The sequence below is a fragment of the Rhodococcus sp. Leaf278 genome (genome assembly GCF_001426085.1).
Classification (GTDB): Bacteria; Actinomycetota; Actinomycetes; order Mycobacteriales; family Mycobacteriaceae; genus Rhodococcoides.
In genome coordinates this window covers 1-57,671 of record NZ_LMRR01000006.1, presented here as the reverse complement: position 1 = coordinate 57,671, position 57,671 = coordinate 1, and the positions used below count along the sequence as shown (strand labels likewise).

Here is a 57,671-nt window from a genome sequence, read left to right as displayed (position 1 = left end):
GGCTATCCGGCGGCCGACGCCCTGCCCTGCGCCGGTGACGAATGCGGTACGGCCCTTCAAAGCCAAAAGATCAGACATGCCAACTCCTTGTTTGCTGTACGGTCAGCAAGTATCTTAGATGGCGTAGGTCACAGATGTACAGAGGCGATCGTCTCGCACAGGAAAGGTTCTGCCATGGATTTCGAGCCGAACGAAGAGCAGCGCCAATTGCTGCGCAGCATCAGAGGTTTCATGCAATCGGAGGTCGAACCTCTGATCGCCGAGCACGAGCGTGCCAAGACGTTCCCCCATGACTTGTTGCCGCGCCTGACCGAGTTCGGTTACCTCGGTGGCTGGTTGCCGGAAAGCTTCGGAGGCATGGGAATCGACCACATCACCTGGGCGATGATGATGGAGGAACTCGGGTACACGTGGCCCTCGCTGCGCACCATGGTCAACATCACGAATGCACCGATGGAAAAACTCGCTCGAAGCGGTTCCGACGAACTCAAGGCTCGATATCTGACACCGTTGTTGGCCGGAGAGGCGAAAATCTTCAACGGACTCACCGAGCCGGATGTCGGTTCGGACGTGTCGAGTGTTCGCTTTCGCGCCGACCTCGACGGAGACCATTGGGTCCTGAGCGGCACCAAGATGTGGATCACCGGAGGGGCCTTCGCAGACTGGGGAACCGTGGTCGCCCGCACATTCAGCCCGACGTCCGACGGTGCCCTGTCGATGTTCCTGGTCGACAGAAGAGAATCGGCGTTCGAGGTCAGAGCGATCGACACCATGGTGTTGCGCTCGACAGGAACGGCCGAGCTGACCTTCGACAAGGTGCGGATTCCTCGCGGGAACCTCATCGGCACCGAAGGTGACGCGCTCCGATCCACTTTGGCCGGGCTTGCCGGGGCCCGTATCAACATTGCCATGGGTGCCGTCGGTGCCGCGCAGAAGGCGTACGACCTGTCGGTCGAATATGTCAAGGGCCGCAAACAATTCGGAAAGAGCATCGCATCGTTTCAGCTGGTGCAACAACACATCGTGCAGATGCGAATGAAAATCGACGCGGCCCGTTCGCTGTCCTACATGGCAGCAGCCGCGATGGACAACGGAAGGCCTGCGACACTCGAAGCGTCGCTGGCCAAGCTGTATGCGAGCGAAGTGGCCCACGAGGTGGCCAGCGCCGCAATGCAGGTGCACGGGGCGATCGGCTATTCCACCGAGTACCCGATCGAGCGCATCTTTCGGGACACCCGAGGAAGCAGCATTCCGGAAGGCACCACCGAAATTCAGACACTCATTGCCGGTCGAGAAATCCTCGGCGTCTCGGCTATTCGTTGAAGGACGTTCTGCTTCCATGACAACCAGTGATCTCACCCGTCTGTTCAATCCCGAGTCGATCGTGGTGGTCGGCGCGTCGGAAAAACCCGGAAGCCTCGGCAACTGGGTGGTGAAGAACCTCCTCGAACATTCCGACTTCGACGGGGCGCTGCACCTGGTGAACCCGAAGAGGAACGTGATCGAGGGGATCACCGCGCTTCCCGACGTAGCCTCGCTACCCGCACCCGTCGATGTGGCGATCGTCGCGGTCCCTGCCTCGCACGTCCTCGCAGCACTGGAAGAATGTGGCGGCAGAAACGTCTCGTTCGCCCTCGTGTTGACCTCGGGGTTCGCAGAAACGGGAGATTCCGGGACTGCAGACCAACACAAGATCGGTGACATCGCACGTCGGACCGGGATGCGAGTCATCGGCCCGAACTGCCCCGGGCTGTGCAATATAGTCGACAACATCGGAATGACGTTCTCGCCGTCCTTCCGTAACGACCGCAGCGTCGGACCGATCGGACTGGCAACCCACGGAGGGGGTCTGGGCCGAAACATGCTTCAGGCCGGAGCCAGAGGTGCAGGCGTCTCACTCTGGGCGTCCCTCGGCAACGCCGCTGATCTCGATGTTCCCGATGTCATCGAGTACTTCTCGAGCGACCCCCGCATCTCGGTCATCGCGACGTTGCTCGAAGGAATTGCCGACGGCCCCGCCTTGATTCGAGCACTACGCACAGCTGCCGCAGCAGCCAAACCCGTGGTGACTCTCAAGGTCGGACGATCGGATTACGGTGCCCGAGCGGTTCAGTCGCACACCGCAGCGATCGCAGGCTCTGCGGTGGTCAATTCAGCAGTCCTGCAACAACTCGGCGTGGTCGAGGTCGATGACACGGACGAGCTCATGGACGTCGCCTGGCTCTTGTCGAGAGCACAGCCTGCTCCGTCGACCCGGGTTGCGATCTGGGGCGCGTCGGGGGGCGCACTGTCTCTGTGCGCCGACCACGTGGGACAAGCCGGCCTGACACTTGCCGAGCTCCACGACGATACCGTCCACCGACTGACCGCCCTGCTCCCCAGCTTCGCTTCGACGGTCAACCCGGTCGACATCACCGCCGCTGCGATCGCCGACTCGTCGATCGAACAACGGAGTTTGGAGATCCTCGCCGAAGATCCAGGAGTCGACGTGATTCTGGCTCCCTTGGCGTTGGATTACGGCGAGCGCACCGCAGGGACCGCGCACAGCATTGCGGCGGTTCAGAAGCTGGTCGCCGTTCCGATCGTTCCCATCTGGATGAGCGACGTGCACGGCAAGGGATACGAGATCCTCGCCGACGCCGGGTTCTGTAGCCCACGGGGACTGTCGAAAGGGGTTCTCGCAGTTGCGCGGTGGGCCGAGTATGGGCGCTGGCGCGCTGCAGAGACCAGCTCGCCTGGTCCGGCTCCCCTCGCAGTGGAACCCGAGCGAGACGAACGCGAACTGTCGAACTCGGTCGCGACCGAACCGGAGGCGAAAGCGTGGCTCTCCGAGCACGGGGTCACCGTTCCTCGGGGGTTCACCGTGCACGACGACAAGGGCGTTCGTACTGCGATGAACGACCTTCGGGCACCCGTCGTCGCCAAGGTGGTGAGCACCGACCTGGCCCACAAAACGGACGTCGGCGGTGTCGTCGTCGGATTACAGGACGCCGAGTCTGCGTGCCGAGCGAGAGAGGACATCCTCGCCGCAGTCGCGGCCGAGGCTCCGGAAGCATCTGTTCGGGGCATTCTCATCGAGGAGATGATCACCGGCGATTCGGTGGAGATGATCGTGGGTGTGCACCGCGATCCCGTGTTCGGGCACCTCATCACCGTGGGTGCCGGTGGAGTATTCGTCGAATTGCTGAACGACACTGCTCGTCACCTTGTGCCTCTCGATCGCACCACGGCGTCGAAATTGATCGAGTCTCTGCGGATGTACCCGATTCTGACGGGGATTCGTGGCGGCGCAACCTACGACGTCGACGCGCTCGCCGACTTGCTGGTCTCGGTCTCCGATTGCGTGAGTGCCCATCGCAGCAGCATCGAAGAGATCGACCTCAATCCTGTCGTCGTGCGGCCTGCGGGTTCGTCGGGGCCGGGCGCGGTCGCACTGGACGCACTCGTGGTGACGACGACCTCGGCGAAAAGCCGGGCATGACAATGCCTCTGGACGGCGTTGTCGTCGTCGACTTCACGGAGTTGCTGCCCGGCCCCTTCCTGACGCAGGCGCTGGTGGACTTGGGAGCCAGGGTCATCAAGATCGAGCGCCCTGGCGGAGACAATGCCCGGCACCTCGGTGCGGGAGCATTCGCGGCGGTCAACCGCGGCAAAGAGATGCGGACTCTCGACCTGAAGTCCGACGCCGACGTCGAGGTTGCGTGGACCTTGTTGGCAGACGCGGACATCATGCTCGAGGGCTACCGCCCCGGGGTGATGGCGAAATTGGGTCTCGGACCGGACACTGTTCGCGCGCGGTTGCCACGGCTGGTCTATCTGTCGCTGTCGGGGTACGGGCAACTGGGGCCGCTCGCGCAGACCCCCGGCCACGACATCGACTACGCGGCCCGATCAGGAGTGCTGGCCCTGGCTGGGGAAGTCGGACGCGACCCCGCCTGGGGCCCCGGCGTTCCGGTGGGTGACCTCGCGGCAGCGACCTACGGCGTCGGCTCCGTTCTTGCCGGACTCGTCGCACGGGAGAGAACGGGTCAAGGATGCTACATCGATCTCGCTATCCGAGACTGCCTGGCACACTGGCTGAATCCTCGGCTGGGTGCGTTCGCGGGAGATCGAGTGGAGAGTCTCGCCGAGCAACGTGTGGCTGCCCTGGAGCGGCCCGCATACGGAGTGTTTCGCTGCAGCGACAATACACTGATCACGGTGGCAGCCATCGAGGACCACTTCTGGAGCAGACTGGTGGAGATCCTCATATCGGACGAATGGGCAGGTCCTCGATACGCCACGTTCTCGGCCCGGTCACTGTGCGCCGAAGAGATCAACGATGCTCTTGCACTGCACTTCTCGACAATGACGAGCACCGACGCGCTGCAGCTGCTGGCGAGATCGGGGGTGCCCTCGTCCCCGGTGCTCGCGCCCGGTGCTGCGGTCGAGTCGGTACGAGAGAGGAGCACCTCCCTGGTGGTCGACGACCCCACGGCCGGCCCGCTGGTCCGGTTTCCGGCGCTGTTCGATCATGGGACGCGCACCTGAAATCGGCCTATGCCGCTATACCGTCGACAAGCCCCAATATCGCGATGCGGGCAGCGTCGAGGTCGACGTCCTTCTGGTCGACGAGGAACTGCAGGGCCGACCCTCGCAGTACACCTTCGAGGACGACGGCGTAGCCGGCCGGATCGACGCTGTCTCGGATCGTTCCGTCTCGCTGACCTCGGGCAAGCAGTTCGCCGAATTCCGAACGCATCACCGCAAAGCTCTCCTGCACCGCTCGCCTGATCTCGGGCGCTTCACTGATCGACTCGGTGGCCAACACCAACATCGCTTGTGCAGGAATCGGATTGACTGCCAACCTGCCCAAGTACGAGCTCAACACGTTACGCAGTGCATCGATACCGGCGACGTCGTCGCCGATCAACTCTTCCGTATCAGCGTGATAGCGGTCCTGCACCGCGTGAATCACGCTCTCCATCAACGCCGACTTGGTTCCGAAGTGGTAACCGATGAGCCCTCGACTCACGCCGGCCTCTTGCTGGATGCGCGTGAACGTCGCGTTTCGGAAGCCCTCGTTGACGAGGATCGACAGGGTCGCATCGATCAACGCGGACCGAGCATTCGAGCTGCGTTCTTCCTGAGTCATCGAGCGTTTCCCGTTGTCTTTGCTTCGCGTGTCTGTGGTTGCCATCTCCAACAATCCTAAGGTCGTTCCGCCCCTCGCCCCGAGCCTGCCATGAAATCGCGTCGACTAGGTGCTCTCACGCATTGCAGTGGCGACATTCGCCATCGACGTGGCCGAAACCGGGGCAGATGGATACAGCGCAATCCGATTCCACACCCCGTCGACACGCTCGCGGAGAGCACCCGCCAGCTCGTGCTCGGGGGCAACGACGCCGATCGTGGTCGTGACCTCGTCGTCGATCAGCGATGTCATCACGTCCCATCGTCGGCAATCATCGGTCTTCGAGAGGCGGTGCAACTCTTCTCCGAGTGCGTCCCAGCCGTGCAATGCCAACACCGGTCTATATGCCGGGGTGCTGCCGTGAAAAGCGATCTGACGGCGCAAAGCCTGGACCGAAGCCTCGAACGCCTCATCGGAGGATCCCGTGGCAATGAGGATTCCGCCGCTGATTTCGTACGACTCGTCGGCGCGGGCACTCGCTCGCCGAGCCTCGAAGACCCTGGGTAGCAACACTTCCGACAGGTATCGACGGGTCGTGAACGGATGCACCAGCAGTCCATCACCAACTCTGCCTGCAACGCGCGTCATAGCCGGCCCGACAGCGGCCACCAAGATCTTCGGGGGACCGAAGGGCATGTCTCGTCGGAAAGTCGAGTTCATCAGCGTGTGTCGATAGAACTGTCCACGAAAGTCGAGCGTGTCACCGGTTTCCCAGCAAGCCCAGATTGCACGAACGGCGTCGACGAACTCCTCCATTCGGTGGGTCGGACGGCTCCACGGCATACCGAAGCGATGTTCGATGTGCGATCTGATCTGACTGCCCAGACCCAGGACGAACCGTCCTCGCGACAGGGTCGCCAGGTCTGCGGCCGCAATTGCCGTGCTCATGGGGTTGCGCGCGAACGCCACCGTCACCGCGCTGGTCAGCCTGATCTGCGATGTTGCCGTGCAGGCGACCGTGAGCTGTACCAGCGGATCGTGGCGCGCCTCGATGGCTTGAATGCCCGCATAGGGCACCTGTTCGGCGTACCTGCAGACAGATTGGAGCTCATCCTGATCGACCAGATCACCGAGGCGAAAGTCCACTGGTATGCCCATCGTTCGATCTTGTCATTTTACTTGCTGTCTGTACAGCAAGTTGCTAACTTGAAGTGGCGTGCCGGCCATCGTGGGGAAACGAATTGCCACCGAAGTTCGTTCCGGTCGCATGCGCACTTCGTTCTCTACCAACACTTCACCGAATTTCCTCGCGCAGAGAGAAGACTACGAATGCACACAGACGATCAGCCCCTGTCGGGAATGAAATGTCGTCTCTGCGGAACGATCTCCGTTCCCGTCCAGACCTTCGGTTGCGAGCGCTGCGGAAGCGTCTCACCCGACTTCATGCCCACAGCGCTGTCCGGAAACGGTCGGGTGCGGTCCGCGGTGACAGTCAGCGAACATCCCAACAAATCTCTGTCGACCCCGCTCGCCATCGGGACGGTAGTTCTGGACGAGGGAATTGCGGTGCGGTCTCGACTCGAACCGGACTGCCGCGCGGGCGACCGTGTCGAAGCACGGGCAGCACACGGCGCAGTGGTCTTCTGCAAGACGGAGGGCGAACAGTGAGTCGCGAGAATCTGAGTACCTTGCGCCCGGTGTACGTCGTCGGAATCGGCCTGCATCCATACCAGCGTAAGTCGGACACCAGCTTCGTCGATCTCGGTCTCACTGCAGTCCGAGCGGCTCTCGACGACGCCGGGGTGCCGTGGAGCTCCGTCGACGCTGCCTATACCGGAACGACGCGGATCGGAATGGCCGTCAGCCGACCGATCCTCCGTCATCTCGGAGTCACCGGAATTCCGATGACGCAGGTGGAGAACGCATCTGCGTCCGGTTCCTCGGCCTTCCGGTGTGCCATCCGCGATGTCGCGGCCGGCTTCGCCGACGTGGTTCTGGCTGCCGGGGTCGACAAGGTCGGCGCAAGCGTTCGGGCGGAAAGCCTCACCGGCGTAGCGTCCTTGGACGATGGGATCCTCACACCGCCGGTGCATTACGCACTTCTCGCAGAGGAATACCTCAGCACCCGCCGCGCCGACGTCTCCGACTTGGCCCGAGTGGCGGTGAAGAACCACAACAACGCGGCCAAGAACCCCTTCGCGCAACGGCAAACTGTACGAACTCTGGACGAGATACTCGAGGATCGCCCGATTGCCGGGGCACTGACACGGTTGCAATGCTGCCCCGTCGGTGAAGGTGCCTCCGCCGTGATCGTCGTATCCGAGGATGCGATCGATCGCCTCGAACTGGACAGAAGCAGAGCCGTTCGCGTTCTGGCGAGCGCCCAGCGATCGGAAGAGCTCTACGGTACGAAGAGCCACGACGTCGAATTGACGCGAGTGACCACGTCGGAGGCGCTGGCCGAGGCCGGCATCGGCGCTGACGATCTGGACGTCGTCGAACTGCACGATGCGTTCACGATCGAGGAACTTCAGTATGTCGAGGCGATGGGTATCTGCCCGGAGGGACAGGCTCCCGGTCGCCTGCGCGATGGTGAATTCGACATCGGTGGCGCAGTCGCTATCAGCCCGTCCGGCGGACTCCTGGGAATGGGCCACCCGGTCGGACCCACGGGCGTAGGGCAGATCGTCGAGATCACACGACAACTACGCGGTGAGGCGGGAGAACGCCAGCAACCGTCGGCGCAGTTCGGACTCGCCCATTTGGTCGGAATCGGCGCGGTGAGTATCGCTCACGTGTTGGGTGCACCGCGATAGGACCGAACCTGCAGTGCACAGGGTGGCATGGTCGAGTCGATGTTCGTTCGACCATGCCACGCAGCACCGAAAGATCTGCGTTTCGGTGACCTACTCGTGCCCGGCCACGGTGGCGACGTCCGGCCACGTGACCGGGCAGTGCCCGGCCACCAGTCGCGCGCCCTCGGCTGCCGCCATCTCGATCAACCGATCGTGTGAGAGCCGAACCAGCGGAGCATCTTCCGGTACTGCATGGGTCCCGACCAGACGGTCCTCGTCGATGCCTGCCTGCAGATCGATGGCGTCCATCGTGAAAATCCAGGTTCCGGATTTCGCCATCCGAACCCGATACGACATGTGGCCCGGCGTGTGCCCCGGCGTGGAGATCGCATCGATACCCGGTGCCAACTCCGCATCACCATCGAGGATGCGCCACTTGATGTTCGGGTTCGAGTAGTCCTCACGCAGGTAGGCGTCTGCGCGCCCGGCCTTGTCCATCGCGAACTCGAGTTCGCGCCGCTGGACGAATACTTCCACACCGGCCTCGGCGAGATGTCGCAGTCCTCCCGAGTGGTCGAGATGCAGGTGCGAGATTGCGGCGAAAGCAAGGTCGTTCGGTGAGAGACCATGAGCCGCTAGGGCATCGATGAGAGGATCACCGTCGGTCGGGAAGGTGGGCGGCGCGCACGGAGCATACGAGTCGTCCGGGTCGGGTCCGCGGAACCGTCGCGCATCGGTTCCGGTGTCGAGCAGGACCCAACCGATGGAGGTCCTGACGACAATGGCACACACCGGCTCGATGAGAACGCGGTCGGAGCCGCCCTCTATCGAAATGTGTTCCGGAATCTCGTCGAACGCCAACGTCAGACAGAACATGCGTTCACAGGTAGGGGTAGTCATCGGGCATCGTCCTCACGTGAATTTTCGAGGGCCGTTACCGTCTCCAGCCTCATGGCTTTCATTGAATTTCCGCCGGCGAAGTGGAACGTTCGACCAAGTTTTTCTGACCTTACACGCAATCAACGACTGTCATCCCGCCATCGCGCGATCCCGGCTATGGATCGAGCGTTCGACTTCAGCGCTGTCAGTCCGCCAGAGTTCGATAGACCGACTCAGGATGTTGCAGCAGCGCCCATTGCCCTTTCTCCTCGGCCAGCGCACACGCCGACTCCCATTCCTTGTCCGTGACGGTGTGACCGAGAACTGTGACGTAACTGCTCCGCGTGAGTATCGGAGACGACGATGTTCCGAAACCCTCTGCGAATCCGGTCATTCCACCGTTGTTGACCCACACATGGAAGGGAGCGCCGTGGGGAACGACCGCAGCGACATCACCCAGTATGTCTGCTGCCAAGCGATCGCAGGCTTCGACCGTGGCCGGTTGATCCTCGGTCGCGAGCTGGGGCATGATTTCGACTGCATACCCCGACTCGGTACCGATCCACGACCTCTGCGTGAAGACGGTGACGTCTACCGGCTCGAGCTCACTGGGCTCTTTGCCACACACACGCAGTCCGATCGAGTGCTTGGTGGCCTGCGCGATCGCGACGAAGGCGGCGTCCGAAACGGCTTCGGTCATTCGAGTTATCTCAACACGTGCCACAGTCGGCACCTTTCATGTCGGTGTCACCGGACGCAAGGTGCCAGTGACACAAGTGGGTATGGCTTCGAGTGGCATCCGAGTGCAGTGTCGGCTCGAAAGTCTGGTTCTGTTGCGTCCTAGCCTTTGTCGAGAGACTGCACCAGTCGCCGCAGCACTTCTTTGATCGTTCGAGCCTCCGCGGGGCGGAGTTCGTTCGGCAGGTGGTCGACCTCGAGACCGGCGAGCACCGCCAATATCAGCCGCGCGTCCGTCCTCGGGCTCGAGAAGTCCATGTTCTTCAGGACGGTCTGCAACTGAATGTTCAGCGTTGCCTGCCAGGCGGCAGATGCCCGCGCCAACGCGGGACGCCGCACACCCTCCACCGTGAATTCGTATTCGGCGAGAAGCTGGAAACGCTTGTGCGTCAGCCCTTCTATGACCAATTCGGCCAACCGATCGGCCAGATCATCCGTGGTCGGGCTGTTGCCGATACTAGCGATCGTCGAGGTGACACGCGCCGTTTCGCGCTGAATGTGACGGTCGAACGCTGCCTGAATCAGGTCGTCTTTTCCCGCGAAGTAGTAACCCACGGCTCCGAGCGGTATCCCCGCTCGCGCCGCAACCACTCGCATCGACAGACCGGCAATCCCCATTTCGCTGACCACCTCGAGAGCCGCGTCCACGATGGCGTTCTTCTTTGCGACGCCGCGGCGACTCGGCGGCATCTTGCTCAGCACATCGGGCAGGTCCGCGGAGCCGTTCTCGCCGTGTTCGGTGATCGCTACCCTCCCACTGTGGACGCGTTCATCGCGCCGGACAACCAGGCACCGACGTTGTCGCCGAGCTCGGACACAGAATAGCCGCCCTCGAGAATGGCGAGAACGGGTACGCCGACATCGGCGATGGCACGACCCATCTCGTGATAGTCGGCTCGAACGAGCGCGGCATCACCACCTGGATCCCCGCGGAAGGTGTCGAAGCCCAGGGACACGACGATGACGTCGGGAGTGAACGTCGAGATTGTCGACAGCGCACCGCCGAGGAGTGCGAGATATTCCGGACCTTCGATCGCTTCTGCGAACGGAAGATTGAGCGTGGTTCCGCGTCCGTGGCCAGAGCCCGCTTCTCCCGCGTACCCGGTGAAGTAGGGATAGCTGCGATCCGGGTGACCGTGCAGCGAGGCGTAGAGCACGTCTGCACGATCGTAGAAGATGGACTGCGTCCCGTTGCCGTGATGGAAGTCGACATCGAGGATGGCAATCTTGTCGGCACCGCCATTTCGCAACGCCTGCGCGCAGATCGCGGCGTTGTTCAGATAGCTCCCGCCTCCGAACGCGTCCGCCGACACGTGGTGTCCTGGCGGCCGACACAACGCCATCGCCAGTGGAGCGCCGTCGGCGACCCGACGCATCGCGGTCAGTGCCGTATTCACCGACCCGATCGCGGCATCGAAGGTACCCGGCCCGATACCGGTGATGGTGTCGAAGCAGTACTGCCCGAAGGCCCCGGCGTCCTGGGGCTTCTTCGCGGCGACGGTCGGAGCATGCAGACCCGGGTGGCTGAACGTGTCCGCGAATACCAACTCGACGTCGTCGTCCGGGACTTCGGCCGCCGTCCAAGCCTGATCGAGGAAGTCGACGAGTGCCGTATCGTGCACGCCTCGAATGCTTTCCAGTACAGCGATATCCATGTCCGGATCGGTCATCTCGACATTCGGGTCGGCGGCGAGGGCCCGGTGGATCGAGTCCATTCGTGCGACCGTGTCGAACGCCGGAATTGCTCGACCGCACTGCACCTCGACGGGCGGGGCGTGGCCTCGATGTCTCGGACTCGTCACGACGGGAATCGAATGGGCGGCAGTGGAAGTCATCGAGTCTCCGGGGATGTGGTGATTCAGCGGTTGACGGTGGTCGGCGTGACGGGTCGCGTGCGCGCAAGGACCAGGTAGACACCTGCGGTGACGACGAGCCCTGGAATCCAGGACACGTCGGCACCCCCGAGCGCCGCGCTGAACGATCCGGTGAACCATGCGCTCGTCATGAACGGAATCCCGGTGGCGACACCGGCGAAGTAGGCGATCAGGACTTTGAGGTTCAGGCCGTAATAGGTCCAACTGACGGGGTCACGCCAGTACGGGCCGGCCTTGGCATACATGGCGGACACGTTGTACGAGCCGTGCTGGACCACGTAGTAGTCGACCAGGTTCACCGCGCCCCACGGAGTGAGCAGCAGTAGGAGCACGGACAGGAACGCCTGGAGGTTCTGTGCGTAGCTCTGATACGCAATGGTTGCCGCGGCCGTCCCGAGAACGAACGTCGGCATCATCATCAACACCCGTGTGCGGAGCGACGCGGGTACGCGAACGAAGGTGGAGAGCCCGGTGACGAGATTGAGCATCCCGCCGTAGATGTTCAGAACATTGGTGACAGCAAGGCCGGCAGCGGTCGCTGCGAGGACGACCGAACCGAGCAGGCCCCCTCCGAGTGCTGCGTCGGCACTCTGAAAGATGTCTCCGAACCCGAATTTCGCGGTGAGCAACAGGCCCAATGCGCAGACCCCCGTGGCGGAGAGAAACACACCGGCTGCGGTCCAGCCGAAGATGGCAGGCCCCGAGGTGTCCTCGGGCAGATAACGGGAGTAGTCCGACACGAAAGGTGCATAGGTCAGAGCGAAGGTGACTGCGACACCGGTGCCGGTGAGGAAGGCTCCCACCGACACGTCCTGGGACGTGGTCACCGGAGCCCCATCGCGGAGGAAGGCCGCCACGATCACGATCAGAAGTATTGCGGTCAGCGGAATCTGAGCCCACCGACACACCGCATGAATCGCGTGATAGCCGACGACAGCGATCAGCAGACTGACCACTGCCACGATCGACATGGCAACCGGTAGGGCAAGTCCGGTTGAGGCTGCCAATGCCTGCCCACCGATGATGGTGACCGACGCAGTCAGTCCCGCGTACATCAAGAAGGCGGCGATCACCGGAATGAGAGCTCCGTTGTAGCCGAACTGTCCGCGACTCTGAATCAATTGTGGGATACCGAGTCTGGCCCCTTGCACGGAGTGCAGGGCCATCAGCGCCGTACCGATCACGTTACCGACCAGCGTGGCAATCAACGCTATCCAGAAGTTGGGGACGATCGTCAGGATGACCAGCCCGAACACGGCGTTGCCCACATTGAGGTTCGCGGAAAACCATACCGCGAAAAGGTCTCGGGCACTACCTGTTCGCTCCGTGGTGGGCACCGGGTCGATGTGATGGGTTTCGAGGGCCGACGCAATGTCGGCCGACTGTGTCATTCGCTGTTCCGATCGCCGCGCTCCTCGGCGATGGAATTTCCGCCGTCGACGACGAGAACCTGGCCGGTGATGTACGACGCCGATGCCGAGGCGAGAAAGGCGACGAGCGCTGCCACCTCGTCCGGTCGACCGGAACGGCCGAGGGGGCTGGCCGCTCCCATTGCATTTTCGTGTTCGGTAGCCGAGCCCGTTGCAATCCAGCCCGGGGCAACGATATTGGCGGTGATGCCGCGGTGCGCGTTGTCGATCGCGATCGACCGCGTCAACCCCACCAGTGCTGCCTTGGCCGCGTGATACGAAGCATCTCCCCCGTAGGCCATCACCGAACCGGACACGGACCCGATGTTCACGATTCGGCCGAACTGCTGTTGCAGCATGGGCTCGAGCGCGGCGCGGGTGACGAAGAAGTTGGTGTCGAGGTTCCGTGAGATCGCGGCGTGCCACTGATCGTCGGTGGTCAGTTCGGCCGGAGTCTGTTCTTCGCTGCCGGTGGTGGCGGTCATGCCCGCGTTGTTCACCAGAACGTCGACTCGGCCGAAATGTCCGACAGCCTCGTCCACCAGTCGCTTCGCCGTCGACGAGTCGGTGAGGTCACCGATGAAGCCGATGGCCTGCGCACCGGTGTCGGTCAACTCCGCGACGCGAAGGTCGATACGTGACGACGTCGCCGCGATGACGAGCGAATGCGTGGACGCCAATGCTCGGGCGCACGCAAAGCCGATGCCGTCGGGGCCACCTGCACCCGTCACCACGGCAACGGGCCTTGCAGCATCGACCGGAGTTGAAACCATCAGGAACTACCTCCATAAGTTGAACGATCGACCAAGATTAGCTCACGCAAGCCTCCGAATCTGTTTTTTCGCAACAAACTCGAGATCAACTACTCCGATCTCGGTCTTGCTATCTTGGTCGACCGTCTCAAATTGCTGGGCTCGCGTGGCGCGAGTAGCTCACGACGGACCCGGAGCCGTCCGAGCGCGGATCCGAGGTTGCGGTCATCGACCCGTCATCGCCTACCACCACGATGTTCGACTGACCCATCGCTTCGGTATGTGCCGGCACATGTCGAATGTCCAGGCCGGTTCGGTCGAGTGACGCGTATGCCGGTGCCGGCAATCCTGGTTCGACGGAGACGGATTCCGCTGTGTTGCCGTCGAACTGGATTCCGACGATCGACCGTGGTGCAGCGACGGCCATCTCGGGGCCCACGCCGCTCAGAATCCGAAGGAGCATCTGGGCGATGATCTGCGGCTGACCCTGACCACCCATTGTCGACAGGATGTGCCGGACAGAAGTGCCCTGCGTGGTCATCGTCGGCATCAGCGTGTGGGCCGGGCGTTTTCGGGGTCCGATCACATTGGGTGAAGATTCGTCGAGGGAGAAACTGGTGCCTCGGTTCTGGAACAGGACACCGGTCTCGGGATCGATGATTCCCGATCCGAAACCTCCGTACACGCTCTGGATGAGGGACACTGCGTATCCGTCACTGTCTGCGGTGGAAATACCGACCGTGTCGCCGTGCGGCACGGGCGCGGTGTGCTCGGACACCGTTCCCAGCGTCGAGGTTGCCCGCAGGTCAGCGTGCACCAACTCCTCGACGTCCACCACGCTGCACCGCGGATCCGCAAGGTACTTCGACCGTAGGTCGTTCGCGTGGTGGAAGATTCGCATCAGGGCCCCGAGATCGTCGCCCAGCGGATCGGTCGCACCGAGTTCGTCCAGGGCACGCAACGCGCGGAGCAGAACGAAACCGTGGGTATTGGGCGGACTCGTCGAGACGGTCAATCCACGAAACGGCACCGACACCGGTTCGGTCACTTCCGGGACGAATTCGGCGAAGTCGTCCTCGGCGAGGCAGGACCCCCGACTGCGGAGGAAGGCGACTGTCCGGCGGGCCAGTGTGCCCTCGTAGAAGCTCTGCGGACCTTCCCGTCTCAGCACGCGAAACGTTTCCGCAAGTGCGGGTTGCGCGAACAGTTCTCCGGCCGAAAGGTTACGCCCACCCGGCCGGAAGACCCGGTCGAAATCCGGCATTCCGAACAGGTCGGCATGTTCGGGGTCGACGATGTGGTCTGCCAGCGATGCCGACACCGGCACTCCGACTTCGGCTGCCTCTTCGGCATCCTCCAACAAGCGTTCCCACGGCAGGCGACCGCCCAACCCGCGCATGCTCTCCCAACCGCCCACTCCCCCGGGCACCGTGATCGTCTCGACGCCGCGGAACGGTAGGTACCCCGCGCTGTGTCGAGATCGCAGCGCTTGAACGTCCGTTCTCAGTGATGCCCATCCGGACGCGTTGATGCATCGGATGACGCCGTCCGGACTGCGCACGAGGGCGATAAGATCACCTCCCAGCGCCACGTTCTGCGGATACACGACCGTCAAGGTCGCGGCAGCAGCGATGGCTGCGTCGACTGCGCTGCCGCCATCGCGGAAGACCCGCTGAGCAGCTTCTGTCGCCGATGTGTGAGGTGTGGCTGCTGCTCCGGTGAAACGCCTGGTGGCAGTCGATTCCGACACGGCCTGGACACTCCTTGCTCGAGAGTTGATGAGTGACGACGACATTCGTTCAATCGATGGTCGACAGAAATGTCTTGGTGCGTTCGTGCACCGGGTTGGAGAACAGAGTCTCCGGTGGTGCGTCCTCGATGATGCGACCGGCGTCCATGACGACGATGCGGTCGGCGACGTCGCGCGCGAACCGCATTTCGTGCGTGACTATCACCATCGTCATGTTCTCCTGGGCAAGCTCACGCATGACTGTGAGTACCTCCCCGACCATCTCGACGTCGAGCGCGCTGGTCGGTTCGTCGAAGAGCATCACCTTCGGCCGCATGGCGAGTGCACGGGCGATGGCGACTCGCTGCTGCTGGCCGCCGGAGAGCTGGCTGGGACGCGATTGCGCCTTGTCCGCCAGGCCGACCCGCTCCAACAACGCCGTCGCTTCGTCGATCGCCGTTCGCTTGGGTGTACCGAGCACGCGCACCGGGGCGTTCCAGATGTTCTCGGCCGCGGTCATGTGGGGAAAGAGGTTGAAATGCTGAAATACGAAACCGATTTCTCTTCGGCGTCGGGCAAGTTCGCTGGTACCGACCTTCTTTCGGCTGGTGAGGTCGCGATGTCCGATGGACTCACCGTCGATCAAGATCTCCCCACCGTCGATCTGCTCGAGGTGGTTCAGGGACCGGAGGAGGGTGGTCTTTCCAGCACCGGACGGTCCGATCAACACCACCACTTGGCCCCGAAGAACATCGAGGGACACATCGTCGAGAACTCGGCGACCACCGAGTGTGCAGCAGGCGTTACGGACCCGAACGATGGGCCCGGCGTCCTCGGTCGTTATTGTCATGTCGATCTCCTCGTCTGTCGTGTTCACTCGCGCGAAGACAGGGCGGCGGCTGCTCCGCGCCGTGCCCCCAACAGCCGTTGGGTGATACTCACCGGTTGTTCGATACCCACCTGACGAGCCAGCCGGTTCTCGATCGCCGACTGAATGACCGTCCATACCGTCGTCAGTGCCAGGTAGTAGATAGCCACGACGATGAATATCTCGAACGTCTGGAACGTTGCGGAGCTGATGGATTGGGTGACCTGAAACATTTCGCTGACTCCGATGACGCTCAATATCGACGTCGTCTTCATCATTCCGTTGAAGGAGTTGCCCAACGGCGGAACCATGACACGCAGCGATTGCGGCACGATGACCCACCGCATGAGCTTTCCCGGTTTCATTCCCAAGGACGCGGCAGCCTCGAACTGTCCCTTGGGAACAGCATCGAGCCCAGCGCGCACGATCTCTGCGATGTAGGCGCTCTCGTTGATCATCAATCCCAGGATGGCGGCTTGCACGGCTGCCTTCACCGAAAGTCCCAGTAAGGAAACATCATCGAACTGATAAAGACCGACGGCCGCGAAGCCGGTGTAGATCAACACCAATTGGACCAACAACGGTGTTCCCCGGATGGCCCAGATGTAGATGCCGGCCAGCCAGCGCAGTGCCGCGAAACGGGATCGTCGCATGAGGGCAACCGCCAACCCGGTGATGATGGCCAGAATCATCGCCACCACGGAGATCGAGATGGTCAACACGAGACCGTCGAGAAATCGATCCGACGGTGTGAACAGGCTCTGCCAGAAGAACTGCCAATCGAATCTCATGTGTCGACCGCCGCTATTCCTGGATGCTCAGGTCGCCCTGGCCCCACTGGTCGATGATGCTCTCGTACGTCCCGTCGGCCTGCAGTGCACTCAACGACTCGGCGATGGCGTCGTGCAGTTCGTCGTTTCCTTTGAGCGTTGCAGCACCGATCTTGATGGTGCCGAACGGTTTTCCGGCTGCCTGGATCTGCGCCGCCGTTTTGGTCTCGTAGTAGCCGAGTGTCTCGGCAGCGTCCATGTAGGCATCCATCTGCCCGTTCTGCACCTGTTGGATGGACACGTCCGCCTTGCTGTTGCGGTTGATGTCCAGCGAGGGCTTGCCCTCGGTCAGGCACGTATCGGACTGCTCCTGGGCCAGCGCCTCCGCCGTGGTCCCCACGGCGACCATGACCTTCTTGCCGCACAGACTCTCGTCCATGCCGGTGATGTCGGCGGGATCGTCTTTGCTCACGGCGATTCCCGTGCCGGAGTAGAGATACGGCACGAAATCGACGATGGCCTCGCGCTCGGGTTTGATGTAGAGCGCGGCCATGATGACGTCACACTGTCTTGCCTGCAGGGTGGGAATCAGAGCGGGGAATCCGGCCTGCACGAATTGGGCCGTCAGACCCATCTGTGCCGCGAGGGCCTCCGCGAGTTCGACTTCGCTGCCGGTCAACTCCCCGTTTTCATCGAAGAAGACACTCGGCGGGGCACCGTCGTTCGCCGCGCACACCTTCAATGTGCCGGCCTCCTGCAGTGCGGGCGGCGCCACCTTCGGGGGACCCGAGGGGGCGTTCGCTTCTGCCGAGTCCGGCGACGAGCAGCCTGTGGCCAGCAGGGCAACGACACCGGCGCCGACGAAAAATGCGGTTTTGAACACGGTTCTTCCTCCAGATCGGGCGGGAACGAGAACTCCTGTCACCCGTCGTCTATCAGTCGATAGGGGGTGACTATCAAACGATAGGCCGACTCTGTGTCAACCGGGTTACGAATTGTGTCAATTGCGCGAAATTGGTCAGCGAGAGGTGCGTCGGTGTCGTCAGCCGACTGTTGCGCCCTCGAGTTCGTCCAGTCGACGACGCGTCGCTTCTCGTATCGCCGGCAGCGCAGACGGATTCACCAGTACTGCGCGCAGTACGAAATCGCCCGCCTGCAGCGGACGCGCATGGCGAACGGGCCCATTCGGCCCACCTTGTTCCCGCAACGTCTCGAACAACACTCCGTTGACAGCTCGCTGCACGAAACTCGGCTCCACGTCGACGAATTCACCGGACTGCTGACCGCCGACGATCAGCCCCTGCATCAGTTCGTGAAACAGGGCTATGCCCTCGCGCTCGGCTTCGAACTCGGGTTGCGTCAGAACGGCATCCTGATAGAGCCCGCGCGAGTCGAAGGTTTGCAACAGTGACACTCGAACATCTCCGGCGACCGTCAGGTGCAGCTTCTCCGCCCAGGTGCTGTCCTCGGCCAAACGGCACTGCAGGCGGTGGATCGCCGCGCCGAGATCCATCTCGACCAGTGCGCGAAAGACTGCGTGTTTGGCCTCGAAGTGATGAAAGAGCGACGGCTGACGAATGTGCACGGCCTCGGCGATGTCACGCGTGGACGTACCGAAGTAGCCGCGCTGCGCGAACAGCGAGGCCGCCGCCAACAGGATCCTTCCACGCGTGGACGACCATTCCACCGCGGCTGGTCGCCACTCGCCTCCGTACGTCACGCGATCAACCTTTGCCTTCGACGGCGTGCACGTCAAACCCAGCGTCCGATGGTGATCGGGGCCGGGCAGCCTCAGCGGAGCCGCGCGCAGACCATGGCGATCACACCCGGTCGTCCTCCGCGGCGTCGAGCAGCAGCAGATGCGTAGCACCGCGGGGCCGGAGGTACGCGAAGTAGTACGCGTATCCCGCGGCGACGACGCCCAGTGCGATACCCAGACTCAACCATTGCTCCGGATCCATCACCCCGATCACGACGACACCGACGATCACGGCCAGCGCCACCAGTGCCGGCAACGGCCACAACGGCATTCGGAACAGGTCCGGGTGCTCCAGGCCTCGTTGCCGACGTACGACGAGAGCCGACAGCGCGATGAAGGCGAATCCGACGACCACTGTGGATCCTGTCGCGTTGAACAACAGCGTCGACGGCATCAGGCAGCAGGCACCCGAGATCACCCCCATCACGATCGTTGCCACTCGCGGCATACTGACGGACCCGGAGACACGGGAAAGCGGCTTTGCCAATACAGCAGGCAGCGCCTGGTCACGGGCAGCTGCGAACAGCAGCCGACCGGCCTGCAAACCGAGAGCGATGTTGGCGTTCAGGATTGCCAAAGCCATTGTCAGCAGCACGAATACGGCGACGGCATGACCGGCTCGTTGCTCGAGGAATTCCTGGACCGGCAGGTCCGAACCGACGAGACCTTCTATCGAGTCCGCTCCCAGCATCACCGATACGAGTGGCACCAGCTCCACCACCACCGTGATCAACGCGGAATACAACACCGCCCGTGCGACGTTCCGCCGCGGGTTCCTGGTCTCCTCGGCGAAATACACTGCGCCGCCGTATCCGAACTGAGACAGCACTCCCTGCGTGACGACGAGCACCAGACCCGCGATGCCGATGGGGGCAAGAGCCCCGCTCGAGTCCAGCGCCTGCGGGTTCAGAAGATCGGTGACCGGGCGTTCGATGTGCACCAGGCCCAAGGCGGTGAGCAAAACCAACGATGCCATCTCGACGAACAGAAACGACCCCGTGACCCACGCGTTGGTACGAATGTTCAGGCAGGCCACCACAGTTGCGATGAGTGTGACGATCAGTGCTGTGACGAGTGGATCGGCTCCGGCGATCGCGACGCCGAGGTAGTCGGCGACGCCGAGTGCGAATATGGCCTGCGCCAACGGAAGACCGACGAGCCCGAGGAAGAAGACTGCAACCCCCGACGCCGGACCCAGTGTTCTACTGACCATCGCATAGTCACCACCGGCGACAGGGTGCCGAGAACCGAGCTCGGCGTAGCACAATGCGATGAGGAGGCTGATGACGCCACCGATGAGAAATCCCCAGAACACCCCGGTTCCGTACGCCGTCAGCGCGGCTCCACCGAGGATGAACACGCTCGCCGCAGGCGAAATCGACGAGAGGGTGAGCATGACGTTGCCGCTGACGCCCAAGGAACGCGCCAGTTCCTTGTCGTAGGTGCCCGGCACGCCGACGGGCGGACCGGAGCGCGCATCGGCTGCAAGTGAACGATGGGGAGTTTCGGGCATGACACGGCCTGCTTCCTGGAGTGTGAAGCCGAGAGATTCTTTGACTTAAGTGTCAAAGAATTCTTAGGAGATTGGCACGCGCGCTCGGTACTGTCAACAGGTGGCACGCCAGCGGAACCAGATGGCCAGGCGCAATGCGCTGATAGAAGCGACCTACGCAGCGGGTCGCGAGCACGGACTGCGCGCCCTGTCCTTGACCGATGTGGCCAAGCAGGCCGGCTTGACTCGCGGTGCCGTGCTCTATTACTACGACGACCTCGACTCGTTACTGGTCGAGGCTCATGCTGCCGGTGTCTCCCGGTTCTGCGACGAGCGCGACGAACTGGTTGCGTCGACGAAGGATCCGCGTCGCCAATTGGACATCGCCATCGACGCCGGATTGCCGACCGGGCCCGACGACGCCCTGATGCGCCTGCTGTTCGAGCTCGACGTACTCGCCGGCAACTCTGCGCTGCACGAGAAACTGGTACAGGAACTCGACAGCCGTCAGGCCGCGACGTACCGAAACATCATTTCCGCGGGCGAGCGCGAGGGAGTGTTCACGCCGACCCCGAGCGGCGACCTCGTGACGAAGACCATGGTCGCCCTCGAGGACGGATACGGCCTGCACATCGTGGCCGACCACATCACCACTCATGACGTCGCGGCCGACGGAATGCGTTCGATCGCAGCACAATTGGGATGCCCGACGATCCGAGACTGACCTACTCTCGGTCCTTCGCGGCGAGCGCCTCCAACGCGTCGAGGTACATTTCGACCTGCTTGGCGAACACCTCTTCGTAATTCATCAGTGCCAGTTCGGCTTTGGCTTCCTCTGCATAGGGGAACTTCTCGGGATGCTTCGGGGCGTACACCTGCACCCACCCGTCCTCCTTTTCGCGCGGGTCCGACGCACTGAGCCGAGCGCCCTCGGCACTGGCCGAACCGAGAACCAGATTCGCGAAGACCTGATACTGGATGACGGCGGCACGCCCTCGCAATCCGGCCATGTGCATCGCCCGCAACACCCATTCGACGGCCCTCAGTTCGTTCGGGCCGTTGGTGACGAGAGAGAACGTGGCAGCGGCCGCCGCCGGGTGCGCGGTCGTTGTCAGCCACGCGCGCCAGGCAAGATCTTCGAGATCCGCACGCCAGATGTCGGTCGGCTCGTAACCGTCCAAAGACAGCTCGTCGAGGTGATCGGCCACGGCGATGAGAAGGTCGTACCGACTCGCGAAATGCCGGTACACCGCAGTAGGTGAGGACTTCAACTCGTCACCCAAGCGCGAGAACTTCAGCGCCGGCTCGCCTTCCGTGTCCAGAATCGTCAGCGCCGCGGCAACAATTTCTTCCTGCGACAGCGATCCCCTCTTGCGGCGTTTGCGTACGTCCGAACTCATCGGCACATCCCTTCGCGCCCGACGCGTCGAGCGCGTCCGAGCGTGTTTCCGTCTTGTTCCGACGACATTTCTTTTAGTGAATGCCATTGACTATTGCAGTGACTATGACCATAGTCACTGCAACACCAAAACGATACGACCCGAGATTGGACGAGCGATGGACGCCCCCACGGCACCCGAGCTGCGATTCGCATTCCGCATCGTCGCCGACACCGGCCCCTATCTGCCCCTCGAACAACGAGCCGCCGAGCTGCTCGAGTTCATTCCCATCACCGGCGGGACCATGGAAGGCGACGTTTCGGGAACGATCATTCCCGGCGGTGGTGACTGGTGCCTGACTCGCGCGGACGACGCATACCAGGTCGAGGCGCGCTATCTGATTCGCACCGATCAGGACGAGATCGTCGACGTGGTCAACCTCGGGATCGTCCGCCACCTGGCCGGTGAGTCCGGCGAAGAGATGGGCTACTTCCAGTCCACTCCCCGGTTCCGTACGACGGCATCGCGACTTCAGTGGCTCACGCGTTCGGTTTTCGTGGGCCGTGCAGTATCCGACGCGACCGGCACGACGATCGACGTCTTCGAAGTTCTGGCCTGATCGACTCCGCTCACTGCCACCCGCATTCGCCCGAGAGGCACCCAGATGTCAACACGACATTCACGCACGGTCGCGATCGCACTCACTGCCGCATGCGCGCTCATCACGACAGCATGCGTCGGCGGGAGCAGTCCCGTATCCGCAGACACGATTCGAACGACGATCGATCCTCCGTCGACGTTCGATCCCACCAAGACTCTGTCACTTCCCGACAATCTGCTCGCACGCACGTCCTACGACACACTGGTCCGCCGAGACGACGGCGGCTTGATCGCCGGTCTGGCAACCGACTGGACGGCGACACCCACGCAGGCGGTGCTGACGATCCGAAAGGGCGCAACCTGTTCCGACGGAACCGACATCACTCCCGGGGTCGTCAAGGATTCGCTCGACTACTTCGCGCGTCCGGACTCCGGTTCGACCGTCCCCGGTCAGGTCTTCGGCGGAACACCGCCGACGATCACCGCCGACGACAACGCCGGCACCGTCGTCATCGACCTCGGTGCGCCCTGGCCCGACCTGATGACCGGATTGAGCATTTCCTCGACCGGAATCATCTGTCCTGCAGGACTTGCCGATCCCGAGGGCCTCGGTGCCGGCACCGCGAAAGGCAGCGAGTCCGGACCGTACGTTCTGGAGTCCTACCAGCCGGGCGTGAAGTACACCTTCACTCTGCGCGAGAACTACGACGCCTGGCCGACATGGGCAACACCGGTAGACGGCACGCCGGCAAAAACACTGGAGTACTTCGTATCTCAGGACTCCACCGCTACGGCAAACCTGGTGATGAGTGAACAGCTCGACATCGCGAAGATTCAAGCCACGACGATGGAACGTTTCGACGGTATGGACGGGTACCGGGTATCGGTCAATCGCTTCTCCGACTTCTACCTCGTGTTCAACGAGCGACCCGGCAGTGTTCTGGCCGACCCAGCCCTCCGACGGGGCGTCGCGCAGGCGATCGATCGCAGCATGCTCGAAAAGGTGACGTCTGCAGGAACGGGTGAGATCGCGACCTCGCTCGCATCGAACCTGACCCCCTGCGTTCCCACCGCAGACACCACGTTTCCCGAGCAGGACGCCGACGCTGCCTCGAAGGCCCTCGACGGTCTGAACATCCGCTTCATCGGCCCGTCCATTGCCGGACCCGCCGGTGCCGGCAACGAGTACATCGCCGAGGCGTTGCGGGCTGCGGGCGCGCAGGTCACGATTCAGAACACCGACGTCGGAAGCTGGATCGGCACGGTCTTCGGTGAGCCGGACGCGTGGGACCTCACGTTGTTCGCGGACCTCAACTTCCTCGGTTCGCTGACCAGTCCGTTGGGCAGCTTCGTCGGACCGACGATCCAGGAGGGCGGCGGAAACGTCGGCGGGGTAACGAACGACGCCGCGGACGAAGCCTTCGCCGCCTCACTGACTGCATCCTCGCCGGAGGAACGCTGCAGCTACCTCAACTCTGCGGTCTCGGCACTGGTCGACGATGTCGATGCACTCCCACTGATCAACGACGCCTTCATCTATGTCCAGCGACCCGGCTTCACCGTGCAGATGCGCGGCGGCTCGCTCGACGACCCGATCTTTCGCATCACAGGATGAGCCCCTCTCGCGAACCGAACCCTCAGGAGCAGACATGACCGAACGATGGAACTGCGCGTCCACTCGGACGACACACCACGACGACTCAGTGGTCGACCCCGTGACGGCCACATCTCGGTGGCAGAACGAGCGCGTGCCGCTGGCTTACAGAAGAGGAATTCGCTGATGTCCGTGGCCGAACTGACGGTCCCGACCGGCGCACCCACGGTCGGCTTCGGTCGCCGTATCGCTCAGAACTCGTGGAGTGGCTTTGCACTTCGCCGATTGGGAGGACTCGTACTCTCGCTGGCGTTGCTGGTCGTACTGACATTCCTCATCGTGCCCCTCATCCCCGGCGATCCCGCACTCGCCATCCTGGGGCCGGACGCCCGGCCGGACGCGATTGCGGCGGTGCGCGAACGGCTCAATCTCGACCTTCCGCTGTGGGGCCAGTTCGAGCTCTACATCCGGGGCCTGTTCTCTTTCGATCTGGGCGATAGCTTCCGGTATTCGACACCCGTCACGGAGACGATCGCAACGAAACTTCCGTACACCGCGACACTGGCATTCGGCTCGATAGCAGTGGTCATCCTCGTTGCGATTCCACTCGGCATGACGATCGGTGTTCTCACCCGTGGTGGGCGCAAACCTGCACTCGCAACCGGATTCGGAGCTGTTGCAGGCTTTTTCGCGTCCTTCCCGGCCTATGTGGCCGGGACCATCCTGGTCATCGTCTTTGCCATCTGGCTCAGGATACTTCCGGCGGGCGGGGTGTCGTCCACAGGATCCTTCATCCTTCCCATTGCAGCTCTCGCTACGGGCCCCGCGTTCGCGGTGGCACGGGTCGTCCGGCAGGAGACTTTCGAGGTCTTGCAGCAGGACTACGTGCGCACCGCACGCGGGCGTCGAATCACCTCGGCCCGTCTCTATCTGCGCCATGCCTTGCCGAATTTGATGGCGTCGACGCTGACGCTCACGGGCCTGATCCTCGCCGGGCTCCTCGGCGGGGCAGTCATCATCGAAACCGTGTTCAGCCTGCCCGGGCTCGGTTTGGAGGTGGTTCAGGCGATCATCTACCGCGACTACCCGGTCATTCAGGGCATCGTCCTGACCATCGGAACCATCGCGATCGTCATCAACTTGGTGATCGACGTCCTTCTGGGTCTCATCGACCCCCGAACCCTGGGTGGGCCGACCAATGGCTGAACAACACCGCCGCATGCCGGCACCGCTGATCGCAGGCTTGGTCATGCTGGCAATTCTCGTCCTCACCGCAATCTTTGCGCCGATCTTCCTCAGCAGCGCGGCCAACACACTCACTACCGATACTCGCGCAACACCCTCCGCGGAGCACTGGTTCGGCACCGACGACCTCGGCCGCGACATCCTGGCCCGCTCTCTGGTCGCCGCGCGTCTGACGCTGATCATGGCGGCAGCCGCGACCGCGATGGCGGTTGTGGCGGGAGTGCTTGTCGGAGCACTGGTCTGGCTCGCTCCACGGCGGCTCAGGGAAGCGGTTCTGCGAATCATCGACTCCACCGTGGCATTTCCCTCGATCATCCTTGCTCTGGTGATTGCTGCCATCCTCGGACCCGCTACGTCGTCGGCGATCATCGCAATCGGCGTCGCCGGTATCCCGGGGTTCGCCCGAATCACCTCGAACATGACCGCTTCGGTTGCCCAGAAGGACTTCGTCGGAACGGCTCGACTGCTGGGTGTGCCGGGATGGATGCTGTTCGTCAGGCACTTGCTGCCCAACATCGGCGGTCCGTTGCTCGTCCTCATCGCGTCCAGCTTTGCGTTGTCGCTCCTCGACATCTCGAGCCTGTCCTTCGTCGGTCTCGGCGTGCAGAGCCCCGATTACGACTGGGGCAGATTGCTCAACGAGGGTCTGCCGGCAATCTATTCGCAGCCCATGGCCGTCGCTGCACCTGCCGCGATGCTGATCTTCGCCGGAGTTGCCGCGATGCTGACCGGCGACGGTCTGGCCGCTCGCATCGATCCGTGGGGTCGTCAGCCTCGGTTGACGCGAAAGTCGCAGCCGACGGCAGCTCCGTCTCTCTCCCCCGCTGCCTTGGTCGAGGTTCGTGATCTCAAGGTCACGGCTGCGAACGGAAAACAGCTGGTGAAGGGTATCGACTTCGACATTGCACCCGGCGAGATCCTCGGACTGGTCGGCGAATCGGGCTCCGGTAAGTCGATGACGGCCATGAGCCTGGCACGCCTGCACCCGGACAGTGTTGCGGTGGACGTCGGTCTCATGCGACTGGGCGAGCTCGATCTGCGCTCCTGCAAGGAGCAGAGCCGCTTGGCCAAAGAGATCGGACTGGTCTACCAGGACCCGGGCTCGACGTTCAATCCTGCTCTGCGGCTCGGTGTTCAGCTCACCGAGGTCGCGAAGGTGCACCTCGGGATGTCTCGCACGAGGGCGAACGAAACACTGGTCGAGGCACTGCGAGCCATGCGGATCAAGAAGCCGGAGGAACGCATGACCCAGCATCCCTACCAGCTGTCCGGAGGAATGCTGCAACGCGCCATCATCGCTTCGTCGTTGGTCACCAACCCGAAGCTCATCATTGCCGACGAGCCCACGACCGCACTCGACGTGACCGTTCAGGCGGAGGTTCTACGCCAGCTCAAGCAGATCAACTCCAGCGAGGGCACCGCCATCCTGTTCATTTCGCACGACATCGGCGTGGTCGAGGCCTTCTGCGATCGGGTTCTGGTCATGCAGCACGGCGAGATCGTCGAGCGACTCACCGGTGCTCAGCTGGCCGCTCGCGATGTACAACATCCATACACAGCAGCACTTCTCGCCGCAACGCCCACGATCTCACTCCCCACCCTCGCAGAGGAGGTCTCGCGATGACCACGAGCGACAACCCCATTCTCGAGGTGCGCGGACTCGACGTCACGCTCGGCCATCGATCGAAGGCGGCGAAAATACTCAACGGGATAGACCTGACCCTTCATCGCGGGTCGACGGTTGCTCTGGTCGGCGAGTCGGGATCCGGCAAATCCACTATCGCCAAGACCATCATCGGAATTCACCAGGCCGACCGAGGATCGATCCGATTGGCCGGGACCGAGTTGGTCGGTGCCGGTCGCCGAACCCGTCGATCGGTGAGACGTCGAATTCAGCTCGTTCCGCAGAACCCGTATTCGTCTCTGGATCCACGTCGAACCATCGGGCAGACGTTGGCCGAGGCCATCGATCCGGCGCTGGCGCGGGTCGGGCCCAATCGCGAGCGCATCTCCTCTGCGCTGGCCATGGTGGCACTCGACGACTCGGCCATCACGCGCTATCCGCACGAGTTCTCGGGCGGCCAGCGCCAACGCATCGCCCTGGCTCGTGCGCTTGCCACCGATCCCGAGGTGGTGATCGCAGACGAGATCACCTCGGCCCTCGACGTCTCGACTCAGGCCGAGATTCTCGACCTACTGGCCCGGTTGCGTCAGGAACTTCACTTGACCGTTCTTTTCATCTCGCACAACCTCGCCGTCGTCAGCCAGATCTGCGACGACATCGTCGTGTTGCTCGGTGGCGATGTCGTCGAATCCGGCCCGGTTGCCCAGGTATTCGCCGATCCACAGTCCGAATACACACGCACACTGATCGATTCGGTTCCCGGTGGCCCGGCCTTCGGCCTCGCCCTCGCGGCACCTGCGCCACTCGGCTCCCCGTCCCACTCCACAGGAGGCACAGCATGACTCAGGCACACCCCGATCTCTGGACGCTCGACGCCCGCGAGATCGCCCGACTCGTTCGTTCTCGCGCCGTGACCGCACGCGAGGTCATCGATACACATCTCGACCGCATCTCCGAGGTCAACGATCACCTGGGTGCTCTCACCGTCGTATTTCACGATCGCGCACGCGAACTTGCGGACTCCATCGATCGCCGAATCGCCGACGGTGAGGACATCGGCGAGCTTGCCGGCGTACCGATTTCTGTGAAGGAAAACATCGACCTGACGTGGTCTGCGTCGACGCAAGGCTGGACCTACCTCGCCGATGCCGTGCCATCGTCGGACGCGACCATGGTCCGTCGGCTGATGGAAGCAGGAGCAATTCCGATCGGCCGGGGAAACATGCCCGACACCGGATTGCGTTGGGACACAGACAACGAACTCTTCGGACGGACCTACAACCCATGGGATCGTGACCGCGTCGCAGGTGGCTCCAGCGGCGGAGACAGCGTCGCCGTGGCCACCGGCATGTCCGTCATCGGACTCGGCAACGACTACGGCGGATCTTTGCGCTTGCCCGCTTACGCTGCCGGTATCTGCGCACTGCGACCGACCGCAGGTCGCGTTCCGGCCTCCTCACCTGTCGAGGCCTGGCCCCTGACCGAGCAGTTCTTCGCCGTGAACGGACCGATCGCTCGTCGGATCGACGACCTGGACACTGCCTTTTCTCTGATGCACGGGTCGGACGGCCTGGATCCGGTGGCCACCTCGATTCCCCATCCATCGACCTACGACGGACCACGTCGCGCCGCCGTGACACGCGATCCGGCCGGCTGGGGCGTGGATCCGCAAGTGGCCGATGCGATCTCGGCTGCCGCCGATGCCCTGGCCGCTGCGGGGTGGGAAGTCGTCGAGGCCGAGGCACCCATGATCGAGGACGCGGCGGTGCTGTGGCGTCGGCTCTCGGTCACCGAGTTCGTCGGTAATTTCCAGCCGGACAGCGGTGCTGTTCCCCTCGGTGCGGGCGCAACGCAGTACTTCCTCGACAACTCCTCGGAGACCGAGGTCTACGAGTCGATCGAGGAGTACAAGGCAGCGTGGGGTCAGCGTTTGCTGATTGCGGCAGCGTGGGAGAGATTCCACGCCGAGTACCCCATTGTGCTGGGCCCTGTGTCGGCGCGGCGAATGACGGCCATCGGCTACGACCTGTCCGGTCCCGAAGCAACCACGCAACTGTGGCGTGATCACCGACTGTTGGTGACAGTCAACCTCCTCGGCCTACCGTCCGTCGCCGTGCCCACCGGACTCGACTCGGACGGGATCCCATCCGGCGTTCAGCTGATCGCTCCGCGCAACGGAGACCACATCGCACTCGCTGCGGCACGGGCCGTCGAGCAGAGTGTCGGAACGTTCACTCCGCTGAAGAAGCCGGCGGGGATGAACCTGCAGAGTGTGAACGGCTGACACCTGCAGGGCTCTATTTGAAAGGGTTGAAGGTGCGACCGAGGACGTACTGAATGCGTTGTGGGATCGGTCGCATCGCCGCTGCGGAGATCTTGTTGACCAGGCCGGGTGTGCAGACCGGCTTGCCGGCCATCACTGCGGCCCATCCTTCGTCGACAACGTCCTCGGGCTGCTGCCACATGATTCCCGGTATTCGGTCCGCGGCCTCTCTGGTACCCATGACGTCGTGGAATTCGCTGTGGGTAAAGCCCGGACACAGCGCCGTCACGTTGATGCCGAACGGCTTGAGTTCCATGTCGAGGGATTGAGACATGTTGAGCACGTAGGACTTTATCCCCGTGTAGAGCAGCCCCTCACCGGGTGGAGACACTGCGGCCAGGGACGAGAGGTTGACTATTCGGCCCCAACGCCGGGTCTTCATTCCGGGAACCACGAGATGGATCAGTTCGGTCACCGAGGTCACCATCAGCTGCAATTCGGCGGCGACCTCATTCCATGGTGTGACGGAGAACTTCGTGCTCGACGACAGGCCGGCGTTGTTGATCAGGACATCGATCGGCATGCCCAGTTCGGTCGCTCGGTCGACGACTGTCGAGGGCCCGGCCGGTGTGCTCAGATCGGCCGCGACAACTTCGGCGCGCACGCCGAACTGATCATGAAGTGACGCCGCAAGCTCCCCCAATCGCTGCGCCCGTCGTGCAACGAGCACTACGTCGTAGTTCTGACCTGCCAGGTGGCGCGCGAAGCCGGCCCCGATTCCGGCAGAGGCTCCCGTGACGAGAGCCGTTCTACGATCTACGGTCATCGCAATCCCCCAGTGCCCTGTTTCGACAGTCGACTCGGTCGCCGACTTTGTGCGAAGTGTAGATCGAGGTCGGGTCCGATCGACCGCAGTCGTGATTGCCGAGTACCTCCGCACGCGAATTCCGGGCCCGGCGACAAGGACCTGGCCACGGGTGGACAGCGAGTCTGTCAGCCCGAGGCTCGGTTCCAGGCCCAATGACCCAGCGCCGCGACCGCCGCGGTCAGAGCGGCTCCGAGCAGTACGGGTATCGCAATATCCACGCGCATCAGCAGCGCTCCGACGACAGCACCGACGAACAACACCAGAATCGCCCAGAGTCGCCGATTGAAAAGCCGCCCGGGGCCCTGCCCGACGAACGACTCGCCTGCCAGCGAGGTGATCGTCGATGTCACGACGACGGTCGTCATGTCCTTGACCGCCAAGAAGCGCGCAGCGAGCGCCTGGGCACCCATGTCGACGGCAATGACGCTCGCGATGGCGATACCGAGGGGCGAGTTGCCCTGTACGTCGACCACCAGGAGCGTCACGCCGGCCGCGACGAGTGCCACCGTTCCCACCGTGAAGATCGCGGTGACCCGGATGTTCCATCCCGGTGCGGCCGAACGAAGCGTCACACCCGCCAGCGCGGCACCGAGCACGAAGGCGAACAGCGCCACCAGCGGCCCGACGATCGGCAATCCGTCCTCACCGGCCACTCCCATACCGAGGATGACGATGTTGCCGGTCATGTTTCCGGTGAAGATGCGGTCGAGCCCGAGATAGCCGACGGCATCGAGCATGCCGGTCACCATTGTCAGCACCATCATCGACCACAGTCGAAGGTGACCGTTCACGGCCGTGCCGAGACGTTGTTTCGTCGTCGGGCGTACCGAACCTTCTCCGGCCGTCGTCGACTCGTCGACACTCATTCGGTCACCCACACGCCGCCGTCGCTGCGCGGGTCCGCCCCGGCTTCGAGCGTTCCGTCGGCTCGAACCCTGGTCACCATCGAATGTCCTGCATTGCTGTCCAATTCGGTGCCCTCTTTCACGGTGAAGACCGTCCTCGAGATCTGCGCGACGGCCGAAGCCTCCAATGTCGACTCGATCAGCACCGAACCGTTGGGCGTGCCTGCTTCCAATCCGCCGACGACGAATCGGGGTGCCGAGACGGTCTGCTGCGGATCGAATCCGCTCAGGGCACGCAGCATCAATTGGGTGTGAATCTGCGACTGCGCCTTGCCGCCCATGGTCGAGTGCGCGGACACCGCTCCGTCCGCCCAGTCGACGATCACCGGAACGAGGGTGTGCGCCGGCCGCTTACCTGCTTCGACTCGATTGGGCGACGCTGCGTCGAGCGTGAAGAACGCGGCACGGTTGTGCAGCACCAGCCCGGTGTCGGGCTCGAGAATCTGCGCTCCGAACGAGTGAAAGACGGACTGTATCAACGACACTGCTGTCCCGTCTCGGGCCACCACCGCGATCCCGACGGTATCGCCGCCAGGACGTGGCGACGCCGTCGATGTCTGCCGCTTCGCTCCTGCCGCCCGGGCTGCCGCCGCTTCGTGAATTGCTGCGAAGCCGGCCGGGGTCAGCTGGTCGTCGAACTCCACGGTCGCACAACGCGGATCGGCGAGGTAGGTGTCGCGATGCTCGTCGGAGTCGTAGAAGATCTCGGCCAATACCCCGGCGTCGACATCCCCCGCAGACGTACTCCCGGACAACGCTGCACCGAGAGACCTGATCAGCGTGTAGCCCTGCGAGTTCGGCGGAGCCGTAGCCACCGAGAATCCGTCGAACACGCGAACCAGAGGCTCCTCGACACTCGGGCGATGACGATCGAGATCCTCCCGCGACACCGGCACGTCGAGCTTCTTCAGGCCCGCGGCGAATCTGTCGGCGGTGTGGCCGCGATAGAACGAATCGAGGCCGTCGGTCGCCAGATCGGTCAGAGTACGCGCCAGCTCCGGCTGCACCACCAGGTGCCCGACGGGGATGGGGTGTCCGTCGACGAAGAACCTGCTCCGTAAGCCCGGATCCGTGATCAGAGCGTCACGGTCTAGTTCGATCATCTCGACGAGCCCCGGGCTGGCCGGAAAGCCCTCTGCTGCCAGCGAAATCGCTGGCGACAATACGGTGGTCAACGGCAGCGAGCCACCGGCGTCGAGTAGAGCTGCCCAGCCGGACACTGCCCCCGGAACCGATACCGTCAGCGGACCGTTGATCGGCATCGTCTCGATCGTCTCGAACAATTGCTCGACCGATGCAGCCGAACCGTAGGCTCCCGATGCGTTGATGCAGGTGGTGCTGCCATCGCTTCTGCGCAGCAACGCGATGACGTCACCGCCCACACTGCACATGTGTGGGTAGACCACGGTGAGTGCCGCGGCTGCAGCGACAGCCGCATCGACGGCGTTGCCCCCGGCTTCGACGATCGTGCGGGCTGCATCGACGGCCGCGGTGTGCGGCGCGGCGATTGCCACCCCGGCCGTCGATTGCGACTGTTCGGGCATGCTTTTCTCCTTCGGTGCGGCCGATCCGAGAACGGGACCGGTCGAGGTACGTCTGAAATCTGCCGGAAACGTTGTGTCAGAGCGCTCGTGCCACGAGCGTGCGGTAGGCACCGTACAGCACCACCGCGGCCACGATGGACGCCGCTGCCGTCGTACCGAAGAATGTCAGTTCGGTTGCCGCAGAGTACTTCTGAGCGAGCAATCCGGCCAGTGTCGAGCCGCCTGCCATGGTGAGGAAGTACAGCGACGTCATACCTGCCTTGTGTGAGGCGGGCGCGAGTTGCGCCGTGGCGGAGAGCACGGAGGGCACGACGGCTATCTCACCGGCGCCGAACAACAGCATCGCGACGAGAACCAGAACAACCGAATTGGTCGCGCCCGACGTACCCGCCATCGCAGCGAACATCGCCATCGCCACCGCCAGCAGACCGATTCCCACTGCGATCTTCGTTCCGGGACTCGGCTGCCGACTACCCATCCGGGTCCACACGACGGCGTAGACAGGAGCGATGACGGTGGCTATCAGGCCTTCCATGGTGATCACGGTCGCGGCAGGGATTGTCAGCGACCCGATCGTGAGATCGACCCGGGTGTCCATGTACACCGCCAGGGTGGTGAACAACTGGAACAGCAACGTCCAGAACAGCAAGCTACTGAGGAACACCGGGATGTAGGCGAGCACCCGTCGATGCTCGGTGGCGTCGACCTTCTTCGAGGACAACAGCATTGCGAAGTAGGCGATGCTGGCGACGACGATGATCGCGGTCAGTACGGTTCCCAGGTTGTCCAGGTTCAAGATCCCACCGATAGCTGCAGCAACGATGACCAGGGTGACCGAGACGGCCACGGCTGCGGCCGCGGCCCGACGCGAACGCGGAAGCGGGTTCGGCACCGTACGGGTGGCCTCGGGCAGATGCTTGTACCCGACCGCGTACTGGACCAGGCCGATCAACATTCCCACTGCCGCTGCGCCGAAGGCGATATGGAAGCCGGCCGAGCTCTGCAGGGCACCGGTGAGCAGCGGGCCGAGGAATGCACCGAGCGAAATTCCCATGTAGTAGAGGGAGTATCCCGAGTCGCGCTTGGGATCGTCGTTCGCGTACAGCATTCCCACCATTGCAGTGACGTTGACCTTGAGTCCGCCGGTGCCGATGACGATCAGCAGCAGGCCGACGCCCATACCCGCCGTACTCGGGATCAGAGCGAGTACCACATGGCCGAGCATGATCGAGATGGCCGAGTAGAGCACCACGGTTCGCGGAGCGACCAGACGATCCGCAACCCACGCTCCGACCATCTGCGCGATGTACACCGCGCCGCCGTACGATCCCGCGATTCCTACCGCCACCGAGACGTCGAGTCCGAGCCCGCCGTCCACGAGCGAGTAGTACAGGTAGTACGCGAGGATCACCTGTAGGCCGTAGAAGCTGAAACGCTCCCACAATTCGGTGCCGGCCAGCGTGACCAGGCCGCGAGGTTGATCACGGAAAGTGGAGCCGATCGCACCGCGGTTCGCGATGCTGCTCGACTTTTCGAGCGTTCCGTCCGTAGTCATGCAGGTCCACCTCTGAGAGTCACGAGAAACACTGGTGCAGAAGAATCGAGTGACCGCAGTCACGATGTCTTGATCTAAAACTGGTAGGACCAGAACCGTCAAGGTGAAGGGTTGGATATTTACACGTCAACATGTCTTTACTGGGAAAATAGACCGAATCTGGTATTTTGGTAGGACCAGTTCGAAACCCTCGGGACGGAGCTTTCCATGACGGCGTGGTCCGAGATCGACGTCGAAGCGGCATCGGTCCCCGAGGTACTCAGTGGCAGAATCGCGCAGCTCATCGACAGCGGTCGCGTCGAGGCAGGATCGAAATTGCCCAGTGAACGCGCCCTGGTGACCATGCTCGGGGCGTCGAGAATTTCGATCCGGCACGCACTCCAGGATCTCGAACTGCGCGGGTATCTGACACGCAAGCCGCGAGCCGGTCGCATCGTCGCCCCCCTCGAAATGCGCGCTCTGGCCGAGGGAAGCATCTTCGGCAGCATGAGCAGCGACCACCGCACCGTTCGGGAGGTGATGGATCTGCGTAGTGTCGTCGAACCACCCATCGCCGAGCGAGCCGCCGTTCGCCATCGCGCGTCGGAACTACGAGCCCTGCGCACTCCCCTCGAGACCTCCGAACGCGAGCTCGAAAACCGGCCTCCCTCACTGCAGGTCATGCAGCTCTGCGACGTACAGTTCCATCTCGCGATCGCCGGGCTCGCCCACAATTCGATGCTCACCAGGCTGGTGACCGAAACCAACGAGTGGATGGCACCGTCGCGGCAAGCCAGTTTTCAGACCGAGCAGCGGATGCAGCGCTCCGTCGATGCCCACCGGAGCATCTATCACGCTATTGCAGAACGAGATCCGGTACGCGCCCGTAAAGCGATGCACGATCACCTCTCGGACGTGTTCGAGGCAATCGCACCCCTTGCGCACTGATTCCCACTCGGGCAGGGAGCCTGTCCAAAACGGTGTGCACAATCGCACCCGAGTGGCCACTTCGTCGTGTGCGGATCGGGTGAATTCCGGACAGAATCGAGGTGCCATCGGCCGAAACCGATGTACCGCAATCAAAGGAGCTCGACAGTGCCCACCCTCGAACGCGACGTCGCTGTCGTCGGGGCCGGCCCTTCCGGCCTGGCCGCAGCAACCGAACTACGCAAGGCGGGTCTGACCGTCGCAGTCCTGGAGGCGCGCGACCGCGTCGGAGGACGCACGTGGACCGACACCATCGACGGTGCAAGCCTCGAAATCGGCGGCCAGTGGGTCTCTCCCGATCAGGAGTCGCTGATCTCGTTGATCGGCGAACTCGGTCTCGAGACGTTCGACCGGTACCGCGAGGGCGAATCCGTCTACATCTCTGCCGCGGGTGAGCGGACCCGCTACTCGGGTGACTCGTTCCCCGTCGACGAGACGACGAACAAGGAAATGGACCGCCTCATCGCACTGCTCGACGATCTGGCCGCCCAGATCGGCCCCGAGGAGCCGTGGGCACATCCTTTGTCTCGTGAGCTGGACACGATCTCGTTCGAGCAGTGGCTCGTCGATCGATCGGACGATCCCGAGGCACGAGGCAACATCGGCATGTTCATCGCCGGTGGCATGTTGACCAAACCGGCGCACGCGTTCTCGGCTCTGCAGGCCGTCCTGATGGCCGCGTCGGCAGGATCGTTCTCACACTTGGTGGACGAGAACTTCATCCTCGACAAGCGCGTGGTCGGTGGCATGCAGCAGGTATCGATCCGCATGGCCGCTGCCCTGGGCGACGACGTCTTCCTCGGCGCGCCGGTGCGTACGGTGCGGTGGAACGCCAACGGCGCAACGGTATTCGCCGATGGCGACATCGAAGTTCACGCCAAGCGCGTCGTTCTCGCCGTTCCGCCGAACCTGTACTCGCGCATCTCCTACGACCCGCCGCTTCCCCGTCGCCAGCATCAGATGCACCAGCATCAGTCGCTCGGACTGGTGATCAAGGTGCACGCGGTGTACGACACGCCGTTCTGGCGCGAGGACGGGTTGTCGGGAACCGGCTTCGGTGCCTCCGAGATCGTCCAGGAGGTGTACGACAACACCAACCATCAGGACAGCCGCGGCACACTGGTCGGCTTCGTGTCCGACGCCAAGGCCGACGCGATGTTCGAGCTCGACGAGCAGGATCGCCGCGCCAAGATTCTCGAATCCATCGCGCACTACCTGGGGCCCAAAGCACTCGAACCAGTTGTCTACTACGAGTCGGACTGGGGTTCGGAGGAGTGGACCCGCGGTGCCTATGCGGCGAGCTTCGATCTCGGCGGGCTGCACCGTTACGGCAAGGACAGCCGCACTCCCGTCGGACCGATTCACTTCTCCTGCTCCGACATTGCCGCGGAGGGGTACCAACACGTCGACGGCGCCGTGCGTATGGGCCACCGCACCGCCGCGGACATCGTGTCGACAATCGGCCGGTAGTTCCGAACATCCCACTGGCTCATCAATCGAAGGCACTGCACAGAGCAGGCCGCTCATCCACCACTAAGGACACACATGCGCACTGTCACAGAACACACTTCATCCGCGGCTGCAGCCTCGAAGCTCGGGAGGCAGTGATGACGTGGACCATGCCGGCCGAAGGTGTTCGGCACGAACGGACCTGGATGGCATACCCGTGCGAGGGCTATTCGCTCGGTGACACGCCCGAGGAAGCCCACGAAGCGCGGACGACCTGGGCCCAGGTGGCACAGGCGGTCGCTCGATTCGAGCCGGTCACCGTCATCGTCGATCCCGCCGAAAGCGCTGTCGCACGAACCTATCTGACCGCCGACACCGCATTCGCGATCGACATCGTCGAAGCACCGTTGAACGACGCGTGGATGCGCGACATCGGGCCCACGTTCGTGATGTCCGAGGACGGCCGTGTCGGCGGCGTCGACTGGGTGTTCAACGGCTGGGGCGCGCAGGACTGGGCGCGATGGGACAAGGATTCGAAGATCGGCGCACTGGTCATCGAGAAATCCGGTGTCGAGACGATCGATTCTCCGATCGTCAACGAAGGCGGCGGCATTCAGGTGGACGGGCTGGGAACGGTTCTCGTCACCGAGACAGTACAACTCGATCCCGGTCGCAACCCCACACTGACGAAGGCCGATATCGAGGCCGAACTGGCCCGCACGATCGGTGCCACCACGGTCATCTGGCTTCCCCGCGGACTCACCCGGGACGCGGAAGAGTTCGGAACCCGTGGCCACGTCGACATCGTCGCTGCCATCCCCTCGCCCGGCGTCGTTCTGATTCACGACCAGCGCAACCCCGAACACCCCGATCACGAGGTCAGCAAGACCGTGTTCGAGATCTTCGAGAACGCCGTCGATGCACGCGGCGAGAAGTGGACCATCGTCAAGGTTCCGGCCCCGGAGCTTCTCCGCGACGCGGAGGGATTCGTCGACTACAGCTACATCAACCACTACGTCGTCAACGACGGCGTGATCGCCTGCAGCTACGACGATCCCGCGGACGAAGAGGCTGCTGCAATTCTCTCTGCGGCATACCCGGGTCGCACCGTCGTCACCGTCGACGCTCGACCGCTCTTCGCCCGCGGGGGCGGAATTCACTGCATCACACAGAACCAGCCACAGGCTCAGACAGACTGAGTGGACGCGGGGGCAGGTATCGAATACTGCTCCCGCAACTCGTTCTTGCGAATTTTGCCCGTCGGATTGCGCGGGATCTCGTCGACGAGGATGTACCGCTTGGGGATCTTGTAGCGTGCGAGCCGGCCGCCGAGAGCCTCCGCTATGGAGTCGATGTCGACGGCTGCTCCCTCGACCACAGTGATCGCGGCAACGGCGGACTCGCCCCATTTGTCTTCGGGCACACCGAAGACCGCGCAACTGTCGATGCCGGGCAGTTCGAGAAGTGCCGCTTCGACCTCGGCGGGGTAGATGTTCTCCCCGCCCGAGATGATCATGTCCTTGAGCCGATCGACGATCGTGACGAAACCCTCCGCGTCCGCGATTCCTATGTCGCCGGTACGCAGCCAGCCGTCGTCGAACACGTCGGCGGTCGCGTCGGGGCGGCCCCAGTATTCCTTCATGACGTTGGGGCCCTGGATCTGAATTTCACCGCGCTCCCCCGGGCCGACGGGTTGCGACATCGCGTCGACGATCCTGACGTCCGAGAACGTGTGCGGCACACCGGCGGTACCCATCTTGCGTTCCGCATCGACCGCAGCGAGCATCGTTGCGCCAGGCCCACTTTCGGTGAGACCGTAGCCCTGGCACATCTTGATGCCGCGTTCGGAATACGTACGGAGCGTGCGCGGCGGCACCGGCGCAGCGGCCACCACCACCCGGCGCAGTGAGGTCAGATCCGCGTCGGCCCACGCAGGATGCGACACGAGCGCGTCCAAGATCGTCGGCACTCCGAAAGTGTATGTGACCGAACGTGATTCGACGATCTCGAGCACGCGTCCGGCGTCGAACCCCTCCTCGATGACGACCGAACCGCCTTTGAACAGGACGGGCAGTGCCACCATGTCGAGCGCCGCGGTGTGGAACAGCGGAGCGCAGACCAGCGCGACCTCGTCGCTACACAGGTCGAGATCGAGCACCGCGTTGAGAACGGCGAACAACACGTTGTCGTGAGTCATCACGACGCCTTTGGGTTTGCCGGTCGTGCCGGAGGTGTACATGACGAAGCACAGATCCGCGCCCTGCACCGCCTCGTCGATGCGGGTCGAGGGTGCCGCCGAGATCACCGATTCGTACTCCGTGCCCAACGTGAGTCGACGCGTGGAGCCGTCACCGACGGCGGAGCTCGCGGTCTCCGCCAACGCCTCCGAGTGCACCAACACCGACAGACCCGAGTCCGTTACTGCGAAAGCAACTTCCGGTGCCGTCAACCGTGCGTTGAGTGGCACGAAGATCGCTCCGAGCACGCCGCAGGCGAACAGCACTTCGAGATAGGCAGGATGATTGGTGGACAACAGTCCGACTCGATCTCCGGGGCCCACCCCGAGCTCGCGCAGACCGTGCGCGAGCCGGGTGGTGCGCTCGTCGAGTTGTTCGTACGTCGTGCTCTGCCCGCGGAACTCGATCGCGGTGGCTCGTGGGCACTGCCTGGTGCGTCGACGGATCCACGACCCGACTCCTTGATTACGCATCTGAAATCTGTTCCTCTCGGGTCCGTGATCTCAGTCGAACATGCGGTAGACGGCCTCGACGACGACCGCGGGTCGCTCGCTGCCTTCGAGTTCGATCGTCGCCGCAACGGTCAGCTGGGCTCCGCCCTTGGGTAGTTCTTCGCAGCTCTTCAGCGTCGCGGCCAGTCGAACTCGGCCGCCGGCGGGGACCGGGTTGGTGAAGCGGACCTTGTTCAAGCCGTAGTTGATCTTCGTGGTGACGCTGTCGACCACCAGCAGCTCCTCCCACATCGGGATGATCAGCGACAGAGTCAGGTAACCGTGCGCGATCGTCTCACCGAAGGGGCTTTCGGCCTTGGCTCGCTCGGGGTCGACGTGAATCCACTGGTGGTCGTCGGTGGCGTCGGCGAAAGTATCGATGCGCTGCTGGGGCACCTCGATCCACGAACTGGTACCCAGTTCGGTGCTTTCGAGGGTCTTCAATTCAGCGAGAGTGGCGACGCGGGTGGTCATGATGTCTCCTTGGCGGACAGGCCGAGTGCGGCCAGTGCATTGGTCTTGAACACGAGTGGACGAATCTCGTCCTTGATGTCGAGCTCGGCGAAGTCCTTCATCCAACGGTCCGGCGTCAGAACCGGAAAATCGGAGCCGAACAACACCTTTCGCTTCAGCATGGAGTTCGCCGCCCGCACCAACTGGGGCGGGAAGTATTTCGGTGACCACCCCGACAGGTCGATGTACACGTTCGACTTGTGCGTGGCGATCGAGATCTGCGCATCCGCCCACGGCACCGCGGGGTGCGCCATGATCACCGTCAGGTCGGTGAAATCCGCAGCGACATCGTCGAGCAACATCGGATCCGAGTAGCGCAACTTGATGCCGTGCCCACCGGGAAGGCCCGCTCCGATACCGGTTTGGCCGGTGTGGAACAGCGCGGGCACGCCGGCCTCGGTGATGGCCTCGTAGATCGGGTAGAAGCGGCGATCGTTCGGCTCGAACCCCTGCATGCTGGGGTGAAACTTGAAGCCGCGAACACCGAATTCCTCGACGAGGCGGTGTACTCGACGCACCGCTGCCTTGCCCTGCCAGGGGTCGACCGAACCGAAGGGGATCAGTACGTCGTTGTGGCGGGCGGCACCCTCGGCGATCTCCTCCACCGAGTTCGGCGAATGTCCGGACGCTGCTCCGGCATCGACGGTGAACACCACTGCGGCCATGTTGCGGGCCCGGTAGTACTCGGCGATGGCGTCGATACCGGGGGTGCGCTCCTCACCGGACTTGAAGTACTTCTCCGACGCTGCCATCAACTCGTCGTCGAGCGACCGGTGCCCACAGCCGTCGATCTCGACATGGGTGTGGACATCGAGTGCGGTGATTGCCTCGAAGTCGATGTTGCACTCGTACTTCGAGCTCATCGGGTCGGCTCGACGGGGAGGTTCTCTCCGACCGATTCGAGGCTGTCCGCGAACGTCGACGGCCACGCAGCGGCGATATCGTCGGCCGACCAGCCGCCGTCGTGATAGCTGGTGTTGATCATGTCCGGGTGCGTCCACAGCGCCAGACGGTCGCCGCCGACCGCGAATGCTTGCCCGGTGACCTCGGCGGCCGCGTCACTGGCAAGGAAGGAGACGATGCCGGCCGCGTCCTCGGGTGTACCGAAGCCGAGTTCGCGACGGGCGAACGGCGGCAACGAATCCCCGCTCTTCATCGCTTCGATGTAGGGCTGGAGGAACGGAACGCTCTCGGTCATCGCCGTGGCCGCCACCGGGCACACCGCGTTCACGGTGACACCTGCACGCTGAAGCTCCATGGCCCAGGTACGCACCATACCGACGATGCCTGCCTTGGAGCCGGAGTAGTTGGTCTGCCCGAAGTTTCCGCGCTGACCGGCGGGAGAGCCGATGCACACGATCCGGCCACCCTCACCCTGAGCGCGGAAGTGAACGGCTGCTTCACGTGCACAGGTGAACGTGCCACGAAGGTGAACGTTCACCACGGCGTCGAAGTCGTCGTCGGTCATCTTCCACAACACCTTGTCACGCAGAATTCCCGCGTTGGTGACCATGACGTCGAGGCGACCGAACGCCTCGACCGCCGCGGCGACCAGCTTCTGCGCGGTCTCGGTGCTGCCCACCGGAGCCACGACCGCCACTGCCCGTCCACCCGCGTCGACGATCGAGGCGACGGCTGCATCGGCGATCGCCTGGTCCACATCGTTGATAACGACGGCTGCACCGTGGCGCGCGAGGTCCTGGGCATACGCCAGACCGAGGCCCTGCCCGCTTCCGGTGACGACGGCGACCTTGTTGTCGAGATTCATAGCTCTCTCCTGTTCGTGGTTTCTGAACTGAGAAAACCATCAATAATTGATAAAGTCAATGATTCACTTTTGCTAGGATCGTCGTCGATACGAGGAGCACCATGACCGACATCGCCCCCCTGTCCGACGACATCGGATTTCTGCTGACACGTGCAGGAACGTCATTGACGGCCGCCGCCAAAACGGCTCTGGCGCCCTTCGAGCTGCGCGTCCGCTCGTATTCCGTGCTGGCACTTGCCTGCGAGCATGCTGACGGACTCGGGCAGCGGCAGTTTGCCGAGGAGCTCGGCCTGGACCCCAGTCAGATCGTTGCGTTGGTGGACGACCTCGAGGCGCGAGACCTGATCACCCGGCGGGTCGACCCAGCAGATCGACGAAACAAGCGAATCGACGCCACCGACACCGGCCGCGCCCTGTGCGTCGACGCGCAGCGCGCCCTGGCGTCGACGCAGTCCGACATCCTGTCCGCCCTGGGCGACCGCGGTGTCCGAGAGCTACGGCAGACGCTGCACTCGATCGTCCGCGCGCAGTAGACCGTCCACAGGCAGTCGATCAGCGTTCGTATACAACGCTTCCACTGACCACCGTCGCGATGATCGGTAGATCGGGAAGCAGATCCGCCGGGCCCATCAGGTTGCCGTCCACCGCGGTGAAATCTGCGGGCCCGCCGACGACGATCGTTCCGGTGCCGTCGGTCAGACCGGCCGCCGCCGCCGCATGACTGGTGTATCCGTCGAGTGCTTGCCGAGCCGAGATCGCCTGCCGAGATTGACGTGGAGGGTCGGCCGGTACGCCGGCAGGGCGACGCAGCCGGGCATCGGCCATGACGACGCGTGGATCGAAATGCGCTACCGGCCAATCGGATCCGAGTGCAACGGTCACGCCGAGGTCCAGAAGATCCGCCACCGGCCAGCCATGGTCGATACGATCGCGGCCCATCCGCCGCGACCAGTCGTCGGTCTCGTCTGCTCGGGTGTACCTGGTGCAATGGGTCGGCTGCATCGATGCGGAGATGCGGGCGGCAGCGATCGCTGTCAGATCCTCGGGGCGGACGGTTTCGAGATGTTCGAGACGGTGCCCGACACCGCTGTCGCCGAGGTCGGCCAGCGTCCGCACGCAGTGGCGCACAGCGGCATCACCGATCGCATGGGTAGTGGTGGACACTGCGCGACTGTCGAGTTCTCGCACCACGGCTGCATAACGTTGCGGGTCGGTCCACGACGGCCGAGTGCCGTCGCCGTACAGATCCGGATGACACAACCACGCCGTCCCGCCTTCGACCGTTCCGTCCATGAACAGTTTCGCTCCCGCGTATCGCCACCGCTTCCCGGCGGTGCCGTGCACCAGCGCAGCGAGCTTCTCGGGCCGGTCGGCAGGATGATCCGGCTGGACCCAGCCGTACACCCAGAACCGCAGTCCGGTGTCGTCCTCGTCGAGCGCTCGGATCATCTCCACGGTCCCGGGGAGATCGTCCATGACGTGCACTCCGGTCAGCCCGACAGATGCCATCTCCTCGGTCACGTTGCGCAGCAGAGACTTCGCCGCGACGGCGTTCTGCGCCGGCATGACAGCCTCCACCAGATGAATGGCCGGCTCCTCGATCAAGTGACCGGTCGCCTTCCCGCCACTGTCGACTGCCACCCGGGCAACGCCGTGGTCGAAACTCTCTCGGCCGGTCACTCCCGCCACATCGAGTGCAGCCTGATTGGCCAGCGACGAATGCGCGTCGTAGAACCGAATGAGAACAGGCGTCGTGACCGCGTCCGAAATGGCATCGAAGCTCGGAGCCTGCCCACCGAATACGTTGTGGTTCAGGCCCCAGCCGCGAATCCAACCGTCCGTTGGCTGCGCGTCGTGGAGTACCCGACGCACGTCGTCCAGATTCTCGCACCCACTGAAATCCACGCCGAGCGACATCAATGCGCCCTGCACCACATGTGTGTGGGCGTCGACCCATCCGGGCGTCAGAGTGCTCCCGGCCAGATCGATGATCTTCGTGCCGGGGCCACTCGTTCCCAGGACACTGTCGGTACTGCCGACCGCGATCACCCGGTCGTCTCGAACTGCGACGGCCTGCTGCGGCTCGGCACCGTCGACCTGAGTGAGAACGGTGGCATTGATCAGAATCAGTGTGGCATCAGTCATGTCGCACTCCTCGTGCATCGTCGGCGCGGGTCCCGATCGACGTTGTCGACGGGCCGGCCTGGGTATCGGGAAGTATTTCCGAATCGATGTCGGTGGTGCCCAGGCGTGCATACACCTGGGGTCGACGCGCTCGGATCCACAGAGCCAGTGCCGAGCCCAGCGCGAACACCATGACGGAACCGATGGACGCGACGGTGTTCACCACCGGATCGGTCGTCAGAGTGGCGATTTCGATCTTGTCGATGACGAGGTACAGCGCGATCCCGATGAGGACGAACGCGGCGATTCCGGCGATCGCTGCGACCCGATCCCGCGCCACTTCTCTACCGCGCAGGAAGAACACGGCGACCGAAAGGGAGGTGAGCCACTGCAGCGCAAGGATTCCCACCGTTCCGGTGCTTGCCGTCCACGCGGCCAACTGCAGAACAGGATCGACGTCGGCGGCGGCGAAGCACACGATGGCCACCACCGCGGTTGCCGTCTGCACGATGCTGGCGATGTGCGGAGACAGGTGCTTGCTGTGCACGAAGCTCAGACGCGCCGGGAAGATTCCCTCGCGACCGAGTGCATATCCGTATCGGGTGATCGCGTTGTGGAAGGCCAGTAGAGCTGCGAGCCCGCTCGAGACGATCAGAACGCGCATCACATCCGTTGCTGCACTACCGACGTACGTCTGCATCGCGGTGAAGAAGAACCCGGCAGGATCGGCCGCCGCCGCCGCAACCGCGTTCTCGGCTCCGAACGCCATGACCGCAACCCAGACGATGAAGCAGTAGAAGACCGCGAGGAAGATCACCGCTGCATACGTTGCCCGCGGCACCGTTCGATCCGGGCGCACCGCCTCGTTGCGAAACAGGGCGGTTGCCTCGAAACCCACGAATGCGGCGAACGAGACCGCGAGTACCGCACCCATCGATCCGGTGAAGACGTTCTCGGGATAGAACGGCTGCAGGTTCAGACCGCTTGCTCCGCCCTTGGCGATCACTGCGATCGCCAAGACGAGCAGGACGAGCACTTCCAGAACGAGCAATACTCCGAGGATCTTGGCCCCGACCCGAATCGACCGGTAGCCGAGTACCGACACGATCGCGGCAGCGACCAACGCCCACAACCACCACGGCAGGTCGACTCCGACAAAATCGCTCACCGTCGCCTGGGTCACCGCACCGAACAACCCGTAGGTGCTGATCTGCAGGAGCGTATAGCCCGCGACGGCGACCAACGCGCTGCCCAAACCTGCAACTTTGCCCAGCCCCATCCGAATGTAGGAGTAGAACGCGCCGTTGTTGTGCACGTGCCGGGCCATCTTGGTGAAACCGACTGCGAACACCGTGCTGATCAGGCCGGCGCACAGGTATCCCGCGGGTGCGCCCACTCCACCCACCAACAGGGCTATCGGCGCAACGGCGACCATGACGGTCAGCGGTGCCGCCGCAGCGATCACGAAGAAAACGATGTCGCGCGAATGGAGACTGGCGCGGTCGAGGGCGTTCGGCTGCCCGGGATGTTGGGGGATGGTCATGGCCGGCTCCGTGTGGTTAATCCAACGACGTTTGGTTTTGATGTAACCTAGACCACAGTTCGCAGTTCGACAAGACCCCGAATGACAAGGACTCGATGTGGCAAGGCCGACAACAGCACTGCTCGACGTCGACAGCATCGTCGACGCCGCGCTGCACATCACCGATGCCACAGGCGATTTCACCGTCAAACAGCTTGCGTCGAAACTCCGCGTACATCCCTCCTCGCTCTACCATCATGTGACCGGGCGCGACGAGGTGATCGACCGAATGCGCGCCAGAATCGGGCGCACGATCGACAGCTCGGGATTCGGCACCGACCCGTGGGACGAGGCCTTGATTAGGCTGGCATGGTCGTATCGGGCGGCGTTCGCCCAACATCCCGGGTCCATTCGCCTGTTCGCCACCTCGCGTGTTCGCGACCGCGAGTCACTGTCGGAGTACGAGCGCATCGCCGAGGGGCTGCACGACGCGGGCTTCGATTGGCCGGAGGTGCTGCCGATCATCATCGCGTTCGACAACTTCATTCTCGGCTCGGCCCTGGACATGGGTAGCGGCGGAAATCTCTACACGCCGGATCGTCGGGCACACCCGGCACTGACTGCAGCGGTGGGCGATCCAGAGGAACAACCGGATCCCACCGACGTCGCCTTCGAGCTGGGGCTGTCGGCGTTACTCGTCGGCCTCAGAGCGCGTCTCGCCGATCGCTGACTCCGGGCGACCGTCATCCACGTACCCTGCACGCCGCGTCGAGCGGCGTGCGCACGTCACCGTCGCGGACGTGCCGATGCGACCAGCATCGCCAGACCCATCTCGAAGGCGCGAGTGGCAATGGGATCATCGGAATCCTCGTCCTGCACAGTCTCGTAGGCCGCAGCCAAGCGAGGGAAGGCCTCTTCCTGGCCTGCCGGATCGAACACGACACTCGGGCCGGACATGTCGAGGACACTGCCGAGGATGAACGACTCGAATGCGGTCAGCAGAGGCAATACGTCCCTACTGGCCCAGCCCACCGCTTCGGCGGCAACCGAGAAATCCTCGTACTCCGCCAACAGCACCGGGGTCGATGCGCGCGTGGTCATGAGCAAGGGAACCGCGCGGTGATGCTCTGCGAAGGCCAATCGATAGGACCTTCCCCAGGCGACAAGGCCTTCTTCCCAGGGCAATTCGCGCAGCGGTGACGAATCGATGCGGGCCGAGACCAGAGCACGGACGTCTTCGATCATCGCCGCGCGGTCGGCGACGTGGTTGTAGAGGGACGTAGGGTTCACGCCCAATTTGAGCGCCACGCCCCGCATGCTCGCACCCTCGGCTCCGTGCCGATCGACCAGCGCCAACGCGGTGCGGGCGATCAGGTCACGACTGAGAATGGCGCGAGGTGGCCGTGCCATCGTTGTCTCCTCTCGGGCGGTCGTCGAGTACCGACAGCCTTGCATGCCCAGAAAATGTTCGATTCACCCGTTCCCAAAACCGACAGTGTGTGTTTTAGTTCTGTCATGACTTCTTCTTCCTTCACCGTGGTCGAGGCCGATGTCGCCGGCGTAGCCGCCGCACTCGCCGAGGGCACCGTGACGAGCGTCGAACTGGTGGCGCGCTACCTCAATCGAATTGGGCACTTCGACCGCACCGGGATCGCCCTGAACTCCGTACCGGTGCTCAACCCGGCCGCGTTCGAGGAGGCCCGCGCAGCCGACCGTCGGCGGGCCGACGGCCAGGCACTGGGACCGATGGACGGCATCCCCTACACAGCCAAAGCCAGCTACAAGGTGCGCGGCCTTCCGGTGACGGCGGGCTCGCCCGCATTCGAGGGCCTCGTCGCGACCGACGACGCATTCGCCGTGGCGCAACTGCGAGCAGCAGGCGCGATTTGCCTCGGCCTGACCAACATGCCTCCCATGGCAGCGGGCGGGATGCAGCGCGGACTCTACGGCCGCGCCGAAAGCCCCTACGCCGCAGAGTTTCTCACCTCGGCATTCGGCTCCGGCTCCTCCAACGGATCCGGCACGGCAACAGCTGCGAGCTTTGCCGCCTTCGGACTCGCCGAAGAAACCTGGTCCTCCGGACGCGCACCCGCGTCGAGCAATGCGCTCGTCGCGTACACGCCCTCTCGCGGGGTGATCTCGGTGCGGGGCAACTGGCCGTTGGTGCCCACGATGGATGTCGTTGTACCCCATGCCCGTACGGTCGAGGACCTACTACAGCTACTGGACGTGGTCGTGGCCGACGATGCGGTCACCGAGGGCGATCTGTGGCGCATGCAGGAGTGGGTGCCCATTCCGCCGGCCTCGGAGGTTCGGCCCGCGTCCTTCACCGACCTGCCGCCGCTGCCGCTGCGAGGCCTTCGGCTCGCTGTGCCGCGCCTGTACATCAACGGCGATCCCGACAGCGCCTATCCGATCCACACCCGCGACTCGGTGATGGCTCTGTGGCAGAGCATGCGCGACGACCTGGTGGCGGCGGGCGCAGAAGTGATCGAGACCGACTTCCCCGCCGTGGAGAACTACGAGGGACTGCATCCGGACTCACGGACGATGGTCGACCGTGGACTGGTTCCTGCCGAGTTCCTCGAACGCGAATTGGAAGAACTATCGGTGTGGGCGTTCGACAGCTTCCTCGCCTCGAACGGTCAGCCCGGCCTGCGTGGCCTGGCCGAGACCGACGCGGGGCGCATCTTCCCGCATCCGACGGGTGCGCTCCCCGATCGCTACGGCATTCTCCCGTTCGACACGGCCTACGATCTGGCGGATTACGTTCCTATGGCGAAGGCCGGAGTGACACCGTTCGATCGCATTCCGTCCGTGGAAGCGGGGATGCGCGGCTTGGAAGAAGTCCGCCGCGTCGATTTCGATAAGTGGTTGCGAGACAACAGGTTCGACGCGGTCCTCTTCCCGGCCGTCGCCGACGTCGGTCCCGCCGATGCCGATGTCGACGTGCCATCCGCAGATATCGCGTGGCGCAACGGCGTCTGGGTGGCCAACGGCAATCTCGTTCCCCGCCACCTCGGCATCCCTACGGTCACCGTTCCCATGGGATCGATGAGCGACACATCGATGCCGGTCGGCCTGACCCTGGCCGGTGCCGCGTACGCCGATTCGACCCTGCTGCAGATCGCTCGTTCCGTCGACGCCCTCGGCGCACGACGAGTGGCACCCACTCGTACTCCGGCACTGAGCGACGAGCAGATCTTCGAGGGCAGCACCACCGCAGGCGGCGAGCTGGCCGTCTCGCTACGCGACGTGCATCTGCGGCCAGGGTCCACGGGCGACGAGCTGTCCTTCGTCGTCGAGGTCACCGGCGGAAACGCCGATCAGGTGCACGCTTTCGTCGACGGGGTACGCGTGCCGCTGTCGGTGACGGACGGTGTTGCCACGGGAACTGTGTCGATCCCACCGGGTGCGCACGATGCCCGGCACAGCGAGTGGCGGGCACCGTACGGTCCCCTCGTCGTCGCCGTCGCACACAGCGCCGACGGAGGGGCCGCCGGAGCACTGGCCACAACCGACGGATCGCCTCTCTGAGCAAGGGGGGGGGTTCCTCGACGGCGACCGGTTACGGAATTGCCCGGCCCCAATTAAACCGACAGTGTATGTTTTATCTACCCGGGCGTTCGGCCCACTGACAACGAGGCAGCTCATGACCGTTCCGCTGACGCCCGACGCCACCCGGCTTCCGCTCGATACTCGACGAGGGACCTCGACGTTCGGCATGTCCGTACTGGGGTTGCTGACGGCAAACCTGTTGCCCTTCATGGTGATCGCGCTTCAGGACTCCCTCGGCGTCAGCGTCGCCGAGGCAGGAACCATCATGACGGGCTCGCTGCTCGCCACCGCCCTGGCCTGTATCGCGGTGACCCGGCTGGCCGAGGGCTCACAGCGAGTGGCGGTAGCTCGAGTCGGTCTGGTGGTCACGGCACTCGGATTCGGTGTCGCCGCATTCCCGATCGGTGCCACTGCGACCGTCGTCGGCGTCATCGTCGGAGGCGCGGGAGCCGGTGGCGCACTGGCGGCGAGCGGTGCAGCACTGGCGGCGCTGCGAAATCCGAACAGGATGTCGGCCGCAAACGGTCTCGTCAACCGTGCCGTCGTGACGCTCGTCCTCGCCGTCATTCCACTCGTCGGGGTGGGCTTGGGCAGTGTCTACGGCTTCGTTGCCGGTCTGGCGATCGTCCTACTGGTGACGTCCGGTTGGCTACCCGCCGCACCCGTACTCGACTCACCCGAACCGATGCGACGGACGACCCCGTCACCCACCTCGGTCGACACGCGGCGCACCACCGTTGCCGGGATGTTCTTGCTGGTGATGTACGCGGTGTGGGCAATCAGCGAGGATTCTCTCTGGGCGATCGCGGGCACCATGGGAGCAGACAATGCGCAGTTGAGCGACGCAGCTCTCGGCGTGGTTCTGAGCGCATCCAGCGCAGGAGGATTCTTCGCCGCTCTCGTGCTCATCCTTCTCGGCGACCGAGTGGGGCGCGCACTTCCGATGGCAGTCCTTCTCGTCGTCGGTGGTGCCCTGAAACTCGGTACATCCCTCGCGACCGATCCCACGGTGTACGGCGTGCTGCTCGTCGCCTGGAACTCGGTGTACCTGGCGGCCTTCCTGTTCTTCATCGCCACCGCGGCGGCCCTCGATGCCAACGGCAGATTCTCGGGCCCCTCACTCGGTGTCTATCTCGTGGGTACCAGCTTCGCTCCCGCGTTCGGCGGTTGGCTCGTGGAGTCGTTCGGCTACAGCACCTTCGGCTGGGTGGTGGGCGTGACCAGTTGGGTGTTGGTCGTACCGGTCGTTCTCGTCGCACGCCTGTCCACCCGCGTCGAACAAGCAGAAAAAAACGCTCGGCACTCGGATTCGCTACAACAGGAGACATCTCGATGACTACCCCCACCGCTCGCACGGCACTGGTGAACGGCAGGATTCTCAGCTCCTCCGGCACCCTGGAGGCCGTCGCCGACGGCACCCTGGCCGAGGCCGACTCCGTGCTGATCGAGGGCGACCGCATCGCCGAGGTGCACCTGCCCGGCACCGCGCATGCGGCGTCCGCCGACGTGACAGAGGATCTCGAAGGCCGATTCGTCCTCCCCGGATTCGTCGACTCGCACGTGCACCTGCTCTGGCTCGGAGCCGGGCTGAGCAGCGTAGCCCTCACCGACGCAGGCGATCTCACCGAAATCAGGCGACGGCTGGTCGAGGCGCGGCAATCCCTCGGACCCGACGCGACCATGCTGCGTGGCCGCGGCTGGCTCTTCGATGCCATCGACGGTGAACCCACCGCAGCCATGCTCGACGAGGTCGTCTCGGACATTCCAGTTTTCCTCGACTCCAACGACATGCACTCGATCTGGGTCAATACCGCTGCACTCGAGGCCATGGGAATCGACACGGCGACAACCGATCCGGCCGGTGGTCGGATCTCGCGCCTCCCCGACGGCTCCCCAGCCGGAATGTTGTACGAGCGCGCCGCGCACGAATTGGGTTGGGCCTACCTGTCTTCGGTCACCTCGGACCAGGATCGGGAGCGACACATAGAGCTGGCGCTCGACGCGTTCGCCGCGGCCGGGGTCACCTCGGTCGTCGACATGGGCATGGACGAAGACGGCTGGCGCGCGCTGCGCAGCGTTGCGGAGCGCTCGGGAGGCCGGCTGCCCGTCCGTGTCGCGGCGCATTGGCTCGTGATCGACACCGGCGACGCGCAGCGCAATCTGGACCAGGTGAACCGGGTTCTCGAGCTGCGAAACGACCCGACACCGTGGCTCGAGCTCGTCGGTATCAAGCTCGTCCTCGACGGCGTGATCGACGCGTGCACCGCAGCATTGAACTACCCGTACGCCAACGGCACCAACGGAGACCTGCTGTGGAGCGCCGAGGCGCTTCTGCCCGTTGTCGTTGCCGCCGATGCTGCCCGACTGCGTCTGGCGATCCACGCGATCGGCGATCTGGCCAGTGACATGGCCCTCGACGTTCTCGAGTCCATGATCGACGTCAATCCCACATGGGACCGACGACCGCGGCTCGAACACCTCGAAATAGTCAGCGAGCAGACACCCGACCGGATGGCTCGACTGGGTATCACGGCGTCGGTGCAGCCCGTGCACTCCGATCCTGCGATTCAACCCAATTGGCGCACACAACTGGGTGACGACCGTGTCGAACGTGGCTATCCGTGGACGCTGTTCACCGCTGCGGGGGCCCGCCTGGCATTCGGTACCGATGCCCCGACTGCGCCCCACGAAGCATTGGCGAATCTCTACATCGCCACCACGAGACGCTCGGCCACCGACCACTCGCTACCACCGAACGAACCGCAGTTCGCGGTACCCCTCGACGCTGCCCTCCGCCACGCGACATTCGATTCCGCCGCGTCCTTCGATGCCGATTCGCGCGTCGGTCGAGTGCAACCCGGCCTGTACGCCGATCTCGTCGTTCTGGACGGCGATGTGCTCGATGGAAGCACTCTGTTGGCTGTATCCGTCGCGCGCACCATCGTCGGCGGCAGGACCGTGTTCGAGAAAGAGACCGTGTTCGAGAATGAGACCGAGGAAACCCATGTCTGACACCGTGTTCGACTTCTTCGCGCAGCCCGAGCTGCCGACGCCGACCCTCGAGTCCGACGAGGTTCGTCGACTGATGGACGAGAACTTCGGATTGGCATGCACCCTCACCGAACTCGGCAGCCAACAGGACCAGAACTTCGTGGTCCGCGACATCGACAGCGGTGCCCCGATCGGCGTCCTCAAGCTCAGCAACCCGGTGTTCAGCGAGTCCGAGATCGAGTTGCAGGACCTCGCGGCGAGCATCGTCGCCCAGCGAGAGCCGACGCTGCGTACCCCGAAGGTGGTCATCGGCCCACGCGGACCGATGTCTGCCTGGTGGAACTCCTCGCAGGGGCGCATCCACGGCCGGGTCATCGAATTCATCTCGGGCACAACGCTGATGGGCTCGAACTATCTCTCCCCCGCCACGGCCGCACGGCTGGGCGAGCTCGCCGGCAAGGTCAGCGTCGCGCTCTCCGATGTCAACCACCCCGCGTCGGGCCGGGTGCTGCAATGGGATCTGCGCCATGCCGATCGCGTCATCGCAACACTGTTGCCCGACGAGCCGGACCCCGATGTCAGCGCATTCGTCACCGAGGTCACCGCATCGGCGATGCATCAGTTGCATTCGGTGTCGGCCGACCTGCCCGTGCAGCTCGGTCACTTCGACATCACCGACGACAACGTTCTCGCACCGACGACACCCGGGGCACTCCCCGACGCCGTCATCGACTTCGGCGACGTCAGTGCGTCGTGGGCGGTCAACGAAATCGCAGTGACCTTGTCCTCGCTGCTACACCACGACGGTTTCGCGCCGGTCGACTCTCTGCCTGCCATCCGCGCCTTCCATGCCGCGCGTCCGCTGAGCGAGAACGAGATCGAGGCACTGTGGCCCTTGGTCACCCTGCGCGGAGTGGTCCTGGTACTCAGCGGCCGCCAGCAGGTACGCCTCGACGCCGGGAACTCGTACGCCGACGCCGCGCTGGATCGCGAATTCCGCGTCCTCACCCAAGCAGCGTCGGTGTCCTGCGCCGTGATGACCGAAACCATCCGTCGAGCACTGGGTTTCGCTGCCCGGCCGCGCCCGGAATGGCAGGGTGCGCCACTGGTCGCCGGTGTGTCCGACGCCGTGTCCATCGACGCGGGCACCACATCGAGCATCAACGACGAAGGACGCTGGCTGGACCGCCACACCCTGACGGCCGCCGCGCTCGCCGCGCTCGATGCGGGCGCTCCCGCCGCGGTGGCACCTGCGTGGTCTGCTCGACTCACCGGAGGACCCAGCCGAACCCCCGCAGAGCCGGCCACGATCCCCACTGCGCTGACCATCTGGCTCGCCCAGGACACCGCGCTCGACGTGCCTGCAGACTGCTACACCACGGACACCGACGACGGCATCACCGTCACGTCCGGTGACGACGCCGTTCACTTCGTCGGAGTGCCGAACTCGGCGAATCCCCCTGTGCTCCCGGCGCGCACACCGATCGACGTCCAGCTCACCCGAGCGAACTCGGGGCCGATACCACTGCGTGTCGAACCCTCGTACGCCCACGGGTGGTCGGTACTCGCCGGTGACCCGGCCCCGGTTCTCGGGCTACCCGCTACCGTCCTCGCTCCCGAGGACGACACCCTCGAGCGCCGCGAACGACTGCTCGCCGAGGTCCAGGAGCACTACTACGCGGAGCCTCCCCGTATCGAGCGTGGATGGCGTGAGTACCTTGCCGACGTCGACGGTCGGGTCTACCTCGACATGGTCAACAACGTCGCCTCCGTCGGCCATGCCCACCCGAAGGTGATAGCGGCGGCGAATCGGCAGATGCACCTGCTGAACACCAACTCGCGCTTCAACTATCGCGCCATCACCGAGTTCGCAGAACGCATCACTGCAACCCTTCCCGACGAGCTCGACACCGTGTTCTTCGTCAACTCCGGTTCGGAGGCAACCGATCTCGCCATCCGCATCGCGATGGCCGCGACCGGACGTACCGATATCGTGGCCATGAAGGAGGCCTACCACGGGTGGACCTTTGCCAGCGACGCCGTCTCGACCTCGATAGCAGACAACCCCAATGCCCTTGCCACCCGACCGGATTGGGTGCACACGGTCGACGCCGCGAATTCCTACCGCGGTAAGCACCGCGGTGACGACGCGGCCCGCTACGCCCCCGAGGCCGTGCAGTTCATCGACGACCTGGCCGCGGCAGGCACTCTCCCCGCCGGGTTCATCGCCGAGTCCTACTTCGGCAACGCCGGAGGTGTCGCCCTTCCGGGCGGCTACCTCCAGCAGGTGTACGCCGCAGTCCGCAAGCACGGTGGCCTTGCGATCTCCGACGAGGTGCAGGTCGGTTACGGCCGACTCGGCGAATGGTTCTGGGGCTTCCAGCAGCAGCAGGCGATTCCCGACGTCGTGGCGGTCGCGAAATCGATCGGCAGCGGCCAACCCGTCGGCGTCGTGGTGACCTCGCGAAAGATCGCCGACCGCTATCGCACCGGCGGCTACTTCTTCTCGTCCACGGGCGGGTCCCCGGTGTCGTCGGTGATCGGCCTCGCCGTGCTCGATGTCATCCAGCAGGAGGGTCTGCAGGAGAACGCGCGCGTGGTCGGTGGCCACCTGAAGTCTCGATTGCAAGCCCTCGCCGCTGAACATCCGATCGTGGGCACCGTGCACGGATCGGGTCTGTACCTGGGACTCGAATTCATCCGTGACCACACCACCCTCGAGCCCGCCACCGAGGAAACCGAGGCCATCTGCAACCGGCTTCTCGAACTCGGAGTGATCATGCAACCCACCGGCGACTACCAGAACGTGCTCAAGATCAAGCCCCCGCTGTGCGTCTCGAAGGAATCGGTCGACTACTTCGTCGACTCGTTGGACAGAGTCCTGACCACGGGTTGGTGAGGCGAGTCCCCCCGTAGCGCGAGCGACTCGACATTCGGCAGGAGAACACGCAGATGGCTATTGCTCTCGACAGTGAGGTAGCGGCGGCTATGCAGGTGGCCGCCGCAGCATCGGGCGTCGTACCCGCGACCGAGCGAGGCGATGCCATGACGCTGCGAACTGTCATCGACGCGACCCTCGCGATCGACCACGGCAAACTACCGGACAGCACCTCCGTGAGGCGGTCGGATGTCGTGGTCGAAGGAGACGACGGCGTTCCCATCGCCGCGCGTTGGTATCTCCCGGACGATCGGGTGAGCACCAGTGCGGTCGTGTACGCGCACGGCGGCGGAATGATCAGCGGTTCGGTCGATCTGTACGACCCCGTCATCGCTCACTATGCCCAGCTCACCGGTGTGGCGTTTCTGTCCGTCGACTATCGCCTGGCACCGGAGGTGACCGGTGATACTCCAGTGAAGGACGTGTACACCGCACTCTCATGGCTCGTGCACGAGGCGGAAGCGTTCGGTGTCGACCCCGAACGCATCGCAATCATGGGCGATAGCGGAGGCGGCGGTGTGGCCGCCGGCGTCGCAATCCTTGCGCGAGACAACGGCATAGCGCTGGCACGACAGATCCTGATCTATCCCATGCTCGATTCACGTAACCTCCTGCCGGATCCCCATCTGACGGTGACCGCGACGTGGACATACGACGACAACTTCACGGGATGGAACGCGCTACTTCCCGAGGGAGTAGATGTGTCGCCGCTCTCCTCTCCCTCACATCTCGAAGATTTCTTCGATCTGGCACCGACCTTCATCGATGTTGGAGACCTCGACATATTTCGGGACGAAAGTATCGACTATGCGCTGGGCTTGCTTCGTGCCGGAGTGCCGTGCGAGCTACACGTACGAACAGGCGCCCCGCACGCATTCGAGTGGATCGCGCCCGAGGCCGCGGTGAGTCGCCGGTCCACCGAGGATCGACTTCGAGTCATCAAAGCCCTGTAACTTTTCGGGGAAAATGTCTGCGTCGAGGACCGGACAGTAGGAACTGATGACGTTACCGACATCGGTCGATTCAGCGCATAGCGCGTCGACACGGACACACCACAAAGGGCTATGCTCGGCCGGTGCGAAAGGTGACGAGCGTCGCGACTCTCGACCTGAATTTGTTGGTCTCGCTCGACGCCCTTCTTCAGCACATGAGCGTCACCAACGCAGCGCGACAACTGAACTTGAGCCAACCCGCCCTGTCAGCGGCACTGGCGCGACTGCGACGACACTTCGACGACGAGCTTTTGTACCGGGTCGGCAACGAGTATCACCTGACCCCGCTGGCTGCCGAACTTCGCCAACGCGCCGGTCTGGCCCTGGACGGCGTCGAGCGGGTCTTCCCTGCTCGACCCGAGTTCAGCCCGCAGGAGTCGACACGTGAGTTCAGCATCTTGGTCAGTGATTACGGAATCACCGTCTTGGGCAAAACCCTGGCGGGCCTCTTTGCCGAGGCAGCGCCGCGTGCCCGGCTGCGCTTTCGCCCGACCAGTCCTGACCTGGTCGCCCGGGTCGAACATACTTTGGTGAGTAGTGATTTGATGCTCGTGCCGCACGGTGTGGTCACCGATCTACCGCACCGCGATCTGTATCACGATCGCTGGGTGATGATCGTGTCCTCGGACAACGACGACATCGGTCCCACATTGAGCGTCGACGACTTGAAGAACTCTCCCTGGGCCGTGGTGTTCCATGGCCCATCGGCCGCCACGCCCGCGGACCGACAATTGCGGATGCTCGGCATCGAGCCGAACGTTCAGGTGGTGACCGAAAGCTTCCTCACGATTCCCGACCTCGTTGCCGGCAGCAAACGCATTGCGCTGCTTCAAGAAAGGCTTGCGCGCCTTCTACCCTCGACGTCGGGCGTGCGGACCATGGCATGTCCGGTCGAGGTGAACGAACTGGTCGAGACGATGTGGTGGCATCCCATCTACGACCGCGATCCGGAGCACATCTTTCTACGCGACATCGTCGTTCGCGCAGCGGACTCGGCCACCGACGTCGGGTAACGATCCGACCCTACTTCACCGCAATTGGATTGACCGGCGCGCCCACCGCACCGGTCACCGGAATCGGTGCGGCGGTGAGAAAGAACTCGTAGATGCCGTCCGCCGCGCAGTCGTCGCCGAGCGCGTCGAGATCCCACATCTCGCCCAGGAACAACCCGATGTTCGGAATTGCCACCTGATGCAAAGGCTGAAACGCGACATCGAATTCGTTCGGACGAACCTCGAAGCCCCAGGTGTCGGTCGCGATCGCCGCGATCTGGCTGTCGTGCAACCAATCCGCGGTGGTGAAGGACAGACCGGGGGCTGCTCCCCCGGCGTAGTCACCCCAGCCGTCCCGTCGAGTGCGACTGAGTTGGCCGGTCCGAACCAACACCATGTCGCCGAGACGGATCTCTGAGCTGTTTCCCTGTGCGGCAATCGTGTCCGTCAGGTGCTCGGTGGTGATCGCGAACCCGTCGGGCAATTCTCCGTTCTCACCGAACTGCCGGCCCACATCCAACAGCACTCCGCGACCGACGATTCCGTTGGCGACCGTCTCGATGCCGGTGACACCGTCCCCGAGGCTGGTGACGACCTTCTCCGCCGGCCGGCCGTTCCATGCCACACCGTGGTCGAAGATGTGCCCGAGTCCGTCCCATTGAGTCGAGCACTGCAGCGGCATCGAGACGACGTCGTCGGCACCACCGATTCCGTGCGGGAAGCCTTGGATTCCGGTGACGGCGTCGGTACCCGTGTCGAGCATCGTGTGTACGGGATTGGTTCGTCGACGCCAACCCTCCCGATGTCGACGCGTTGATTCCGGCAGCGAAGGCATGGATTGCCGAGAACCCGTCGGCAGTGCAGCCCTGGGACGTCAAGGGTTTCGAGATTCCCGGCGGCGGGCCCACCGACCCTGCCGTCGCTCAGAATCTCCTTGCTGCAACGGCATTGCTCCGTAAGCAGCTCAAGGGTGCACCCGCTCCTGCACCGAGGGCTATCCTCGCCGCCGCAGCGGAGTGCGCGACCGTCGACGTGGACACTGCGGATCGTATCGAGACCCGCTACTTCGTCTCTCTGATGACCGATCGAGTGGCGCAGAACATGATTCGTGCGTTCTTCTTCGACATGCAGACCATCCGGCGCGGCACGTCACGGCCGGCCGGGCACGACACGTTCACCGCCCGGAGCGTGGCGGTGATCGGGGCCGGAATGATGGGTGCCGCGATCGCCTACGTGTGCGCCAAGGCCGGCATCGAGGTGGTACTGAAAGACCTCGACCAGGACGCGGCCGATCGCGGAAGACTCTACGCCGAGAAGCTCGAAGCGAAAGCACTCGAGCGGGGGTCGACGACAGCCGAGAGGTCGGCGGCACTGC

Annotated in this window: 51 protein-coding genes and 1 pseudogene (1 of these 52 running past the window's edge); 24 read left to right on the top strand and 28 right to left on the bottom strand. The window is 63.7% G+C overall.

Annotation, left to right across the window (positions count from 1 at the left end; genetic code table 11):
• Positions 1-78: the beginning of an SDR family NAD(P)-dependent oxidoreductase gene (locus ASG84_RS07880; protein WP_057476453.1), read on the bottom strand. The gene continues 711 nt to the left of window position 1, outside the view; 78 of the gene's 789 nt are visible here — the first part of the coding sequence; the start codon lies at positions 76-78; its stop codon lies off the left edge, out of view.
• A gap of 96 nt (positions 79-174) precedes the next feature.
• On the opposite strand from ASG84_RS07880, the gene ASG84_RS07875 reads away from it, so the two are divergent.
• Genes ASG84_RS07875 through ASG84_RS07865 form a run of 3 tightly spaced genes read left to right on the top strand, consistent with a single transcriptional unit; the run spans position 175 to position 4,530 of the window.
• Positions 175-1,323 (top strand): acyl-CoA dehydrogenase family protein, encoded by a 1,149-nt coding sequence (locus ASG84_RS07875; RefSeq protein WP_057476452.1) that lies wholly within the window; start codon positions 175-177, stop codon positions 1,321-1,323.
• A 16-nt stretch (positions 1,324-1,339) separates the two neighbouring features.
• Positions 1,340-3,481: an acetate--CoA ligase family protein gene (locus ASG84_RS07870; protein ID WP_057476451.1), complete on the top strand. Its 2,142-nt coding sequence runs from the start codon at positions 1,340-1,342 to the stop codon at positions 3,479-3,481.
• Positions 3,478-4,530, top strand: coding sequence for a CaiB/BaiF CoA transferase family protein (locus ASG84_RS07865; protein WP_082520856.1), 1,053 nt, complete (start codon positions 3,478-3,480; stop codon positions 4,528-4,530). The genes ASG84_RS07870 and ASG84_RS07865 overlap by 4 nt, the downstream gene beginning before the upstream one ends.
• Positions 4,531-4,537: 7 nt before the next feature.
• Here the strand turns inward: ASG84_RS07865 and ASG84_RS07860 are convergent, their stop codons facing one another.
• Together ASG84_RS07860 and ASG84_RS07855 are read right to left on the bottom strand one after the other, a co-directional pair.
• Positions 4,538-5,179, bottom strand: coding sequence for a TetR/AcrR family transcriptional regulator (locus ASG84_RS07860; protein WP_057476450.1), 642 nt, complete (start codon positions 5,177-5,179; stop codon positions 4,538-4,540).
• Positions 5,180-5,239: 60 nt separating this feature from the next.
• A complete protein-coding gene (locus tag ASG84_RS07855; protein ID WP_082520855.1) occupies positions 5,240-6,271 on the bottom strand; it encodes a TIGR03617 family F420-dependent LLM class oxidoreductase in 1,032 nt (343 codons plus the stop codon).
• Between the two features lie 171 nt (positions 6,272-6,442).
• On the opposite strand from ASG84_RS07855, the gene ASG84_RS07850 reads away from it, so the two are divergent.
• Together ASG84_RS07850 and ASG84_RS07845 are read left to right on the top strand one after the other, a co-directional pair.
• Positions 6,443-6,781, top strand: a complete 339-nt coding sequence (locus ASG84_RS07850) for a Zn-ribbon domain-containing OB-fold protein (RefSeq protein ID WP_057476448.1) — start codon at positions 6,443-6,445, stop codon at positions 6,779-6,781.
• Positions 6,778-7,929 (top strand): thiolase family protein, encoded by a 1,152-nt coding sequence (locus ASG84_RS07845; protein WP_235581584.1) that lies wholly within the window; start codon positions 6,778-6,780, stop codon positions 7,927-7,929. Before ASG84_RS07850 ends, ASG84_RS07845 begins: the two co-directional genes overlap by 4 nt.
• Positions 7,930-8,019: 90 nt before the next feature.
• Here the strand turns inward: ASG84_RS07845 and ASG84_RS07840 are convergent, their stop codons facing one another.
• The 12 genes from ASG84_RS07840 to ASG84_RS07780 all read right to left on the bottom strand — a co-directional run bounded on the left by ASG84_RS07840 (position 8,020) and on the right by ASG84_RS07780 (position 20,199).
• A complete protein-coding gene (locus tag ASG84_RS07840) occupies positions 8,020-8,808 on the bottom strand; it encodes an N-acyl homoserine lactonase family protein (protein ID WP_082520854.1) in 789 nt (262 codons plus the stop codon).
• Between the two features lie 184 nt (positions 8,809-8,992).
• Complete coding sequence (locus ASG84_RS07835) at positions 8,993-9,487, bottom strand: hypothetical protein (protein WP_057476446.1); 495 nt, start codon at positions 9,485-9,487, stop codon at positions 8,993-8,995.
• A 140-nt stretch (positions 9,488-9,627) separates the two neighbouring features.
• Positions 9,628-10,215: a TetR/AcrR family transcriptional regulator gene (locus tag ASG84_RS07830; RefSeq protein WP_156399422.1), complete on the bottom strand. Its 588-nt coding sequence runs from the start codon at positions 10,213-10,215 to the stop codon at positions 9,628-9,630.
• A 56-nt stretch (positions 10,216-10,271) separates the two neighbouring features.
• Positions 10,272-11,240, bottom strand: a complete 969-nt coding sequence (locus ASG84_RS07825) for a histone deacetylase family protein (RefSeq protein WP_162248321.1) — start codon at positions 11,238-11,240, stop codon at positions 10,272-10,274.
• A gap of 143 nt (positions 11,241-11,383) precedes the next feature.
• The gene (locus ASG84_RS07815) at positions 11,384-12,790 is read right to left on the bottom strand and encodes a purine-cytosine permease family protein (RefSeq protein WP_057476442.1); all 1,407 of its coding nucleotides are present in this window, start codon (positions 12,788-12,790) and stop codon (positions 11,384-11,386) included.
• A complete protein-coding gene (locus ASG84_RS07810) occupies positions 12,787-13,581 on the bottom strand; it encodes an SDR family NAD(P)-dependent oxidoreductase (protein ID WP_057476441.1) in 795 nt (264 codons plus the stop codon). The genes ASG84_RS07815 and ASG84_RS07810 overlap by 4 nt, the downstream gene beginning before the upstream one ends.
• A 127-nt stretch (positions 13,582-13,708) precedes the next feature.
• On the bottom strand, positions 13,709-15,310 hold the full coding sequence (locus ASG84_RS07805; RefSeq protein WP_057476540.1) for a gamma-glutamyltransferase family protein: 1,602 nt from the start codon (positions 15,308-15,310) through the stop codon (positions 13,709-13,711).
• Positions 15,311-15,359: 49 nt separating this feature from the next.
• Positions 15,360-16,139, bottom strand: coding sequence for an amino acid ABC transporter ATP-binding protein (locus tag ASG84_RS07800; protein WP_057476539.1), 780 nt, complete (start codon positions 16,137-16,139; stop codon positions 15,360-15,362).
• Between the two features lie 23 nt (positions 16,140-16,162).
• The gene (locus ASG84_RS07795) at positions 16,163-16,948 is read right to left on the bottom strand and encodes an amino acid ABC transporter permease (protein ID WP_057476440.1); all 786 of its coding nucleotides are present in this window, start codon (positions 16,946-16,948) and stop codon (positions 16,163-16,165) included.
• Between the two features lie 13 nt (positions 16,949-16,961).
• A complete protein-coding gene (locus tag ASG84_RS07790) occupies positions 16,962-17,810 on the bottom strand; it encodes an ABC transporter substrate-binding protein (RefSeq protein ID WP_057476538.1) in 849 nt (282 codons plus the stop codon).
• A gap of 159 nt (positions 17,811-17,969) precedes the next feature.
• A complete protein-coding gene (locus ASG84_RS07785; RefSeq protein ID WP_057476439.1) occupies positions 17,970-18,647 on the bottom strand; it encodes a TetR/AcrR family transcriptional regulator in 678 nt (225 codons plus the stop codon).
• A gap of 100 nt (positions 18,648-18,747) precedes the next feature.
• A complete protein-coding gene (locus tag ASG84_RS07780) occupies positions 18,748-20,199 on the bottom strand; it encodes an APC family permease (RefSeq protein ID WP_082520851.1) in 1,452 nt (483 codons plus the stop codon).
• Between the two features lie 100 nt (positions 20,200-20,299).
• On the opposite strand from ASG84_RS07780, the gene ASG84_RS07775 reads away from it, so the two are divergent.
• Positions 20,300-20,902, top strand: coding sequence for a TetR/AcrR family transcriptional regulator (locus ASG84_RS07775; protein WP_057476438.1), 603 nt, complete (start codon positions 20,300-20,302; stop codon positions 20,900-20,902).
• A gap of 1 nt (position 20,903) precedes the next feature.
• Here ASG84_RS07775 and ASG84_RS07770 read toward each other — a convergent pair whose 3' ends face one another.
• A complete protein-coding gene (locus tag ASG84_RS07770) occupies positions 20,904-21,578 on the bottom strand; it encodes a TetR/AcrR family transcriptional regulator (protein ID WP_057476437.1) in 675 nt (224 codons plus the stop codon).
• Between the two features lie 157 nt (positions 21,579-21,735).
• Here ASG84_RS07770 and ASG84_RS07765 point away from each other — a divergent pair, with 157 nt between their 5' ends.
• From ASG84_RS07765 to ASG84_RS07740, 6 genes are all read left to right on the top strand, one after another.
• Complete coding sequence (locus tag ASG84_RS07765) at positions 21,736-22,176, top strand: DUF3237 family protein (RefSeq protein WP_057476436.1); 441 nt, start codon at positions 21,736-21,738, stop codon at positions 22,174-22,176.
• 45 nt (positions 22,177-22,221) lie between these two features.
• Positions 22,222-23,772 (top strand): ABC transporter substrate-binding protein, encoded by a 1,551-nt coding sequence (locus ASG84_RS07760; protein ID WP_057476435.1) that lies wholly within the window; start codon positions 22,222-22,224, stop codon positions 23,770-23,772.
• 165 nt (positions 23,773-23,937) lie between these two features.
• Entirely contained in the window at positions 23,938-24,957 is a 1,020-nt protein-coding gene (locus ASG84_RS07755) for an ABC transporter permease (protein ID WP_057476536.1), read from the top strand.
• On the top strand, positions 24,950-26,620 hold the full coding sequence (locus ASG84_RS07750; protein WP_057476434.1) for a dipeptide/oligopeptide/nickel ABC transporter permease/ATP-binding protein: 1,671 nt from the start codon (positions 24,950-24,952) through the stop codon (positions 26,618-26,620). The genes ASG84_RS07755 and ASG84_RS07750 overlap by 8 nt, the downstream gene beginning before the upstream one ends.
• On the top strand, positions 26,617-27,462 hold the full coding sequence (locus tag ASG84_RS07745; protein WP_057476433.1) for an ABC transporter ATP-binding protein: 846 nt from the start codon (positions 26,617-26,619) through the stop codon (positions 27,460-27,462). Before ASG84_RS07750 ends, ASG84_RS07745 begins: the two co-directional genes overlap by 4 nt.
• Complete coding sequence (locus ASG84_RS07740; protein WP_057476432.1) at positions 27,459-28,904, top strand: amidase; 1,446 nt, start codon at positions 27,459-27,461, stop codon at positions 28,902-28,904. Before ASG84_RS07745 ends, ASG84_RS07740 begins: the two co-directional genes overlap by 4 nt.
• A 13-nt stretch (positions 28,905-28,917) precedes the next feature.
• Here the strand turns inward: ASG84_RS07740 and ASG84_RS07735 are convergent, their stop codons facing one another.
• The 4 genes from ASG84_RS07735 to ASG84_RS07720 all read right to left on the bottom strand — a co-directional run bounded on the left by ASG84_RS07735 (position 28,918) and on the right by ASG84_RS07720 (position 33,755).
• Complete coding sequence (locus ASG84_RS07735) at positions 28,918-29,709, bottom strand: SDR family NAD(P)-dependent oxidoreductase (protein WP_057476431.1); 792 nt, start codon at positions 29,707-29,709, stop codon at positions 28,918-28,920.
• A gap of 167 nt (positions 29,710-29,876) precedes the next feature.
• Positions 29,877-30,617 carry a YoaK family protein gene (locus ASG84_RS07730; RefSeq protein WP_082520871.1) on the bottom strand — a complete coding sequence of 247 codons (741 nt, stop codon included), beginning with the start codon at positions 30,615-30,617 and terminating at the stop codon, positions 29,877-29,879.
• Positions 30,614-32,200, bottom strand: a complete 1,587-nt coding sequence (locus ASG84_RS07725; protein WP_156399421.1) for a gamma-glutamyltransferase family protein — start codon at positions 32,198-32,200, stop codon at positions 30,614-30,616. Before ASG84_RS07725 ends, ASG84_RS07730 begins: the two co-directional genes overlap by 4 nt.
• Before the next feature lie 76 nt (positions 32,201-32,276).
• The gene (locus ASG84_RS07720) at positions 32,277-33,755 is read right to left on the bottom strand and encodes a peptide MFS transporter (RefSeq protein WP_057476429.1); all 1,479 of its coding nucleotides are present in this window, start codon (positions 33,753-33,755) and stop codon (positions 32,277-32,279) included.
• 207 nt (positions 33,756-33,962) lie between these two features.
• Here ASG84_RS07720 and ASG84_RS07715 point away from each other — a divergent pair, with 207 nt between their 5' ends.
• The 3 genes from ASG84_RS07715 to ASG84_RS07705 all read left to right on the top strand — a co-directional run bounded on the left by ASG84_RS07715 (position 33,963) and on the right by ASG84_RS07705 (position 37,369).
• Positions 33,963-34,682: a FadR/GntR family transcriptional regulator gene (locus ASG84_RS07715; protein ID WP_057476428.1), complete on the top strand. Its 720-nt coding sequence runs from the start codon at positions 33,963-33,965 to the stop codon at positions 34,680-34,682.
• Between the two features lie 120 nt (positions 34,683-34,802).
• Entirely contained in the window at positions 34,803-36,191 is a 1,389-nt protein-coding gene (locus ASG84_RS07710) for a flavin monoamine oxidase family protein (protein ID WP_082520850.1), read from the top strand.
• Positions 36,192-36,328: 137 nt separating this feature from the next.
• On the top strand, positions 36,329-37,369 hold the full coding sequence (locus tag ASG84_RS07705) for an agmatine deiminase family protein (RefSeq protein WP_057476426.1): 1,041 nt from the start codon (positions 36,329-36,331) through the stop codon (positions 37,367-37,369).
• On the opposite strand, the gene ASG84_RS07700 is transcribed toward ASG84_RS07705, so the two are convergent.
• The 4 genes from ASG84_RS07700 to couN are packed head-to-tail and all read right to left on the bottom strand — an operon-like array spanning position 37,357 to position 41,179.
• On the bottom strand, positions 37,357-38,880 hold the full coding sequence (locus ASG84_RS07700; protein ID WP_057476425.1) for an acyl-CoA synthetase: 1,524 nt from the start codon (positions 38,878-38,880) through the stop codon (positions 37,357-37,359). The two genes, ASG84_RS07705 and ASG84_RS07700, sit on opposite strands and share 13 nt — an antisense overlap.
• 30 nt (positions 38,881-38,910) lie before the next feature.
• Positions 38,911-39,372, bottom strand: a complete 462-nt coding sequence (gene couM / locus ASG84_RS07695; protein WP_057476424.1) for a p-hydroxycinnamoyl-CoA hydratase — start codon at positions 39,370-39,372, stop codon at positions 38,911-38,913.
• A complete protein-coding gene (couO, locus tag ASG84_RS07690) occupies positions 39,369-40,274 on the bottom strand; it encodes a 4-hydroxyphenyl-beta-ketoacyl-CoA hydrolase (protein ID WP_057476423.1) in 906 nt (301 codons plus the stop codon). Before couO ends, couM begins: the two co-directional genes overlap by 4 nt.
• Positions 40,271-41,179 (bottom strand): 4-hydroxyphenyl-beta-hydroxyacyl-CoA dehydrogenase, encoded by a 909-nt coding sequence (couN, locus tag ASG84_RS07685; protein WP_057476422.1) that lies wholly within the window; start codon positions 41,177-41,179, stop codon positions 40,271-40,273. The genes couO and couN overlap by 4 nt, the downstream gene beginning before the upstream one ends.
• Positions 41,180-41,280: 101 nt before the next feature.
• Here couN and ASG84_RS07680 point away from each other — a divergent pair, with 101 nt between their 5' ends.
• The gene (locus ASG84_RS07680) at positions 41,281-41,712 is read left to right on the top strand and encodes a MarR family winged helix-turn-helix transcriptional regulator (RefSeq protein ID WP_057476421.1); all 432 of its coding nucleotides are present in this window, start codon (positions 41,281-41,283) and stop codon (positions 41,710-41,712) included.
• 19 nt (positions 41,713-41,731) lie between these two features.
• Here the strand turns inward: ASG84_RS07680 and ASG84_RS07675 are convergent, their stop codons facing one another.
• Both ASG84_RS07675 and ASG84_RS07670 read right to left on the bottom strand, forming a co-directional pair.
• On the bottom strand, positions 41,732-43,324 hold the full coding sequence (locus ASG84_RS07675) for an amidohydrolase (RefSeq protein WP_057476420.1): 1,593 nt from the start codon (positions 43,322-43,324) through the stop codon (positions 41,732-41,734).
• On the bottom strand, positions 43,317-44,846 hold the full coding sequence (locus ASG84_RS07670) for an APC family permease (protein ID WP_082520849.1): 1,530 nt from the start codon (positions 44,844-44,846) through the stop codon (positions 43,317-43,319). Before ASG84_RS07670 ends, ASG84_RS07675 begins: the two co-directional genes overlap by 8 nt.
• Positions 44,847-44,943: 97 nt before the next feature.
• Between ASG84_RS07670 and ASG84_RS07665 the strand changes: the two genes are divergently transcribed.
• A complete protein-coding gene (locus ASG84_RS07665; RefSeq protein WP_057476419.1) occupies positions 44,944-45,555 on the top strand; it encodes a TetR/AcrR family transcriptional regulator in 612 nt (203 codons plus the stop codon).
• Positions 45,556-45,611: 56 nt separating this feature from the next.
• Here ASG84_RS07665 and ASG84_RS07660 read toward each other — a convergent pair whose 3' ends face one another.
• Positions 45,612-46,235, bottom strand: coding sequence for a TetR/AcrR family transcriptional regulator (locus tag ASG84_RS07660; RefSeq protein WP_057476534.1), 624 nt, complete (start codon positions 46,233-46,235; stop codon positions 45,612-45,614).
• Positions 46,236-46,340: 105 nt separating this feature from the next.
• On the opposite strand from ASG84_RS07660, the gene ASG84_RS07655 reads away from it, so the two are divergent.
• From ASG84_RS07655 to ASG84_RS07630, 6 genes are all read left to right on the top strand, one after another.
• The gene (locus ASG84_RS07655; RefSeq protein WP_057476418.1) at positions 46,341-48,362 is read left to right on the top strand and encodes an amidase; all 2,022 of its coding nucleotides are present in this window, start codon (positions 46,341-46,343) and stop codon (positions 48,360-48,362) included.
• A 115-nt stretch (positions 48,363-48,477) separates the two neighbouring features.
• Complete coding sequence (locus ASG84_RS07650; RefSeq protein WP_057476417.1) at positions 48,478-49,719, top strand: MFS transporter; 1,242 nt, start codon at positions 48,478-48,480, stop codon at positions 49,717-49,719.
• A complete protein-coding gene (locus tag ASG84_RS07645; RefSeq protein WP_082520847.1) occupies positions 49,716-51,395 on the top strand; it encodes an amidohydrolase in 1,680 nt (559 codons plus the stop codon). Before ASG84_RS07650 ends, ASG84_RS07645 begins: the two co-directional genes overlap by 4 nt.
• Positions 51,388-54,273 carry an aminotransferase gene (locus ASG84_RS07640; protein ID WP_057476416.1) on the top strand — a complete coding sequence of 962 codons (2,886 nt, stop codon included), beginning with the start codon at positions 51,388-51,390 and terminating at the stop codon, positions 54,271-54,273. The genes ASG84_RS07645 and ASG84_RS07640 overlap by 8 nt, the downstream gene beginning before the upstream one ends.
• A gap of 53 nt (positions 54,274-54,326) precedes the next feature.
• Positions 54,327-55,265, top strand: coding sequence for an alpha/beta hydrolase (locus ASG84_RS07635; protein WP_057476415.1), 939 nt, complete (start codon positions 54,327-54,329; stop codon positions 55,263-55,265).
• 122 nt (positions 55,266-55,387) lie between these two features.
• Complete coding sequence (locus tag ASG84_RS07630; RefSeq protein WP_235581583.1) at positions 55,388-56,317, top strand: LysR family transcriptional regulator; 930 nt, start codon at positions 55,388-55,390, stop codon at positions 56,315-56,317.
• A 10-nt stretch (positions 56,318-56,327) separates the two neighbouring features.
• Here ASG84_RS07630 and ASG84_RS07625 read toward each other — a convergent pair whose 3' ends face one another.
• Complete coding sequence (locus ASG84_RS07625; RefSeq protein ID WP_235581582.1) at positions 56,328-57,059, bottom strand: cyclase family protein; 732 nt, start codon at positions 57,057-57,059, stop codon at positions 56,328-56,330.
• A gap of 41 nt (positions 57,060-57,100) precedes the next feature.
• On the opposite strand from ASG84_RS07625, the pseudogene ASG84_RS07620 reads away from it, so the two are divergent.
• Positions 57,101-57,671, top strand: a pseudogene (locus ASG84_RS07620) (3-hydroxyacyl-CoA dehydrogenase NAD-binding domain-containing protein); the annotation flags it as partial.

What these genes read in the sequence shown, in the direction of transcription:
- ASG84_RS07750 (WP_057476434.1), top strand. Translation starts at nt 24,950, where the DNA reads ATGGCTGAACAACACCGCCGCATGCCGGCACCGCTGATCGCAGGCTTG.
- ASG84_RS07735 (WP_057476431.1), bottom strand. Translation starts at nt 29,709, where the DNA reads ATGACCGTAGATCGTAGAACGGCTCTCGTCACGGGAGCCTCTGCCGGA.
- ASG84_RS07840 (WP_082520854.1), bottom strand. Translation starts at nt 8,808, where the DNA reads ATGACTACCCCTACCTGTGAACGCATGTTCTGTCTGACGTTGGCGTTC.
- ASG84_RS07640 (WP_057476416.1), top strand. Translation starts at nt 51,388, where the DNA reads ATGTCTGACACCGTGTTCGACTTCTTCGCGCAGCCCGAGCTGCCGACG.
- ASG84_RS07635 (WP_057476415.1), top strand. Translation starts at nt 54,327, where the DNA reads ATGGCTATTGCTCTCGACAGTGAGGTAGCGGCGGCTATGCAGGTGGCC.
- ASG84_RS07835 (WP_057476446.1), bottom strand. Translation starts at nt 9,487, where the DNA reads ATGACCGAAGCCGTTTCGGACGCCGCCTTCGTCGCGATCGCGCAGGCC.
- ASG84_RS07865 (WP_082520856.1), top strand. Translation starts at nt 3,478, where the DNA reads ATGACAATGCCTCTGGACGGCGTTGTCGTCGTCGACTTCACGGAGTTG.
- ASG84_RS07760 (WP_057476435.1), top strand. Translation starts at nt 22,222, where the DNA reads ATGTCAACACGACATTCACGCACGGTCGCGATCGCACTCACTGCCGCA.
- ASG84_RS07715 (WP_057476428.1), top strand. Translation starts at nt 33,963, where the DNA reads ATGACGGCGTGGTCCGAGATCGACGTCGAAGCGGCATCGGTCCCCGAG.
- ASG84_RS07745 (WP_057476433.1), top strand. Translation starts at nt 26,617, where the DNA reads ATGACCACGAGCGACAACCCCATTCTCGAGGTGCGCGGACTCGACGTC.
- ASG84_RS07740 (WP_057476432.1), top strand. Translation starts at nt 27,459, where the DNA reads ATGACTCAGGCACACCCCGATCTCTGGACGCTCGACGCCCGCGAGATC.
- ASG84_RS07795 (WP_057476440.1), bottom strand. Translation starts at nt 16,948, where the DNA reads ATGAGATTCGATTGGCAGTTCTTCTGGCAGAGCCTGTTCACACCGTCG.
- ASG84_RS07725 (WP_156399421.1), bottom strand. Translation starts at nt 32,200, where the DNA reads ATGCCCGAACAGTCGCAATCGACGGCCGGGGTGGCAATCGCCGCGCCG.
- ASG84_RS07675 (WP_057476420.1), bottom strand. Translation starts at nt 43,324, where the DNA reads ATGACTGATGCCACACTGATTCTGATCAATGCCACCGTTCTCACTCAG.
- ASG84_RS07650 (WP_057476417.1), top strand. Translation starts at nt 48,478, where the DNA reads ATGACCGTTCCGCTGACGCCCGACGCCACCCGGCTTCCGCTCGATACT.
- ASG84_RS07680 (WP_057476421.1), top strand. Translation starts at nt 41,281, where the DNA reads ATGACCGACATCGCCCCCCTGTCCGACGACATCGGATTTCTGCTGACA.
- couM (WP_057476424.1), bottom strand. Translation starts at nt 39,372, where the DNA reads ATGACCACCCGCGTCGCCACTCTCGCTGAATTGAAGACCCTCGAAAGC.
- couN (WP_057476422.1), bottom strand. Translation starts at nt 41,179, where the DNA reads ATGAATCTCGACAACAAGGTCGCCGTCGTCACCGGAAGCGGGCAGGGC.
- ASG84_RS07870 (WP_057476451.1), top strand. Translation starts at nt 1,340, where the DNA reads ATGACAACCAGTGATCTCACCCGTCTGTTCAATCCCGAGTCGATCGTG.
- ASG84_RS07730 (WP_082520871.1), bottom strand. Translation starts at nt 30,617, where the DNA reads ATGAGTGTCGACGAGTCGACGACGGCCGGAGAAGGTTCGGTACGCCCG.
- ASG84_RS07780 (WP_082520851.1), bottom strand. Translation starts at nt 20,199, where the DNA reads ATGCCCGAAACTCCCCATCGTTCACTTGCAGCCGATGCGCGCTCCGGT.
- ASG84_RS07710 (WP_082520850.1), top strand. Translation starts at nt 34,803, where the DNA reads ATGTACCGCAATCAAAGGAGCTCGACAGTGCCCACCCTCGAACGCGAC.
- ASG84_RS07855 (WP_082520855.1), bottom strand. Translation starts at nt 6,271, where the DNA reads ATGGGCATACCAGTGGACTTTCGCCTCGGTGATCTGGTCGATCAGGAT.
- ASG84_RS07660 (WP_057476534.1), bottom strand. Translation starts at nt 46,235, where the DNA reads ATGGCACGGCCACCTCGCGCCATTCTCAGTCGTGACCTGATCGCCCGC.
- ASG84_RS07765 (WP_057476436.1), top strand. Translation starts at nt 21,736, where the DNA reads ATGGACGCCCCCACGGCACCCGAGCTGCGATTCGCATTCCGCATCGTC.
- ASG84_RS07810 (WP_057476441.1), bottom strand. Translation starts at nt 13,581, where the DNA reads ATGGTTTCAACTCCGGTCGATGCTGCAAGGCCCGTTGCCGTGGTGACG.
- ASG84_RS07850 (WP_057476448.1), top strand. Translation starts at nt 6,443, where the DNA reads ATGCACACAGACGATCAGCCCCTGTCGGGAATGAAATGTCGTCTCTGC.
- ASG84_RS07645 (WP_082520847.1), top strand. Translation starts at nt 49,716, where the DNA reads ATGACTACCCCCACCGCTCGCACGGCACTGGTGAACGGCAGGATTCTC.
- ASG84_RS07700 (WP_057476425.1), bottom strand. Translation starts at nt 38,880, where the DNA reads ATGCGTAATCAAGGAGTCGGGTCGTGGATCCGTCGACGCACCAGGCAG.
- ASG84_RS07670 (WP_082520849.1), bottom strand. Translation starts at nt 44,846, where the DNA reads ATGACCATCCCCCAACATCCCGGGCAGCCGAACGCCCTCGACCGCGCC.
- ASG84_RS07815 (WP_057476442.1), bottom strand. Translation starts at nt 12,790, where the DNA reads ATGACACAGTCGGCCGACATTGCGTCGGCCCTCGAAACCCATCACATC.
- ASG84_RS07755 (WP_057476536.1), top strand. Translation starts at nt 23,938, where the DNA reads ATGTCCGTGGCCGAACTGACGGTCCCGACCGGCGCACCCACGGTCGGC.
- ASG84_RS07705 (WP_057476426.1), top strand. Translation starts at nt 36,329, where the DNA reads ATGACGTGGACCATGCCGGCCGAAGGTGTTCGGCACGAACGGACCTGG.
- ASG84_RS07800 (WP_057476539.1), bottom strand. Translation starts at nt 16,139, where the DNA reads ATGACAATAACGACCGAGGACGCCGGGCCCATCGTTCGGGTCCGTAAC.
- ASG84_RS07860 (WP_057476450.1), bottom strand. Translation starts at nt 5,179, where the DNA reads ATGGCAACCACAGACACGCGAAGCAAAGACAACGGGAAACGCTCGATG.
- ASG84_RS07830 (WP_156399422.1), bottom strand. Translation starts at nt 10,215, where the DNA reads ATGCCGCCGAGTCGCCGCGGCGTCGCAAAGAAGAACGCCATCGTGGAC.
- couO (WP_057476423.1), bottom strand. Translation starts at nt 40,274, where the DNA reads ATGAGCTCGAAGTACGAGTGCAACATCGACTTCGAGGCAATCACCGCA.
- ASG84_RS07825 (WP_162248321.1), bottom strand. Translation starts at nt 11,240, where the DNA reads ATGGACTCGATCCACCGGGCCCTCGCCGCCGACCCGAATGTCGAGATG.
- ASG84_RS07655 (WP_057476418.1), top strand. Translation starts at nt 46,341, where the DNA reads ATGACTTCTTCTTCCTTCACCGTGGTCGAGGCCGATGTCGCCGGCGTA.
- ASG84_RS07770 (WP_057476437.1), bottom strand. Translation starts at nt 21,578, where the DNA reads ATGAGTTCGGACGTACGCAAACGCCGCAAGAGGGGATCGCTGTCGCAG.
- ASG84_RS07625 (WP_235581582.1), bottom strand. Translation starts at nt 57,059, where the DNA reads ATGCTCGACACGGGTACCGACGCCGTCACCGGAATCCAAGGCTTCCCG.
- ASG84_RS07875 (WP_057476452.1), top strand. Translation starts at nt 175, where the DNA reads ATGGATTTCGAGCCGAACGAAGAGCAGCGCCAATTGCTGCGCAGCATC.
- ASG84_RS07720 (WP_057476429.1), bottom strand. Translation starts at nt 33,755, where the DNA reads ATGACTACGGACGGAACGCTCGAAAAGTCGAGCAGCATCGCGAACCGC.